We start from the raw sequence: 55,750 nt of genomic DNA on the forward strand, positions 1-55,750 counted from the left end.
TTGGCCACGCAGAACTGCAGCTCGGCCTCGATCGCCAGCGCATCGACGCTGCGGAGCGCCACGATCGGCGCGGGATCGCGGAGGATCTCCCCGCAGGCCCCGAGCACGGCCCGCAGCGCCTCCACGCTGTCGCGCGGGCCCTGGCTGGCGGCGATCCGCACGCTCTGGCTGATCCAGTGGGTCTCGTCGGGGCGGCTGAGATTGGTCAGGCTGAGCTTGGCCAGCAGGCTGTTGGGCAGCACCACCACATTATGCGCGCCCGAGAGCAGGTTGGTGGAGCGCCAATTGGTCTCGATCACCCGCCCCTCGGTGCCGTCGCCGAGCACGATCCAGTCGCCGAGGCCATAGGAGCGGCCCAGCGTCAGGGCGATGCCGGAAAACACGTCGCCGAGCGTGTTCTGCAGGGCGAGGCCGAGGATGACGGCGACCACGCCGGAGGTCGCCACCAGCGTGCCGACCGGCACGCCGAACACGAAGCCCAGGATCGAAAGGGCGACGCCGAGATAGGCGAGGGCGACGAACAGATCCTGCAGCAGATGGGCCTCGCGCGGCCGGCGGTTGAGGGCGAAATAGATGTGCATCAGCCCGATCACGGCCCAGGCCAGATGCGTCCACCACAGCACCCGCGCCGATTTGGCGACGAAGGCGGCGAGACCGGCGGCCTCGCGCGCCCCGAGTTCGTGCGGCCAGATGCCGTAGGCCCCGAGCAGCACCGTCATGCCGGTGAAGAACAGGAGCTGCACGATCAGCCGCGCCATCGGGCGCCGGCGCCCCTGCAGATGCCAGACGACGATGCCGGCGAGCCCCAGCAGGTCGATCAGCACGAGAGGCAGGAAATCGGGATCATCGACCATGGCGGGGGCTCGAGGGGGAAACGCTTGTATGGGGACCGCGCCACGTTCGGTGCGCTCCACGCTTATTTCTGCAGCGGGAAGGTCAGTTCCTTCTGGGCGGTATCGACCACGAACACCGCCAGCAGCTTGGCGGGCCTGGTCTTGCTGGCATTTGCGCTGACGCCGTGGCGGTCGCCCGGCATTTCGGAGAAGTTCTGGCCGGCGCGGTAGACCTTCACCGGCCCGTCATTGACCTGGCTCTTGATCGCCCCTTCCAGCACGGTGGCGTAGATGAAGGCGGAGGAGGGATGGGTATGGCCCTCGGAAAAGCCGCCGGGGCCATATTCGACCAGCACGCCCCTCATGCTCTTGCCGGGGACGTTGGGCAGTTCGTGCTCATAGACGAGCGAGACCTTGGCCGCCTTGCCGTCGGCGGCGGCCGGCGCGGCGAGCAGAGTGGAGATGGCGAAGGCGGCGAGGAGAGGGCGGATCATGGCTGGGGTTCCTGGTTGGGGGAATGGAGCTAGGGCGAGACGCTGCGATTGACGGCTGCGCGTGGCGTCTGGGTCCCCCTCGCCCCGTAAGGACGGGGCGAAGGGGCGGCTGGTGTCGCGTTCTTTGTGGCGAAGCCGCCGCCTCACTTCTTGGGATTGGCGGCGAACCATGCCTCGAAGCCGATGCGGCCGAGGCGGGGGTTGTTGTCGCTCACCAGCGAGCCCTCCTGCAGGCGGGCGCCGAAATAGCGGGCCTCGGGATCGGCCACCACCTCGCGGGGATCGCCGCTGGCCTTGAGGTAGCGGGCGACGAGATCGCTGAGGCGCGAGCGCTCCGGGCCGGCGATCTCGATCGTGCCGTTCACCGGCGCGGCGAGGGCGACATCGGCCATGGCGTCGGCGACGTCGTCGGAGGCGATCGGCTGCACGAAGGCGGGCGAGAGATGTACCTTGCCCTCGATCGTGCCGGACAGGGCGATGCCGGCGAGGAACTCCATGAACTGGGTGGAGTGCACGATGGTGTAGGGGATGCCGGCGGCCTTGATCAGCCTCTCCTGGGCGAGCTTGCCGCGGAAATAGCCGGCCTCCTGCAGCCGCTCGGTACCGACGACCGAGAGGGCGATGTGATGCCCGACGCCGGCCGCCTTCTCCGCCGCCATCAGGTTGCGGCCGGAGGTCTCGAAGAACTCCAGCACGGCCTTGTCCTCGAAGGAGGGCGAGTTGGCGAGGTCGATCACCACCTGCGCCCGGGCCAGGGCTTCGGCGAGGCCCTCGCCGGTGATGGTGTTGACGCCGGTGTTGGGCGAGGCGGCGATCACCTCATGGCCCTTGGCCCTGAGCCGCGCCACCGTCTTGGTGCCGATCAGCCCGGTGCCGCCGATGATGACGATTTTCATGGGATGTCTCCTTTGGGGATGTTTCCGGGTGCGCGGACAACAGCCACATTGAACTGCGTTCAATGTGGCGGCGACGTCCGCTCTTAGAAACGCTGTACGTGCAAGAAGGGAAGAGCGGGCAAGATGCCCGCGCACCCGGAAATTGCTCAGTAGTCCCAGAACACCGGCACCCAGCGGAAGGCGTCGCCGTCCACGGCGACATGGCCGACCGAGGGGAAGGGCAGGTGGGTGGCCACCAGGAACGAATTGGTCTCGGCCAGCTCCTTCAGCAGCCGGACGCGCACGCGGGCCGCCTCCTCCGGATCGTGCTCGAAGCCGTTGAACCAGTCGGGATGCTCGAAGCCGACCGCGAACATGGCGTCGCCCGCGAACATCAGCCGGTCGCCGCCGGAGGCGAGGCGCACCACGCTGTGGCCCGGCGTATGGCCGCCGGTGCGGGAGACGACCACGCCGGGCGCCACCTCATGCTCCTCGCCGAACAGCCGGAGGTGGTCGCGATATTCCGCCGCGAAGCGCTTGGCGGTGGCCCGCAGCGCATCCGGGAAGCCCGGCGGCATGGCGACATGGGAGAAATCGGGCGCCTCCCAGAACTTCGCCTCGGCTTCGGCCACATGGATCTTGAGGTCGGGACGCAGGCGCTCCTTCACGCCGTCGACCAGCAGGCCGCCGACATGGTCCATATGCATATGGGTGAGCACCACGTCGGTCACGGCGCCGAGGTCGATGCCGGCCGCCTCCAGCCGCTTGATCAGCTGGCCGGCCCGCGGCAGGTTGAGGTCCGGGTCGAGCCCCAGCCCGGCATCGATGAGGATGGTCTGCTTGCCGCTGCGCACCACCACCACGTTCAGCGCCCAGTCGAAGGCGTCCTGCGGCAGGAACATGTCCTTCAGCCAGGCGGCCCGCACGGAAGGATCGGCATTGTGGCCCAGCATCTGGGTGGGCAGCGGCAGCACGCCGTCGCTGACGATCAGCACGTCGATCTCGCCGATCTGTACCGCGTAGCGCGAGGGCACCAGCTCGTCGGGTTTGGGTCTGGTGGGCGTCAAGGTGTTGTCCAGGCTCATGCTGGCCTCCTGTTTGATGGTGGCGCCGGCGCCGAGGGCTCCGTGCCGCGGGGGGTGATTGTTTCAGGGTGTGCGGACGTCTCGTCCGCTCTTGGAAGCGCTGCGTTTGCAGGAGGGGAAGAGGCGGACGAGACGTCCGCGCACCCGGGAAGAAGCCTCAGCTCAGCCCGGCCTTGTCGAGCCCGTAGAGCTTGTCGGCCGAACCCGGCACCGCCTTGAAGGCGATGGAAGCGCGGTTCCAGCTGTTGATGATGGCGATCGCGAAGGTGAGGTCGGAAACCTCCTTCTCCGAGAGCTGGCCGCGCACGCGCTCATAGAGCTCGTCGGGGATGCCGCCTTCCGGCAGCTTGGTCACCGCCTCGGTCCAGGCCAAAGCGGCGCGTTCGCGCGGCACGAAGAGGTTGGATTCGCGCCAGATCGCGACGTGGTAGAGCCTCAGCTCGCTCTCGCCGTGGATCTTGGCCTCCTTCACATGCATGTCGAGGCAGAAGGCGCAGCCATTGAGCTGCGAGGCGCGGATGTTGACGAGATCGCGGAGCTTCTCCTCGATCACGCTGCCCTTCAGGGCCATGCTGAGCTCGGAGAGCTTCTTGAAGAGCTCGGGGGATTGCTGGGCGTAGTTCAGGCGCTGGCTCATGTCCGTTTCCTTATTAAGGATATTCAATATCCTTATGGATATAAAATATCCGTAATAGCTGGACAGTAAAGCCTTACCTGCCTAAACTCCGGGCATAAGGCCTATGCGCAAAAGTATGGGGGGTGGGGAATGGACATCGTTGGCGCCTTGCGGACCTTCCTGCGCGTGGCGCAGACGGGCTCCTTCACCGCGGCGGCGGCCGATCTCGATCTCACCCAGCCGGCGGTATCGCGCCAGGTCTCGGCGCTGGAGGCGCGGCTCGGCCTGCGCCTGCTCCACCGCACCACCGTGGCGCTGGCGCTGACGGCCGAGGGCGAGCGGCTGATCCCGATGGCCCTGCGCGTGATCGAGGCGGTGGAGGCGCTGGGCGAGAGCGCCGGCGCCGGCGAGGCGGCTGTCACCGGCAGGGTGCGGCTCAGCCTGCCCGCCCCGCTCGGCCTCGCCTTCGCCGAGCGCCTGCCGGACCTGCTCGCCCGCCATCCCGGCCTGACCGTCGATCTCCTCCTGCGCGAGGCGCCCTCCGATCTCATCGGCGAGGGCATCGACCTCGAAGTGCGCCTCGGCGCCGTCGAGGATTCCAGCCTGACCGGCCGGCGCATCGGCTGGACCACGGCCTATCTGGTGGCCGCGCCCTGCTATCTCGCCCGGCGCCCCGCCCCGGTGCGGCCGAAAGAGGTGCCCGGCCATGACTGCATCTGCTATGCCCGCGCCGGCGACGGGCGGCTCTGGTGCTTCTCCGACGGCGCCGACGAGACGCGCCTGCGCATCGCCCCGCGCCTCGTGGCCGACAGCGCCGTCGCCGTCCACCGCGCCGCTTTGGCCGGCGGCGGCCTCGCCATCCTCTCCCACATCCTCGCCGGCCCCGACATCGCCGCCGGCCGCCTCGTCAGCCTGATGCCGGACTTCCCGCCGGCCAGGCTGCCGATCACGCTGGTCTATCCCTCACGGCGGAATTTGCCGCAGCGGGTGAAGGTGGTGATGGAGTTTCTGGTGGAGGCGGTGAGGGGGGATGCGATGATGGGGTGAGGGGGGAGGATTGGTTGCAGGAAGAGGAGAAAGAGGCCTGACGGGATTTCTCTGGCAAAGGTTTTACTTTGAATCTTTACCGTCTTCTCGGCGCTTCACGGCAAATGACTGCTGAGCGCTCCATCGCGGACATTCAGCTGTGCCGTCGACCCGCCCGAAAGCCATCATTCGTTCATCCGGAAGATCGCCATTAAGTTGACGTTGACCGTTGTTGACTATAGTCAACCAGACTATGGGGGTGGCTATGGTGCAACGCGAGCACTGGCATGCCGCTGACGCAGTGGCCGAAGCGGGGATTCCAAAACCGACTCTGCTGTGCTGGATCAAGCAGGGCAAAATCGCCGAGGCCGCTAAGCGGGACGGGAATGGATGGCGACTCTTCGACCGCCGGGAAGTCGATGAGATAATAGCTTTGGCATCGGCGACCGTGCCGTCGGAGGGTCGGAAATGAGCGCGCGATCGGCGAGCGCTTCGAAGCGGCATGAGCCCGCGTTTTTAGCCGTAGATTTCTTCTGCGGCGCTGGCGGGACCACCCGCGGCCTGATCGATGCCGGTGGATACGTGCTGGCGGGCGTCGACAAGGATACGCGCTGCCGTGAAACCTATATCGAAAACAACCCGAACGAGAAGCTCGACTTCACCGCGCCCCGCTTCCTTCATCGCGACATTTTCCCTCTTGGCGACGACTATCCTGCCGGGGAACAGGCCGAACTCATGGCCGAACTCGCTCAGCTTATCGATCAATATAAACAAGAGGTGCCCTCGGCACCGTTACTCTTTGCGATCTGCGCGCCTTGTCAGCCCTTCACGAAGCTCTCCCGCAAAGAGCTGAGCGCGGCAAGAAAGGCAGGCCGAGAGAAGGACAGCAATCTTCTGGGAGAGGCGACTAAGTTTGTCGAACGATTCCAGCCCGAGATGGTCCTTTCCGAGAACGTGCAGGGTATCAAAGATCCCAAGTACGGCGGTGTTTGGCAAGAGTTTCGCAAATCTCTGGAGAAGCTCGGCTACGTGACTGGCACCAAAGTCGTGTGCACCTCCGACTTCGGCGTTCCACAATATCGCAAGCGCTCGATTCTATTAGCCGTGCGCGAGAGCCTGGTGCGCCCGGAATTTCTCGCTTCTTCCGACGATCGAGACGAGCTGAACGTTCCCGATGCAGATCCAGATAACATCGTGAAAACGGTCCGATCCGCTATTGGACATCTTCCCGCGATCGGCGCGGGCGCAGCGCATCCGACTATACCGAACCACAAAACCCGCACGCTCAGTGGGTTGAATCTGAAGCGGCTAGCCGCTGCCCGTCCAGGTGTTTCGAACATTTATCTTGAAGATACGCCGCACGGGGACCTGTCGCTTCCTTGCCATCGCAAGGTCAATGCGAAGCTACAGACGCGGTGCTTTACAGACGTCTACACGCGAATGGATCCCGATCGTCCGTCGCCCACGATTACGACGAAATGCCACAGCATCTCGAACGGCCGTTTCGGTCATTTCGACGTCGAGCAGCTGCGCGGAATATCTTTGCGCGAAGCGGCCATGCTGCAGTCCTTTCCTGCTAGCTATATCTTTTATCCAACCGATAAAATCGAACCTATTGCCAGGATGATCGGCAATGCTGTGCCTCCGCGGCTGGCGGAATATTTTTCTCGCTATCTCCGTTCGTCGGTTGCGTAAGCTGATGTGTGAACAAGCCTGCTCGAGGTATCGAACGGTTCCGGCCTTTCGCGCGAGCCGAGTATCGCGCTGTCGGTGCGCGGTGAAGCGCCACGTACGGATCGGGTTCTATAATGTCTGATGTGACCGAGTTCCAGGACGTTCCCGATGGAGCGGGCCTAGAGATCGTTGCATTCAAAACTCGGGCCCGTACGATTGATCATCTGGGGCGCGGGCAGATCGCTGACGCTCCTACGGCGGTCAGCGAGCTGTGGAAGAATGCCTGGGACGCCTACGCCACGCAGGTTTCGCTGAATATTTTCGACGGCGATTCGATCATCGCGGCGGTGTTCGACGACGGTGCGGGAATGTCCGCGCCGGATTTCACAGATCGCTGGCTCGTCGTGGGCACCGAGTCCAAGGTCGACGGCCCGGCGCCGCCCCCACCGAAATTTTTCAAAGGGCCGCCGCGTCAGCGGCAAGGCGAAAAGGGTATCGGCCGGCTCTCCGCTGCTTTCCTTGCTCCGGCCACCCTGGTCCTGTCTCAGCAAGAAGACGGTGTGCTGTCGGCTGTCCTGGTAGACTGGCGCCTGTTTGAGAACCCTTATCTTTCACTCGACAACATAGCGCTTCCGGTTAGGACCTTCGCCGATCCGGCGAGCGTCCTGTCGGGCCTCTCCTCGATGGTTGATGTGCTCCTTGGAAATCTCGGCGCCCTTGATGAGGAGGGCGTTCGGCATCTCAATCCGGCATGGGAGCGCTATTCAGAGGAGGAATGGCGCGAACATCGCTCCTCCACCGCGGATACGATCGTTAATTTCTGGGCTCGAATGCCGATTGAGCAGCGCCATCTCGATGAATGGCCAGTCATGGCGCATCTCGACACACACGGTACGGCGCTGTTCATGCTCGGGGCTCACCACGAGCTGTCGGTTTGGCTCGGCTCCTCACATGAGGATGAAGAGGCTGAAAGGGTGAAGGGCCGGCTCAAGGATATTTTGACGGGCTTCACTGATACCCTAGCGGAAAAGCCCGTAAGGTTCGAATATGAGGTTCTCGCCTATCGTGGAGAGATTCCCCGCCGGATTTTGGCGTCTTCCGACATTTTCGGTCTGGAGCAGTTTCGGGATCTCGAGCACACGGTCGAGGGTGCCTTTGATGAAGCGGGCGTCTTCAAGGGAAAAATAAAGGCCTTTGGAAAGGACCTCGGAGAACGGATAATCCCGCCGCCTCGACCGCTACCGACCGCCCCCAGCGAGCGCCCCGGACCCTTCGACTTTTGCATAGGAACCTTCGAGCAGGTCGCGACCAGTTCGTCGCATAACGCCCGACGTCACAGCGATCTCGCCGCTCAAGTGCAGAAATATGGAGGAGTGCGGGTCTACCGAGACGGATTGCGCGTCATGCCGTACGGGTCCGCCGACGCCGACTTCTTTTCGCTCGAGGAAACGCGCCAGAAGCATGCCGGCCGATATTTCTGGGCGCACAGGCGCAGCTTCGGAAGGCTTGCTTTCACGCGCTCCGCGAATCCCTACTTGCGCGACAAAGCAGGCCGAGAAGGACTGGTCGAAAATCGCGCGAGCCGCGAACTGCGAATACTTGTGCAGTCGCTGCTTATCGGTCTTGCCCGGGATTATTTCGGAACGGACGCGCCAGAGCGCAGCGAGCGCATCGCCGAAGCTCAGAGCCGTAACGTCAAGGGCAAGAAGGCGGCGGATGATGCCCGTAAGAAGCGCAAAGCCGAGTTCAACGCTTACCTGAAGGACGCGGTTGCACGCATGCCGATGGTTGCCGCGCGGGCACAGAGCATTTCCGCTCGGATCGATGATTTGAGGGGTGATGTGGACCGGGAAGCCCTAGCTGTTCTGAGAGGTGAGATAGAGCAGACACGCGCGGAAATCGCTGCTCTCTCCCCCACTGACGTTCCTAGAACGATGGGTGCCGCAGAGGAGCGGTACCGCAATTTTCGCGACGAGCTAGATGACGCGCGCGAACTCGTCCGTGTCTCCGACGATGTGTTGCGAGGTCTGGAGGCGAAGGAGGGAGCCTCATCCCCTCGGGAAGTCGCCCGAGCCGTGCAGGTGCGCCATCGGGATGCCTTGAATAAGCAGTTGGACGGATACCAACAGCAAATTCGGGAGAATATCCGCGCCGCAACCGGTGTTTGGACTGCGGCCCTGGCCGAGGACAAAGAGCGCTACGAGAAGGCGACAGCACCGTTCTTGCGCAATCTTTCAGCGTCCACCAATCTCGCCGATATCCTGTCGCTTCTCGAGCTTAACCGACGCGAACTGGAGAGCGAGTTTTCGGATCGTTACAGGCCATTGATTCGCAATGTCGCCGCCGTGCTGGAAGGCATCGATGCCGAGACAGCTCTCACTGCGATCGATGACGACCGGGAGGAACTGGAGAGACGCGTTCGCGACCTCACCGCAGTGGCTCAGCTCGGCATCACCGTCGAGATCATCGCGCACGAGCTTGAGATGCTCGACAGCGAGGTAACCCGAAATCTTGATCGGTTGCCTCCTGAAATCCGTAACGACCGCGCCTTTGGCCAAGCGGTAGCGGCCCATCAAGCGCTCACCGAGAAGCTCCGCTTCCTTTCCCCGCTGCAACTGGCTGGCGTGCGGATCAGAGAGCGGATAACGGGCGCTCGCATCGCCGACTATGTGCAGGAGTTCTTCGGAGAACTCTTCCAGAGCAATCAGGTAGAATTTTATGCTTCGCCAGCATTTCGGAACATCGAATTCACCGAGCTGCCGTCACGAATTTTCCCTGTGTTCGTAAACCTCGTCAACAACTCACTCTACTGGGTAGGACGCCTCGATACACGTTTGATCTACTTCGACTTTGTGGACGGGAAAGTCGTGGTCGCTGACAGTGGGCCCGGGGTCGACAAGGATGATGTGGGTCGGCTTTTCCAGCTCTTCTTCACACGGCGAAATGCTGGCAGGGGCGTCGGATTATATCTGGCGAGGGTGAATCTGGAGGCCGGACGTCACAACATCCGATACGCCACGGACGAAGATCCGCATGTGCTCCAGGGCGCGAATTTCATCATTGAGATCAGGGGGGTCTCTGCCGGTGGCTGATGTAGCAGAAGTCGACTACGGCGCTGCGGTCGAGGCGAGCTTTCGCGACCGTGCGATCCGAACCGCAGTCCTGATCGATGATCAGTTTCCCGACTATCTCCAGATCGGCACCGAAGACGTTGGCGCCTTTAAGGAAACGGCTCGGGCAAAAAGCATCTACCAGTTCATTCATCGTCGCGGGCTGATCTGCGACGTTCTGAATTGGCGTGAGGTTGGAGAGGCCCGGCTCGAACTGATCGACAAGGTTCGCAAGAGCGACCTGATCGTGCTCGACTACAAGCTTGACGGGGACAATCCCGAGCCCGCCCTCCAAATTTTGCGTCGGCTCGCCAACACGGACCATTTCAACATGGTCGTGCTTTACACCGCTGACGTAACCGCGCCGGTGGCCGTGGCGGTGGCTGCAGCGATGCGTGGGGTATCGCCGCCGGATCAGCGTGCGATGCTAAAACCCGCCGAGGAAGAGGCGGCCCACGACTTCCTTGAGGACCCAGTTAATGCGGAGGTCGACGGACCTGCCTTGCTCTCCTGGCTGGTCGACGGGGATGCACCGAACGAATGGAAGAAGGATTTCGTGGTCCGCATGCGGGAAGCGGGTGTCGACGTAGGCGTAAACAAGCTGCTCGATACGCTGCGGCGGAGGTGGCTGAAGCAACTCGTTGGCGACTATGAGCATGAGTCGACCCCGATCCTCAGCATCCGCTCTAGCAGCTATGGAGCCGACGATCTTTGGGTTCAATGCGGCAGCTGTTTCGTCACGATCGTCAGGAAAGTTAAGGCCGACCAACATGCTGACGAAGGCGAATTGATCTGGACGAAGCTCGGCGCGGCGCTGCGCGCCTGGCACCCGAATCTGTACCGGCTGCTACTGTCGGACATCCAAAATGCTCTAGAGCAGGAATCGATCGCGGACCATGCGCGGTGGCTGGCGGATGATCTCTGTGCTGGCCTCGGCCTCTACCTGTTGCCGAATGATGCCGCGGTGCGTGAAGCGGCGAATGGTGCGGTGCGTCGGGGGGCGATCGAAGACCTGATCGACCGGTTCTTGGATATGATGCGCCATCGGTTGGCGCTCAACGACAGGCTTGCCGCCAGCGGCGCGGACTTGCTGGGAGAGCGGCTGGCACAACCGCTTGCGCCTCGTCCAGCCGAAAGCGATCGTTATGCCCGAGCCCGTCAACTAGCTCATTGGACGGACGATGCGGAACCAGATTGGCGGGGAAAAGTCGTCACCTCCGTCAACGCCTTCATGGTTTCGGACGAATTTCGTGGATCGCATATCACCACCGGCTCGGTGCTGTACGATCCGGCAACTGAGAAATACTGGCTGTGCGTGTCGCCAGCTTGCGATCTTGTTCCTCGAGGCGAGGAACTCTCGAGGATCGTTCAGGTCATACAGCTCAATGAAGAGAATGTGGTGGGGGATCTCAGTCGGGGCGACCGTATCGTCGTCACCGTAAAGGGCGGATCCAAGGTTCTGCGCGTCCTGCACGCGGAGACCCGCCAACCGGACTTGCGCGCGATTTACTTACCCCATGGCACCACCGTACAGGTCGATGCTGCGTCCGGCGATCCGATGCTTCAAGGCGCGTCGGGAGAGCAGGTTCAGAGGTTGATCGTAGGAGCCGCGGCGGCCGAACTTGTGGACCCACAAGGCGACGCGAAGAGAGCACTGGCCGAATTCGGGCTCTCGACCTATCGAGTGGTATCTCAGCTGAGGAGCGCGTTTGCGCTGCGCCTGCTCCATGTGACGGGTCATCACTTGTCGCGCGTCGGCGTCGACTTTGTTGATGTCTGATCTGCCCGATAGGATCGACTCATGCAGCGGTCGGCTGAATTGATGATGGTGGGATGCTTCCTATCTCGCTTCGGCGAGATCGGGGCCAACGGGAAAAGTGCTCCTCCTGAGGAAGTCGGGACGTCGACCTGGGCCAACGCCTATCTCTGCTTCTATCGCAGCCTCTCGGGAGGCCGGTCGATCCGCCAGTTCGGACACGCCTTGAAAAATACGCGCGACGAGTTCGACGGATTCTTTGCGAACGGCCGAGTCGGTTGGCGTTCTAAGAGTCTGGAACGGGAAGCGCGGCCGCTGACACCCGATATGCAACTCGTCTTCGATCGCTGCTTGAGAATGGACCGTTCAGATCATTGGCTGCAAATCGCCAAGTACCGCTCGCTGGATTGGTACCTGGCTGAACTCCCGGAAGTCAATCGGCTCAAGGAAAACCCGAACGCGTCCGAACTGGCCGATATCATTTCTCGCACTGAGGGAGGTCGCAAGGTCGCCCTTCTCCAGCGGGTGGAACGCGACCCGCGTCTGCGAGCGCAAGCGATGAAGCTGCATGGACCGGTGTGTATGGCCTGCGGCTTCGATTTTGAAGCGGTATATGGGTCGTGGGGAGCAGGCTTTTGCGAAGTTCATCACTTGTCTCCCCTCGGAGAGGCCGAGAGCAAGCCACGCCTGACAAATCCGCTGTACGACTTGGCGGTGGTCTGCGCGAACTGCCATCGCATGATCCATCGGCAACCGGGGATCACGTTGAGCATCGCCGAGCTGCGTGAGAAGTTACGGGTCGGGAACTGCCGCTGAGGAGGAGGTGTCAGCCGCTCCCTCGGCGAGCACTAGCTGATCGCCACCGCATCTCAGCCAATTGTGAATGTGCTCGGCCGCGAATTCCGCACCGAGCCGGTTTTTGCCGAGCAGCGCACATTGCCAAACGGTCGCCACCCGCCAGCCCTCTGCACGCAGCCGAGCCACTTGCGCCGCGTCGCGATCGGCATTTTTGCCGATCTTTTCAGCCCAGAAATCTACGTTCGATTGCGGTGGTGCTGCGCGCGCGCATTCGTGACCATGCCAGAAGCAGCCGTGGACAAATACGACGGCGCGCCAACGCGGCAGCACAATGTCGGGTCGGCCCACCATACGAGCGCCGTGAAGCCGGTATCGCAGGCCGCGGGCGTGCAAAGCACGGCGCAGCATTATCTCCGGTTTTGTGTCCCGTGATTTCACGCGGCTCATGGCAAAGGATCGCTGCTCGACGCTTAGTTTGTCACGGCGATTGGCTTGCCCATTATGGGGAACTTCATCAGACATTGCGGGCATTCGACTTTCTGTCGGCTGTTTTCGGTATTCGGACGGGAGCCACGCTGATGATAGCATGCCACCTGTAGCCAAATAGGGACAAACGAGACTTCATGAGCAGTCGGGCCGTCATCGATAGCGATACAAGCAGCAGAGCTGGAATTACGGTGACAGTGCGTTTTACTGGCGATGCTAAAATCCAGCTGAAATTAAAAGCGCCGCCACCGTAGTTCCCAACGCCAGGTCGGCCCAATGGCTTTCGAACTCCGCCGGTGATAGGTTGGCGAAATCTATCGGTCAGGCGAGGGTGACAGCGCGGCGGTAACCTAGCTCCGCATCAGCTCGCATTGATGGATCAAGCCTTCACCCCGGTCGGCTGGGTCGGTGGCGGCGGCAGCAATTTGCCGCGGGCCAGAAGATAGAGGCTGCCCACCGCCAGCAGGCCGATCACGATATTGGCGATGGCGAACAGGAAGGGCGCGAGCAATTGCGCCGGCGGGCTGGTGCCTTCGGCGGCCAGGCGGATCACGGCGGTCGGCAGGGCGGCGACGCCGAAGCTGAAGCCCCAATAGCCGGGCGAGAAGGGCTGGGCCATGATCCAGGGCAGCAGCCGCAGCAGGATCAGGCCCTGCAGGATGGCATAGCCGATCAGCGCCATGGCGAAGACATCGACATGCCCGCCGCTGACGTTGAGATAGGCCACCGCGCCCACCGCCGGCGGCGCGAGCTGGATGCCGAGCGTGGGGCGCAGCTTTTCCGGCAGGGCCGGCCCGTGCAGCAGGCGGTTGATCAAGACCGATTCCAGCGCCAGCCAGGAGAACACGCCGCCGCCGAAGGCGAGCTGGCCCCAGTCCGGCCAGCCGAGGGCCGACAGCGTCGAGGCCGATACGAAGCTGGCGGCGACGGTCGGCAGATAGAGCACGGCCGTCGCCGTGCCGATGTCCCGCTCGCCGCGCCAGAGGCCTCCCGAGCGGTAGACGGCGAAGGCGATGGCGCCGAGAGTGCCGATGAGCGCCAGCACGAGGCCGCCCGTGCGGGAATAGGGCAGCAGGGCCTGGGCGGTCAGCATCGTCGTCACCGGCGCGAGGCCGATGAAGCAGCACTGGATCGCATCGGCGAATTCGGCGCGCGCATCGCCCGGTGCAAACAGCCATTTGCCGGCGAACAGTGCGATCAGCAGCGCCCAGACCAGGGCGCCGACGGTGAGGATCGCCTCGGAGATGCCGGCCGGCAGGAGCCAGAGGCGCTCCGCCCCGCGCCAGAGCAGCCCGAGCGCCAGCAGGCCGAGCGGAATGCCGAAGAAGGCGGCGGGCGGAAAGCGAAAACCGGAAGGCGTCATGGCTTGTGTCCCACGAGGTGGCGATTCAAAGGATGGGGTCTGGTATCAACACAGAATAGGTGACTCGTCATCCCCGGCCATATCGTCACGAGCTTTGCTCGTGCGTGGTAGCGGAGGAAGGAGATCCAGGAGCTACAGCGTTTTGCGGCTGCGTGGAATCACCAAGAATCGCAAAGACGCGTCGAACCGGAGAGCCGGAGCAAAACGGCGTCTGCGCCCGAACGCGCCTTGGTTCTGCGGGCGCGGATTTTGGCCGTGGACTGCCTTCCCGCCGCCTTCTGCGGAACGCGTGCGATGGCGGGGATAAGCGAGGTCGTTGAAATCCCGTCACACTTGTAACTCCCGCAGGGCCCGCCGGCCGGGATAACGTCTTCGTATCGCAGCGCCGGAAACGGCAAATGGCGGAGGAGCGGAAATGACGATGTCCGCATCAGCAGGGATGGTCGGTTCGCTGCAAGGGCCCGCTACCGGCATGGCCGGCTGGCTCGGGCTCGCCGCTGCCCCGACTTTCGCCTTGATGGCCGGGATTTCCGCCGCCGGCTCGCCGGCCATGACGATGTGCTCCGCCGTCTCGACCTTCATCCCGATCAACGACATGGCCCTGATGTACCTGCTGATGAGCCTTTTTCACGGTTCGGCGTGGCTGAAATTCCTTTCCGGCCGTTTGCAGCGCCGCAACCTTCCGACCCCCCAAACCGAAGGAGACTGACGATGCAGAACGCTGTCGTTTCACACGGTGAATGGCTGAACGCCCGCCGGAATTTCCTCAAGGCGGAAAAGGAGCTCACCCATCTTCGCGACAAGGTCGCCAGGGAGCGGCTCGCCCTCCCATGGGTGCGCATCGACAAGGAATATGTGTTCGACACGCCGGATGGCCCGCGCACGCTGGCCGATCTCTTCGACGGCCGATCGCAGCTCCTGGTGCAGCATTTCATGTTCGCGCCGGGATGGAAGGAAGGCTGCCCGAGCTGTTCCTACATGGCCGATCACACCGACGGCATGAACAGGCATCTGGCGCATCACGACGTCACCATGATCGCCGTCTCGCGCGCGCCGCTCGCCGAGATCGAGCGCTACCGCAAACGCATGAGCTGGCAGTTCAAATGGGTCTCGTCTTTCGGCAGCGACTTCAACTATGACTTCCGCGTCAGCTTCACGCCCGAGGAGGTCGCCAGCGGGCATATCGACTACAATTTCGGCGAATGGCGGGAGACCGGCGGGGAATGGCCCGGTGTCAGCGCCTTCTACAAGAACGAGGCGGGCGAGGTCTTCCGCACCTACTCCACCTATGGGCGCGGCGTCGAGGTGATGATGGGCACCTACGCCATGCTCGATCTCGCACCGAAAGGCCGTAACGAGGCCGAGGGCATGGACTGGGTGCGCCGCCACGACCGCTACGAGTAAGACCAACCCACGGAATGCCTGACTTGTCACCCCTGGCCGTTTCCTCACAAGCCCTGCTTGTGAGGGGCAGCGAGGGGAAGGGGCTATAGCGGTTTGCGATTAGACGGAGTTACCAAGAATCGCAAAGGCGCGTCGAAACAATGAGTTATACCAGGCTGCATAAAGTTTGACGCACCAGCTTCGCTCGCAATGACGGGGTAGCCTTTATGTTTCCTGGTATCAGAGCAAATAAGCGTTCATACCTGAACGCGCTTTGCTCTGGCGAGTGCAGATTTTGGCCCTGGATTCCCTTCGCCACCTTCGGCGGCGCCGGAACGACAGCCTTCCGCCTACACGCAACGATCAAGATCCATGACGGGGGGCGAACCGGGAGAATTGCGCCGGAAGCGGTTCGCAAAGGCCTAATGCAGTTCATTTAGGAGGGAAGCGCTCCGAATTGTCATAGCCGGGCTTGACCCGGCTATCCAGAAACCGCCCACGCAATACGGAGATCCAGGTTGGATTGCCGGGTCAAGCCCGGCAATGACAAAGGTCGAGCAGACCTGAAGACGCTTGAGTGAACTGCATTGTCCGCAAAGGCCTGGCTTCATTTCTGCACCGGTGTGCAGTCCATCACCTTCCTGCCATTGGCGGAATTGGTGACCTCCAGGCGCTGCTTTCCGCTTTTCTCGTCCTTGCCGAGATAATAGTGCAGCGTGACGGGCGCCTTGCGTTGTCCGCCGACCTGCTGGGCCGGAAAGAACTTCTCGTAGGCCTGCCTGTCCTTCCTGAGCCGGGCGACATTGTCCATCGAGACGAGCGCCAGATAGGTTTCGAGATCCGAGGCGACGACGAGCTTGTCGCCCTTGTCGCCATAGAGCGCCACCAATTGCTGGGTGACCTTCATCGCCGGAAGATGGGTGCAGGAGAAGGTCATGTAGTCGTCCGGCCGGTCCTGGGCCATCGCCGGCCCGGCCATCAGGGCCGCCAACGCTGCGGCGAGGATGGCTCTCACTGCGGTCATATCGGATCGGCCGGCAGGAAGGCCCAGCTCATCGTGTGCTCGCCCTCCGGCAGCGTCATCACGATCTGCACGCTGCGGCGCGGCCCTTCGGGATTGGCCAGATGCGCGGTTTCGGCCAAAGTGAAGGGCACGTCGGCCAGGAACAGCCATTCCTTGCCGCTCGGCAGGGTGATCACGATCTGGGTGTCGCCATTGGCGGGCCGGGCGGCGACGGCGGGGTGGAGGTGGAAGCGCAGCAGCACCGGCTCCTTGCCCTTCCAGGGCTCGCCCTTGGCGTCGAGGAAGCTGTCGCGGCCCTCGAGCGCGCCGGTGATCTGGCTCAGCGTCAGCTCGCGCTGGTGGATCAGGCCGAAATCATGGCGGTAGCCGTCATGGGAGGCGGTGATGGTGCTGGCCGCCGGCGTGTTCTCGCGCTGCACCGGCACATGCCTGGGGCCGGAGAGGATGGCCCGGCCGCCCAGGCTCGGGGCGGTCGCGCCGGGTTTTCGCGTGCCGCCGGCGAAATGGCTGGAGGAGGCGTCGGCCACGATGGCGGTGGAATGGGCGCCGGTGGAACGGGCGAGGTGGCGCCAGTTCTCGCGGCCCGGGGCGGGCGCGCCGCAATTGACCACGATGCGGAAATTGTCGGCCGAGAACTCGAAGGCGAGCGTGCCGGCATGGGCCTCCTGCGAGACGTTCACCGGCGGCGGCTTGCCGGTATCGACCAGCAGCACGGCGCCATTGGCCTCCAGGCGCTGATAGCCGCCATGGGGGGCGTTCTGCACCGGCTTGCCGCGGGCATCGTCATAGGCGAGCAGCGTCGCGATCAGATGGCTCTGGGTGTAGCCCATGCCGTTGAAGGCGGCGAAGGCGCCGTCGGCATGGCGGAAGAAGCGCAGCATCGGCATCATGCGGTCGATGGCGCCGATGAGTTCGGGCGGGGCGACGGCGTTGCGCGCGGCGAAGGATTGGCGCAGGGGCAGGAGGTCGAGCAGCAGCTCGATATTGGCCTGCGGGTTGCGGGAGATATGGATGCCGTCGGCCAGGATCTGGCGGTTGAGCTCGCTCGTGAGCCAGCGCAGCGCCGGGCGGCGCAGCCCGGATTTGTTGGAGAGGCAGAGACTCACCTGCATCACCGCGATGGCGCAGAGCAGGCGCGGCATGCCGTCGGTGGTGGAGCGGCCGGCATGCAGGAGATAGCTGGTTTGCCAGGCGACCGAGCGCAGGAAGGCGCGGTAGAAGCCGCGATCGGCGCCGTCGAGGATCATGGGCGCCATCGAGACCCAGGCGAGCATGCGCCGCGCGGTCAGGAGCGGGTCGAGGGCCTCGGGCTGGAAGCGCAGGTTCGAGCGCACGAAATCGCCGACCAGACGGCGCGCCACCTGCTTGCCGGCGGTGCCGTCGGCCGCCCTCAGATGCCTCAGCCAGGTGAAGCCGAGCAGCGTCTCACGCCAGGCCGGCGAGGGCGGGGCGATGGCGAAGGGCGAGACCTCGTTGAGCACGATGGTCTTGGCGACGAAGGTGAAGCGGCCGAGCACCAGTTCGGCGGCGCGGGTGGGGTCGGCGGCCCTGAGGTCCTGCGGGGCCAGTACCAGCTTTTCGGGATCGCCGCGGCCGAAGCGCCAGCGCATGAAGGGCAGGAGGTAAAGGCGCGTCAGCACGGCGCGGCCGGATTGCGCGGCAGCAGTGAGGGAGAGACGGAGCTTGGGGCCCAGAGTGCCTCGGCTCATTCCTGACGCGGACCTCCAGAGAAGGGAACGAAGGGACGGGCGCCCGAAGCGGGCATGCCGACGTCGGCGATAGGCTCCTTGTGGCCATTGCGTGAGCTTCGCGCAAGCCTCGGGCCGGCGATTTCAGCGACATGGCCCCAGTTTTAAGCGGGGCGGAGCGATGGATACGCTGGCTGTTGCCCAGAAAGAGGCGACAAGCCCTCTCCACGAAGTGGGAGGGTGGCCGAGCGAAGCGAGGTCGGGAGGGGGGTGGCGGGCAGCGCGTTTCCTCCTCGGATGCTTGCGCGACCGTCGTGCCATCTCATTACGCCTGGTGCGCTGCTCGCCACACCCCATCCGCCCGAACTTTGTTCGGGCACCTTCCCCAGCTTCGTGGGGAAGGCTTCCCGCGCCTTACGCGGCTACCCCTTCCGCCGCATGCGCGCGGCGAAGAAGCCATCCATGCCGGCCATCACCGGATCTGGATCGGGCAGGAGGCTCGGCAGAGTGCGCAGCATGCCCCCGGGGGTGATCGCCCCCTCGATGCCGCCGATGTCATCGGGTAGCACCGGCTCCAGCGCGAAATCCGCATTGCCTTCGAGGAAGCGGGCGATCTGCGCCTCGCCCTCTTCCTGCTCCAGCGAGCAGGTGCAGTAGACAAGCAGCCCGCCTGGCTTCACCAGGCCAGCCATGCGGCCGAGCATGCGGCGCTGCAGGTCGGCCACCGCGCCGATGTCGCGGGCGGATTTGCTCCAGGCGACGTCGGGATGGCGGCGGATGGTGCCGGTGGCGCTGCAGGGGGCATCGAGGATGACGGCGTCGAAGGGCTCGGCCTTCCAGGCCAGGATGTCGGCCGTCACCACCTCGGCCTTGAGATCGAGGCGCTTGAGATTCTCGCCGAGGCGCTGCAGCCGCGCGGCCGAGCGGTCCACAGCGGTGACCGTGGCGCCGGCGGCGGCGATCTGGGCGGTCTTGCCGCCGGGCGCGGCGCAGAGATCGGCGACCCGGCGCCCCGCGACATCGCCGAGCAGGCGGGCAGGCAGGGCGGCGGCGGCATCCTGCACCCACCAGGCCCCGGCCTCATAGCCTTCCAGTGCCCGGATGGGGCCGTTATGGGCGAGGCGCACCGAGCCGGTGGGCAGGAGGCGGCCGCCGAGCCGTTCGGCCCAGCCGGCGGCATCCGCCTTCACGGTGAGGTCGAGCGAGGGCTCGACGCGCTGCGCCGCCGCCATGGCGGCCGCCGTCGCCTCGCCATATTGGGCGCTCCAGCGCTTGTAGAGCCAGGAGGGGGTATCGGCTTCCGGCGGGATGGCGGCGAGCAGCTCTTCCTTGCCGGCCGAGATCTTGCGCAGCACGGCATTGGCGAGGCCCGAAAAGGCCTGGGCGCGATCATCGCCGCGGGCGAGGCGCACGGCCAGATCGACGGCGGCGCGGTCGGGCACGTCGAGGAAGAGGATCTGGGCCGCGGCGGTGATCAGGATGGCCTCCAGCGGGCCGGACTTGCGCGGCATGCCCTTGGCGAGCAGCTTCTCGAGCAGCGTGCCGATGGTGCCGTAGCGCCGCATCGAGACGCCGGCGATCATGCGGGCGAGGGCCAGATCGCGGGCTTCGAGCGAGGCGTCGTCGAAGGCGTCTTCCAGCGCCTGGTCCTGGCCGAGGACGCCCGCCACCGCCTTCGCCGCGAGGGCACGGGCGGCAAGGCCGGGAACGCCGCGCCCGGCGGGCGGATGGCGGGGAGGGAAAGGGGGCTTGCTCAAGGGGCTTCAATCCGATTTGCCGCCTCAATAGAGGATTTGGCCGGCAAGCGGAAAGAATTTTCGGGGGGAGGGGAGGGTGGTGAGGCCGGCTCTCGCTTTCGCCTCTGCGATGCGCTATCGCCTCACCATGCCCATCGAGATCTTCGTCGACGCCGATGCCTGCCCCGTCAAGGAGGAAGTGTTCCGCGTGGCCGGGCGGCACGGGCTCAAGACCCATGTCGTCGCCAACAGCTTCATGCGCCTGCCGCGCGACCCGCTGATCGCCTTCGTGCTGGTGCAGGCCGGACCCGACGCCGCGGATGACTGGATCGCCGAACGCGCCACGCCCGAGGCCGTGGTTGTTACCAACGACATCCCGCTCGCCAGCCGCTGCATCGCGGCCGGCGCCCAGGTGATCGGCGCCACCGGCAAGCCCTTCACCGAAGCCTCGATCGGCATGGCGCTCGCCACCCGCAACCTGATGGAGCATCTGCGCTCGACCGGCGAGATGACCGGCGGCCCCAGGCCGTTCAGCGCCAAGGACCGCTCGGCCTTCCTGCAGGCCCTGGACACGGCGATCATGCGGTTGAAGCGGAAGGGCGGATAACCCTCTCCCAGGTGAGATTGCGCCTGCGCCACCCTGTCGCTTGGCGCTTCGGCGGTGCGCGCCTATCTAGGGAGGGGCAGCCAGGAGACTTTCATGTCCGAGCATGACGACGAGGCAAACCGGCTTTCGGCCAGGGCGAGGCGCTATGCCCGGGTCGGCGTCAATGTCGGCGGCGTGGCGGCCCGCATGGCCGGATCGCGGCTGCTGGGGGGCGGTGGCTCCTCGAGCTCCAATGCGGTGGCGCTGGCCAAGGCGCTAGGCGGGCTGAAGGGGCCGCTGATGAAGGTCGGCCAGTTGCTCTCCACCATCCCGGACGCGCTGCCGCCCGATTATGCTGCCGAGCTTTCCAAGTTGCAAAGCCAGGCGCCCCCCATGGGCTGGGCCTTCGTCAAGCGGCGCATGATGGCTGAGCTCGGGCCGGACTGGGCAGGCCGCTTCGCCAGCTTCGAGCATGAGCCGGCGGCAGCGGCCTCCCTAGGCCAGGTGCATCGCGCCACCGCCAAGGACGGCACCGCGCTCGCCTGCAAGCTGCAATATGCCGACATGCAATCGGCCGTGGAGGCCGATCTCGCGCAGCTCCAGGTGCTGTTCGCCCTGCACCGGCGCTTCGATCCGGCCATCGACACCCGCGAGATCTACCAGGAGATCGGCGAGCGGGTGCGCGAAGAGCTCGATTATCGCCGCGAGGCCAAGCATACGGCGCTCTACCGCAACGCCTTCGCCACCCTCGGCATGTCCGACGTGCGGGCGCCGCGCGTGTGGCCCGAGCTTTCCACCGGACGCCTGCTCACCATGGACTGGCTCACCGGCGAGCGTATCCTCACCTTCAAGGAAGCCGAGCTGCCGGTGCGCAACCGCCTGGCGGCCGCGATGTTCGCGGCCTGGTGGCAGCCCTATGCCCATATCGGCATCATCCACGGTGACCCGCATCTGGGCAATTACACCGTGTTCAGCGAGGATGACGAACCCTCGGGCATCAACCTGCTCGATTATGGCTGTATCCGCATCTTCCCGCCGGCCTTCGTGGGCGGCGTGGTCGAACTCTATCGCGGCCTGCTGCAAGGCGAGGCCGAGCGGGTGGTGCACGCCTACGAGACCTGGGGCTTTAAGAAACTGAGCAAGGACCTGATCGAGACGCTGAACCTGTGGGCGCGTTTCATCTTCGGCCCGCTGCTCGACGACCGCGTGCGCACCATCGCCGATGGCGTGGCGCCGTCCGAATATGGCCGCAGGGAAGCCTATGCCGTGCATCAGGCGCTCAAGCAGAAGGGCCCGGTGACGGTGCCGCGCGAATTCGTGTTCATGGATCGCGCCGCGATCGGGCTGGGCGGCGTGTTCCTGCATCTGCGGGCGGAACTGAATTTTCACCGCCTCTTCGAGGCGGCGATCGAGGATTTTTCGGTCGAGACGGTCGCGGCCCGCCAACAGGCCGCGCTCGCCGAGGTCGGTTTGTAGGGCGCAACGCCATACCCGGGACAGCCCGGGCATGGCCGAGTTGGGGCCTCTTTTGGCCACCATTGCAGAAAATACGCCGAGGCTCTTGATCAGGAAGCGGGTGCTTCGCTCCGGTGGTGCAGCGGATGCCGCATGGCGGCATGGTGCACCCGGCGCTTCGTCACCGGGGCTGCGGGAGCTTCCGCGCCCGGCGCCGTCTCCACCGCCGGGTCGACACCCTGGCCGGCATTGGCGTTCCACAGGGGCATGGCCGCCGGTGCAACCGGTGTCTTGGCTTCGTCGTAACCGAAGCCGCGCTGGATCGAATAGAAGTCGGTGATGCCGTCGGCCTGGGCGCAGGAGGCTGCAGCTGCCAGTCCACATGCGGCCAAGACGGAAGTGATCAAAATTCTCATCGTGTCTACCCTTTGGAATATTGCGGTGCTCTCATGTCATCGCCGCGTCAAAACTAGAGCAAAGCCTTGCCGCAAGTATGGCGCAAACACAGTGTTCGCGAAGTTGTGACGTTTGTTTCTGCCGTGTTGCTGAAATGATTATCATTGATTGCTGGAGTTTGAAGGGCGCAACTTCTCATTGAAGAATGAAAACTATTTGTGGTTGCGTCAGGGTGAGAAATTCAACGTATTGGCGGGGTGGTATGTGCGTCGCCGAAGCCTGTCCCCGGTGTGGTGGTTGCCATCCCCGACCCATCCGCCTATGACAGTCCTCCCGCCTTCAATGCCCGAATGCCGCCATGACCTCGATGCAACCGGCCGCCGACCTTGCCGATCTTCGCAAAGAAATCGATCGCATCGATGCCGCTATGCACCGCCTCCTGATGGAGCGCGGCGAGATCATCGACCAGCTCATCGCCATCAAGCGTTCGCAGGCCTCCGGTTCGGCCTTCCGGCCTGGGCGGGAAGCCTCGATGATGCGCGAGATCGTCGGACGCCATCACGGCATCCTGCCGGTCGACATCGTCGAATCGATCTGGCGCGTGATCATCGCCACCTTCACCCATGTGCAGGCGCCCTATACGGTGCATGGCGACATCTCGCTCGGAAATGCGGCGATGCGTGACGTCGCCCGCTTCCATTTCGGCTTCGTGGTGCCTTATGAGACGCACGACGATGCCGGCGACGTCATCCACGCGCTCACCCATTCGCGTGGCGATCTCGGCCTGGTGCCGGTGGCCGCTCCCGGTGCCTGGTGGCGGGCCCTCGAAGGCGAGACGGCGCCCAAGATCATTGCCAGGCTGCCCTTCGTCGAGCGGGCCGACCATCCGGCCGCGCTGCCGACCTATGTGCTGTCCAAGCCGATCGACGAGCCGCTATCGCCCGGCGATGTCAGGCTGATTTCGGCCGTGCTGCCGACGGCCCTTCCGGCGCTGCCCCAGGGCTGGAGCATCCCCGCCCATGCCGGTGCGGCCCTGCTGGTCGCGCTGCATCCGGGCCAGACCATCGTCGCGCTCGCCGAAGCCCTGCCTTCGGGCACCAGTTTCGAGCCGATCGGCTCCCATGCGCCGGCTTTCGTCCTGCCTCTCAAGTAACCTTCGGAATCCCTAGACATGAACGGTCCCGTTCCCCGCAAGGGCATCCTCGACATCGATGCTTATGTGCCCGGCAAGTCGGCGGCGCCCGCCGGCGTCAAGCTCTGGAAATTGTCGTCCAACGAGACGCCGCTCGGTCCGAGCGCCCACGCCAAGGCCGCCTATGCCGCTGCCGGCGAGAAGCTCGAACTCTATCCCGATGGTGCTTCCTCTGCCCTGCGGACGGCAATCGCGGCGCGCTACGGCCTGGACCCCGCTTGGTTGATCTGCGGCGCCGGTTCGGACGAACTTCTCTCGCTGCTGGCCTATACCTATCTCGGCCCGGGAGACGAGGCCGTTTACAGCGAGCACGGCTTCCTGGTCTACAAGATCGCTACGCTCGCCGCCGGTGCGACGCCGGTGGTGGCGCCCGAGAAGAACTACACCGCCGATGTCGATGCCCTGCTGGCGCGGGTGACGGCGAAGACGAAGATCGTCTTCCTCGCCAACCCTAACAACCCGACTGGCACCTATCTGCCCTTCGACGAGGTCAAGCGGCTGCATGCCGGACTGCGCTCCGACATCCTCCTGGTGCTCGATGCCGCCTATGCCGAATATGTGCGGGCGAATGACTATGAATCCGGCCTTGAACTGGTCGCGACCAGCCCCAACGTGGTGATGGCCCGCACTTTCTCGAAGATCTATGGCCTGGCCAATCTGCGTCTGGGCTGGATGGTGGGCCCGCCCGCTGTAATCGACGCGGTCAACCGCATCCGTGGCCCCTTCAACGTTTCCGGCCCGGCCATGGCGGCCGGCATCGCGGCCATCCAGGATGACGGCCATGTGGCCGATGCCATCGCGCACAACGACAAATGGCTCGCTTTCCTCACCAAGGAACTCACCGGCCTCGGCCTTGGCGTGACGCCATCGGTCGGCAATTTCCTGCTGGTGCATTTCCCGAAGGAAGCCGGCAAGAGTGCCAGGGATGCCGATGCCTTCTTGACCGAACGCGGGCTCATCCTCAGGCGTGTCGACGCCTATGGCCTGCCCGATGCCCTGCGCCTGACTATCGGTCCTGAGGAGGCCAACCGCCTGGTGGTCGAAACGTTGCGCGAGTTTCTGAGCAAATAACCTAAATTTCTCTTTTTCCGCCAACCCCTTTCCTGTTCCCGGAGAGGGAGCCAATCCGGAGCCGTCATGTCCGATCTTTCCGCCTTCCCGATCACCAGGCGCTGGCCGGCCCAGCATCCCGATCGCATCCAGCTCTACTCGCTGCCCACGCCCAATGGCGTGAAGGTATCGATCATGCTGGAGGAGACCGGCCTCACCTATGAGCCGCATCTCATCGACATCGGCAAGAACGAGACCTGGGGGCCAGAATTCCTGTCGCTCAATCCTAATGGCAAGATCCCGGCGATCATCGATCCCGACGGCCCGGGTGGCAAGCCCCTCGGCCTGTTCGAATCCGGCGCCATCCTGCTCTATCTCGCCGAGAAGACCGGCAGGTTCCTGCCGGCCGATGCCGCTGCCCGCTACGAGACCATCCAATGGGTGTTCTTCCAGATGGCGGCGATCGGACCGATGTTCGGCCAACTCGGCTTCTTCCACAAATTCGCCGGCCGCGAGATCGAGGACAAGCGTCCGCTCGAACGCTACCGTGCCGAATCCAAGCGCCTGCTCGGCGTGCTCGAAACGCGCCTGGAGGGGCGCGACTGGCTGATGGGCGCCGAGTACACCATCGCCGACATCGCCACGCTGGGTTGGGTGCGCAACCTCGTCGGTTTCTATGGTGCAGGCGAACTGGTCGACTATGCCAGCCTAAAGCAAGTGCCGGCCTGGCTCGAGCGCGGCCTCGCCCGCCCCGCCGTGCAGCGTGGGCTGGAAATTCCGAAGAGAGGCTGAAGCCCCCGACAGGACTGGTCTTCTGCCGTCTCTTCACTGCCGATGACATGAAAAAAAGCGACGCGGCCGTTTCCGGCCGCGTCGCTTTTCATTTTGGACGTCCAGCTTCGAGTGTCAGTGAGGGGCGCTGTCCCAGGGAGGATTTGCCTTCCCCGGCCTCATCGTGCACAGAAGTCGAAAATTTCCAGGGTTCCCATGTCTGACGCTCCTTTTCTCTTCGACCGGCTCTGCGTGATCGGAATCGGCCTGATCGGCTCCTCCATCCTGCGGGCGGCCCGCAGCTACGGGCTTTCCCGGACATTGGTGGCGGCAGACCTTTCTCAAAAGGTGATCGGCCGCGTCGAGGAACTCGGTATCGCCGATGTCGCCACCACGGATTTCGGCGCTGCCGTCACGGACGCCGATTGCGTCATTCTCTGCGTGCCCTCGGGCGCCTTCGGCGTGGTGACCGAGATCATCGCTCCGCATCTCAAGCCAGGCGCCGTCATATCCGACTCCGGCTCGGTCAAGGGCGCCGTGGTGGCGCAGATGTCGCCTTTCCTCCCATCGGGCGTGCACTTTATCCCGGCTCATCCCGTGGCCGGCACCGAGCATTCGGGGCCTGATGCCGGTTTTGCCGAATTGTTCGAGAACCGCTGGTGCATCTTCACACCGGCCGAGAACATCGACGCCGAGGCGCTGGCGCGCTATCGCGCCTTCTGGGAGAGGCTCGGCTCCAAGGTGGAGCGCATGACACCGGAGCATCACGACCTCGTGCTCGCCGTTACCAGCCATGTCCCGCATCTCATTGCCTACAACATCGTGGGCACCGCCGACGATCTGGAGACGGTGACTCAGTCGGAGGTGATCAAGTTTTCCGCCGGCGGCTTCCGCGACTTCACGCGCATCGCCGCCTCAGACCCCACCATGTGGCGCGATGTCTTCCTCAACAACAAGAAGGCCGTGCTGGAAGTGCTCGGCCGCTTCTCGGAGGATCTGGCCTATCTGCAGCGGGCGATCCGCTGGGGAGAGGGCGACAAATTGTTCGATCTTTTCACCCGCACCAGGGCGGTGCGCCGCTCGATCATCGACCAGGGGCAGGAGACGGCTGCTCCCGATTTCGGCCGCCCGCACGGCAAGCACTGAAGCCCGTTGCCAATCGGCCTATCGCATAGCCGCCATCAGCCTCGTCAGGGCCGCCAAATCCTGTCGTTTGCAGGCTAGCGGCTGGCTCGGTTGCGACCTTAATTAGCAGGTGACTTCTCTCCAAGGCGGAACGGAAAGACCATGACCGAAACGGTTATTACTTCGGAAAAGCAAAAGGTCGTGCTGGGCTTCGACAAGCGCTTCGTCATGATCGGCGAACGCATCAACCCGACGGGCCGTAAGCTGCTCGCCGCGGAGATGGCGGCCGGCGACTATTCGCGTGTCGTCTCCGACGCGATCGCCCAGGTCGAGGCCGGTGCCCAGATGCTGGACGTGAATGCCGGCATCCCGCTCGCCGACGAGCCCAAGATCCTGGCCGAATGCGTCAAGCTGGTGCAGGACACCGTGCCGGTGCCGCTCTCGATCGACTCATCCATCGTGGAAGCGCTGGAGGCCGGCCTTTCCGTCTACAAGGGCAAGCCCTTGGTCAATTCCGTCACCGGCGAGGAAGAGCGCCTCGAGCGCGTGCTGCCGCTGGTGAAGAAATACAATGCTGCCGTCGTCGCCATTTCGAACGACGAAACCGGTATCTCTGAAGATCCCGATGTGCGCTATGAAGTTGCCAAGAAGATCGTCGAGCGCGCCGCCGACTACGGCATCCCGCGTGAGGACATCGTGGTCGACCCGCTGGTGATGCCGGTTGGCGCTATCAACGATGCCGGCCGCAAGCTGATGCACCTCCTGCGCCGTCTGCAGACCGAACTGAAGGTTAACACCACCTGCGGCGCCTCCAACTTCTCCTTCGGCCTGCCGAACCGCCGCGGCCTCAATGCCTCCTTCCTGCCGATGATGATCGGCGCCGGCATGACGTCGGCGATCATGAATCCCCTCCACCTGGAGGACATTCAGGCCATTCTCGGCGCCGACGTGGTGATGGGCCATGATCCCAACTGCATGAGCTGGATCAAGAAGTTCCGCGAGCCGCAGCCGGAAGCCGCCGAGGGCGCCGGTGCCGGCCGCCGCGAGCGTCGCCGCGCGCGGGCATAAGGCGCGCACCCCTTCTCCCGAGCGGGAGTGGTTTGGGGTGAGGGAGGTATCCCGAATATCCTGGCCAAGGCCTCCAGCCCTTTCGCTTGCGGCTCTGGCAAAGACGAATACTTAAAGGGTTATGGATAAACCCTCACCCCACCCCCTCTCCCGAACCGGGAGAGGGGAGCTTGTTCCAAGGCCCCGCCGATGACCAATCCGCTCGTCTTCTTCGCTCCCTCCGGCAAGCGTGGCCGTTTTCCCGAAGGCACTTCTGTCCTCGAGGCGGCGCGCAAGCTCGGCGTCGACCTCGATTCGGTCTGCGGCGGACGCGGCATTTGCGGGCGCTGCCAGGTCGAGGTCGGTGACGGTAAGTTCCCCAAGCTCGGCATCGTCTCGGCGCCTGACCATGTCACCGAATGGAACGCGGTGGAGGAGCGCTACGTCTCCAAGCGGGGGCCGCTCGCCGAGGGCCGGCGCCTCGGCTGCCAGGCCAAATTGTGCAGCGACGTCGTCATCGATGTGCCGCCCGATAGCCAGGTCCACCGTCAGGTGGTACGCAAGAGTGCTGCGATCCGCAACATCGCCATCGAACCGGTAGTGGCGCTGCATTATGTCGAGGTGCGCGAGCCCGACATGCACGAGCCTTCCAGCGATTTCCGCCGCCTGCAGGAGGCGCTGGAACAGCAATGGGGCCTCAAGGACATCACGGCGCCCTTGGAGTCGCTGCGCTTGCTGCAATGGTCGCTGCGCCAGGGCCAGTGGTCGGTGACGGTGGCCATCAGGCACAAGCGCGAGATCGTCGGCATCTGGCCCGGCCTGCACGAGCAGGGAGTGGGCCTTGCCGTCGACATCGGCTCCACGACCATCGCCGCGCATCTGTGCGATCTCGCCAGCGGCGAGGTGCTGGCGTCCTCCGGCATCATGAACCCGCAGATCCGCTTCGGCGAGGATGTGATGAGCCGCGTCTCCTATGTGATGATGAATCCGGGCGGCGATATCGAACTCACCACGGCGGTGCGCGAGGCCATTGCCGAGCTTGCCGTGTCCGTCACCAAGGAGGTCGGCCTCAGCTCCAACGACATTCTGGAGATGACCGTGGTCGCCAACCCGATCATGCATCATCTCTTCCTCGGCCTCGATCCAACCGAACTCGGCGGCGCGCCCTTCGCGCTCACCATCGACGGCGCCTATCAGACGCGGGCGGCCCATCTCAACCTGCCGCTCTCTAGCGGAGCCTATGTCTATGTGCTGCCCTGCATCGCCGGCCATGTCGGCGCTGACACGGCCGGCGTGGTGCTCTCGGAAGGGCCTTATCTCAGGCCGGAAGTGTCGCTGGTGGTCGATGTCGGTACCAATGCCGAGATCGTGCTGGGCAATCGCGAGCGCCTGCTCGCCTGCTCCTCGCCCACCGGCCCCGCCTTCGAAGGCGGCCAGATTTCTTCGGGCCAGCGAGCCGCCCCCGGCGCCATCGAGCGCGTACGCATTGATCCCGTCACGCTGGAGCCGCGCTACAAGGTGATCGGCTCCGACCTGTGGTCGGATGAGCCGGGCTTCGACAAGGCGGTGGTTCGCACCGGTGTCACCGGCATCTGCGGTTCGGGCATCATCGAGGCGATCGCCGAGATGCTGCTGGCGGGCCTGATCACGCCGGACGGCGTGGTCGACGGCGCCATGGCGGCCCGCTCTCCGCGCGTCGAGGAAGACGGGCGCACCTTCAAATATCTCATCCGCGAGGGCGAGCCGCGCATCGCCATCACCCAGAACGACGTGCGTGCCATTCAGCTCGGCAAGGCCGCGCTCTATGCCGGTGTGCGCCTCCTGATGGACCGCTACGGCGTCACCGCCGTCGACCGCATCACGCTGGCGGGCGCATTCGGCAGCCATATCGACGTGAAGCACGCCATGATCCTGGGCCTGGTGCCCGATTGCGAGCTCGACAAGGTCGGCTCGGCCGGCAATGCCGCCGGTACCGGCGCACGCATCGCCCTGCTCAATGCCTCGGCCCGCACCGAGATTGAGGATGTGGTACGGCGCATCGAGAAGGTGGAAACGGCGATCGAGCCTTCCTTCCAGGCCCATTTCGTCGGTGCCATGGCAATCCCGCACAAATCCGATCCGTTCCCGCATCTGGAGGCGGCGCTTGGCGTCACCTTCAAGCGTGGCGGTGGTGAGGGCGAGGGGGGCGGTGGCGGCCGGGAGCGGCGGCGCCGGCGGGGCTGATCGGTAGGAAGCGCGGACATGGCAGCGACAGGCCTTCATGTCGCGATGCGTGTTCCTCTCTTGGAAATATCATTCCTTCCACGATAGGAAGGGGTGATGTCAGGATTCCAGGGATTGCCCATGCCCGCTTCTTTCACCGGCTTCGGCGAGAAGGCGCTGCCCTTCTTCAAAGCGCTCAAATTCCACATGAGCCGCGACTGGTTCCAGGAGAATCGCGATCTCTATGACAGCCACGTGCTGGCGCCCTTTTCGGCCCTGATCGAGGCGGTCAACGCGGCCTGCATCGCCAAGGGGCTGCCGATGCGCGGTACGCCCAAGAGCGCACTCTTCCGCATTCATCGCGATGTGCGCTTCGCCAAGGACAAGCGCCCCTACAAGACCCATGCCGGCGCCGTGATGACACGCTCGGGCGCCAAGAACGACCCGGGCCTTACCTATATCCACATCTCCCCCGAGGGGTGCTTTGCCGCTGTCGGCTTCTACGACCTCGAGCCCAAGCAGCTTGCCGCCTTCCGTCAGGCGATCATCGCCGTCCCCGAGCGCTTCCGTGCCATGAGTGCAGAGCTCGCCGCAGCCGGGCTCGCCTTCGATCCGCAATGGAGCCTCAAGCGCCCGCCACGCGAGGCCGCCGGCATCGAAGATGCCGATCTCGTCGCGGCCCTTAAGCTGAAATCGATCGTGGTGAAGCGGCCCCTGCCGGACACCCTGATCCGTAGCCCGCAACTGGTGGACGCCTGCACGGGCCTGATTGAAGATGCTTTGCCGCTGCTCGATTTCGGGTGGTCGGCTCTGGCGGCGCTGGCACCGGAACGTGGTTAAAGACTGCACAGAGATAGAGTCGGGGATAATACATTGGGGAGCCGAATGACGAGCGCTGATTCTGTCCGCTATCGCGCCGTTGCCGGCCTCGAGCGGACACTGCTGCCGGATGGTTGTGCGGTCTATGACCGCGGCAGGCGGGAAATCCACTATCTGAACCCGGCTGCGACGGCGATCCTGGCGCTTTGCGGAACGGCGAATGACAGAGAGAGCATCGCCGAGGCCTTGCAGGGATTATTCAATCTGCCTGCCGCTCCGTCGGAGGACGTCGGTGCCTGCATCGACACCCTGGCGGAGAAGGGTCTGATCGAAATCCAAATCGACCCATTTGGGCGAACCGATCGGACATAGGAAGCGAGTCGCCATGCTGATTCTGATCTTCGACGCCCATTGGGGGCATCCCCTTGGCCAGGAGGATACGATCGAAGGCGTAGAAATCACCACGGACCGGTCGCGCTTTGCTGAAGCGGATGTCGTCATCTGCCACCTGCCCGAATGGAAAGAGGATCGGATAACCGCCATCAGGCCCTGGAGTTGGGAGCTCAAGCCGAAAAAGCGGCCTGGCCAGATCTGGGTTGGCTGCTCTTTGGAATGCGAGGACCATTATCCGGTCATGCGCGATGCGCGATTCATGCAGCATTTCGACTTGACCATGACTTATCGCCTGGATTCGGACATTCCCACCACCTACGCCATTCCGTTCGGTTCTGTGGCTAACATGCTGAGCGCGCTCCGCCGGCCGCCCCCGCCCAAGACCGAAGACGCGCCGCTGGTGTCCTTCATCTCGAGCGATGTCGACCGCAATGACCGGCGCGCTTATCTCTACGAACTGAGCCGCTATATTGCGATCGATTCCTACGGCAAGTTCCTGAACAACAGGCGGCTTCCAACCGACAGGGGCCGGGAATCGAAGTTGGATGTGATCGGCGCTTATAGATTTACCATTGCCTTCGAGAACGCTCGCAGCAACGACTATGTAACCGAGAAACTCTTCGACGCTTTTTGGGCCGGATCGGTGCCCGTCTATTTCGGAGCGCCGAATGTCGAGAAATTCGTGCCGGGAAGCAATTGCTATATCGATGCATCACGCTTCGCGGATCCGAAGGATTTGGCCGAGCATCTCAAGCGGCTTGCCAGCGACGAAGCCGCCTATCAGCGCCTGTTCGCCTGGAAACAACGGCCCTTGCGCAGCCATTTCCTCACGCTGATTGAACGTGAGGCGCGCCCGCCACTGACTCGCTTGAGCGAGTTGATTTTGGGAAGGCTCGGGGATTGCGCTGCGTTGTAAATGGCGCTGCCGTGGGATAGCATGATGCCCAGAGAACTCGAGTCCAAGCTGGAGAAAGTGGATGCCGTCTACGAGCGATGAAGTTCTGGTGCCGAGCACGGTGGATGTTCATTCGGCCGTAGACGCGCAGATTGCGGCGCAGGATCTGTTGGCCGCACTAAAGCAGGTTTGTGCTGACCACTATCAATCGCCCGCAGTCGTTTCCTTCCCGATCAACGGAGCGACAGTCCTGGACGCTATGGCTGTAACCGGGAATTTCTAAGACACCGAATTGAATGAGGAGCTTGGTTCTCGCTGCTTCCTGCGCGAGCATGCCGCTGCGGGCATTCATTCAAGCACAAACAAGACCAGGTGCTACCGAAAGGACTTGACCTTTCCCGTGCGAACGGGTTTTCGTGGCGCCCAGGCTGTCCCGGTAGCTCAGCAGGATAGAGCAACGGTTTCCTAAACCGTAGGTCAGGGGTTCGAATCCCTTCCGGGACGCCACGCACCTATATGGTTCGTCTGCTTCATTCGGTGGCATATCAGGTGGCCGGACAGCGAGCTGAGTTATCCGAAAACTCACGGATCGAAGACCCCAAAAAGCCTTCCCGCAGAATGCTGATCGGTCAGCGAGGACTGATGGTTCTCGATGGTAGTTTGTCATCGATGAGGCGATCGAGCTTGGCCTCGATGCGGCGTGTGGTTTCGACGAAGGCCTGCATCGTGGTCTCGGCTCTTGCAAAGCGCTCGCGAACCTCGGAACTGCCGTCCTTGAGCTTGCCGATCTCGACCTCGAGCTTGAGGTTGCGTTCCTCGATGACTGTGACGCGGCTGTTGAGCTGGCTCGACCACCAGACGACGCCGCCGGTCTGGACGAAGAGGGCGATTACCAAGGCGAGCGGGATCTTCTTGTCCACGCTCCAGCTTTCCCTTTCGCTCATGGCCAGCACCCTGCCGCCCGGCCGCCCTCATAGTGGATCGCCAGGCGGCGATTGCCCTCGCGGGAGACGGCCTGAACGTCCCGCAGGCTGTCGGTGATCACGCCGCAGGGGCGGTCAACGGGCGCCACGCTTGCACACCCGCTCAAAGCGGTCCCAATCGCCACCAGCGCTGTAGCAGCGGTCGACAGCCTCACGGGCCTCGACGAAACGCTCCTTGGCCACATGATTTGCCCTTTCGATGTTGGCGGCGGCTCGCTGCGTTGCAGCCTGCTCGCGGTCTTGGATGAAAAGCCAGAGCGCCATCAAGGCGGCGACGATTGCCAGCGCTCTCAGCAACAGGTGCGGCGGGATCAGGCGGAAGAGGGCGAGGGCGGCGGCGATCATGCCGACGCCTCCCGATGCCTCGCCTGCCGATAGGCGATAACGACGAGGCCGGCGATCGCCGCGACGCTGCCGCCTGCGACCAGCAGGGCGAAGACGATATCGACCACGCCGCCATTGCCGGTGATCGGCTGCAAGGCGTCCTTGGCCGCGCCGATGGTGGCGCTGGCCGTGCCGATCGTCGCCACGATGGTGCCTTTGCCTGTGATGGTCGAGGAGACCTTGGCATCTGCGGGAGTGGCGGTCTCCAGGCCGGCAGGCGGCTGAGGGATGGCCGTGGCGACGCCACCGGCGAGGTGCAGCGCAGTCTCCCGAACATGGGCGATACGGGCGCTCCAGCCCTTGCCGAAGGTCGGCCAGGTTTTGAGGCCACGCAGGAACCGCAAGCGGGCGTCCTGCAAACTATCGATGAGGCCGGCTATCTCGTGCTTGCGGATGGCCTCCAGCGTCTTCAGGCCCAGAATGCCATCGGCCTCGACGGCGAGAAGGCGCTGAAGCGTCTTCACGGCCTGGGCCGGGCCGGAATTCACGGCGTAATCGAACAAGGCATAATCCAGGCCGGCCGGCAGTTCCCGATAGCGCAGCGGCTGTGCATATTGCCTGTCCAGGATCCGGGCTGCCTCCGCCAGCGTCAGGCCTTTGACTTCATCCGGTGTCGCCTTGCGGCCGAGCCGGCGCGCGGCGCCCAGGGTAGCCGCGGTGATCCCATATTTGGTGGCGCCGCCCGGATCGCGCGGATGGTTCACATAGCCGCCTTCGGAGCCAAAGACGAGCTTGATGGTTTGGGCGAGAGTTTCGCTCATGTGAGAGCTCCAAAAAGAAAGCTCCCCAGAGGGGAGCCTGTGTTCAGTTCATCAAAGGCGATTTCATTTGTTGAGCAAGAGTTAGCCTGGGAAGGCCTTTTTGGATGTGTAAGGCTTTCTTCCCATTACCTTGCAAGCAAGCGAGATTATCTTGTCCCGTAGATCCGGAAAGACATCGACCGCGCCTCTGGGGTAGTGCCATTTCAACCATTCAAAGAGCTTGCGTGGCGGTGATCCAGGGGCCGCGTGAGCATCGACTCCCCAGCATCGTTTTACGAGGCGCTTCCGTTTTCGCCAGCTGCCACAGGTATATTGGATCGTGCGATTGTCAGCGATCAGGAGCCCTTCTTGTTCGGCAAGCCGGAAGGTTTGGCTCTTTGGCCAATCCCCAGGCAACCATCGCCCTCCGAAACGATCGACGATAACGGGCTTCAGCCCTCTGGCAACAATCTGCTTTGTCATTCCATTAGGACCAGCCTCAAAATTGTTGCCGTCAAATAAGGTTTCCTGAGGACCGGTGTCGAGCGAGTTGAAGATCTCTGTTCGAATCATAAACGCGTTAGACCTAATGCCTACATTGGGAAACGGTGTAGTTTCATTGAGGCATTCGTATCCACCTGTCGCTCCAACAATCCCACAATCGGGCAAGCTGTCGAAAGCCGACAAATAATAAGACAGCCAATTTGGAGCGAGAATTCGGCTCCATGAAATCAGCGGGAGAACAAACTCTGTTCTGCAAGAAGATGCAATTTTTAGAAAGATGGCGGTTGGAGGTATCTGGTCAGAGAAACGTAAAATTCTGACATTGGAAGAGGGGATTGATGACAGAATATTTTGGCACACAACTGGCTCGCTAGAGCCGTATCCTTTGGCGGCAATAACCAAATCGTAAACTTCTCCGGCCGGATAATTCTTTAGACTTCTAAAGAATGCGTGTGCATACCTTGGGTCGTTAATTTTTCTCCACAAGAATATTACAGTAACTCGCGCCATCGATATCTGAAAATCCTTACATTTTTTTAGTGATATATCATGGACATGTCTATGCTTCCATACCTAGCCCAGGATGAATTGTGGCGAGCTTGTTTTCAAAGCGACGACACGCTAGCGTCGTTCGCATATGAGGGGAAAATCAATGCGTAAGACCAAGCCAGCAGGTAGTCGCGATAGTATCATCCAAGCCGTCGAAGAGGCGGGGTCGTCAGATGCAATATTCTTTGGTTATCCTCTCCGCGAAAATGGCCTCTTCCTGCAGCAGGATCCCGAGGAATTTGGATCGTTTGTCCATTACATGGCTACTAAGATAAAGCCCGCCGAATATAGCATGGATATTGGTATTGCTTCGGGCGGGCAGACCAAATTCCTGCGGGATTATTATTCGACTGATAAGACCATCGTGGTTGACGTGGGTACGCACCCTGTCTTTCCACATTGGGCTCGCATAAAAAAGGACCTGAACAGCGATCTCGTCGAGGAGATTATTTCCGATTCCCATTCACCAGAAGTTCGTCAGCGGTTGTTGAAGTACGAAAACAAAATCGATTTCGCCTTTGTTGACGGTGATCATACCTATCATGGTCTGCGCAAAGACATCTTCCTGACCAAGGAACTGATGAGGGTCGGCGGATACATGGTCCTCCACGACACGCTTGGAGTGTGGGATTGCAAGCGTGTCTTCGATGATTTGATCCAGGCTAAAGACTTCATTTTGGTCCGCAATTTCGCAATTCGATTCGGTATCTCGATCTGGCAGTTGCAGCGGAAAAAGAGGATTCCCACGGCCTTCAATCGTGCCACTGGGCGCGGAAAGCTTTGACAACTTCAGGGATCCTTCCATCTTTAGAAAGTAGTTAAGCGATAGGCCTTTCCCCCGCAAAAATTGGCATTGCCGTGACACCAGCATGATAATATTGTTTCTAATCACGCATTGTTAAGTAAGCGCCTTTCCGGCGCATCGCTTTCCAGAGTACGTTGAAATAAGGAAATTAGGGATTAAGCTGGTGGTATACAAAAGAAATCACAATTTAATTATATTTGCAGATGACGTGGTAGGATTTGAAATCATAAAGTTCGCTATTTCGAATTTTAAGAAAAATATATCTGCGGTAGTTGTCGCCGATACTGGTAATGATATTTCTAATTTTGTTCGGTCAACAGCCAAAGACATTGAAATTTTGAAGTGGAGGGAGCCTGACTCACAAAATTTTGTGACGAAGTTGCGTGATATTGAGGCGGAGATATTTCTTCTTGCTTGGTGGCCATACATCATCAAGGATGAGCTCAATTGTGGTCAGGCCGTCACCTTAAATTTTCATCCCAGCTTATTGCCTTATTGCCGCGGTAAAAATCCGAACTTCTGGAGCTTGGCTTCCGGCGAGCCTTACGGCGTTTCCATTCATCATGTCGTTTCTGAAATTGATGCTGGGGCTATCGCCTTTCAATGGGAGATACCTTACAGCTGGTCAGACACAGGTGGCTCACTCTATCGAAAGGGCCAAGAATCTATAGTGGAGCTATTCAAAGCCAACTACGAACGCATCCTTGCGCTTGATATTCCTGCGGTGCCGCAAAGCCTCGAACTCGGCAGTTTTCACTGGGCGAGGGAACTCGATCCGAAATCGCAGATCGACCTCGATGCCCCGACGACAGCAAGAGAGCTGTTCAACCGACTTCGTGCTCGCACGTTTCCGCCCCACCGTGGTTGCAGGTTCACAGACGCTAACAATACCTATGAAGTCAGGATCGAGATCACTAAGGTCGTCTAGGATACAACAGTCGATCTAAACTTCGCTTTCATGCGCCGTAATTTTCGTGCCGAATAGACGCGGTGGTCGATATACCAGTGCGCGAGATAGTCAAACATCTGGCGCTCTGCCCAGCCTCCACCGAGTCGCTGGCGCTTTTCGTTAAAATAGCGCTGGGCATCCTGGCGATATGCAATAAGCGTCGATATACGATTACTCAAGTAGTCATCCTGGCTCTTGTAGTCGCGCTGGATGATTCGCTGATAAAAAGAAGTTTTATTCGAGCCAACGACCCGCCCACGGAAAAGTGTGTCAAACATCAGCATAAAGTCGCCGCCCCAGGAATGGGGATACGATCTTAAGACTTCTTGCCAAGCAATCTTGATGGCTTGAGTCCGCCACAGTCCATAGAACCAACTGGCGTGGGCGCCTTTTACTGCGCGATAACCCGCCCATAGGCCACGGCCTAGGTTCTTCGGTGCTGCAGTATGTCTAGTTGTTTGTTTGCGACCGGTACGCAAACTGGTCACCCGGCCAACTGCAAGATCAAAATCCTGATGCTCGTCTAGAAGTGCAACGAGTTCTTCCAGAAAGTTGGCGTCGGTATAATCGTCATAAGCACGCCAAATGAAATACTCACTTTGGGCCGCTTCAAGAAGTGCGCCAAAATTTCGCCAAGAGCCAATATTCTCAGAATTTAAATGGTACTCAAAGCGGGGATCACGTTCGGCTAGTTCTCGTGCAATTTGGGGTGTTTCATCGGTTGAAACATTGTCAAAGATGAGAACTTTGAAATCCTGAAACGACTGTACTCTGAGATTCTCCAGACAGTCGCGGAACATGTCGCCGCCGTTATAGATCGGCATACCGATTGTTACTCTTGGTCCACGCTGCAACTTCACCTCCTCGACATAGGTGACCTTTCAATAGCGCGCTAAAGCACGAAATTGAAAGGCTCGATGTGGGGGTTATGCGCCGATAATTTCTCCCGGTGCATGAAGTAGGGCTACGGGCTGTCGAAATGAATGAGGATTATGCGATTCCTAGATATGTGATGACGATAAGGCCGCTGCCGCCGTTGCCGCCTGCGAAGGTTCCCCCTGAACGAGAACCACCGCCGCCGCCGCCATAAACACCGCCATTTGCACCGACGGCGTTGACCGGCGTGTTGTATCCCCCTGCTCCGCCGCCGGAACCATGAGTGGCATCCCACTCGGTGCCATTGCCACCTGCCCCAGGAGATGCACCTGTCGCACCTCCTAGCCCCCCATAGCCAGCATCACCAGATCCTCCGACGCCTGACGCACCGGTACTGCCTGCGCCGTTCAGGCCGGCGGCACCACCGCCAGCACCCGAAAAGGGATTTGCGCCGGCGGAGCCGTCACCGCCGCTGTATTTGACTGTGCCCGTGCCAAGGGCTGCATCGCCACCTAGACCAGCCTGGGCACTACCTCCGGAGGAGCCGCCGCCGACACCTCCCTTCGAACCGACCATAGACGCTCCTAGCGTGGTAGCGCCGAACCAAGTATCGCCACCCGAACCGGCGATGTTACCTGACGAAGTAGCAACCCCACCTGCGCCCACTGAGAAATCTATGAGTGCGCCGGGGGATAGATTGAGATTATCGACGCGGGAATATGCGCCACCGCCACCGCCGCCGCCATACGAGTTGCTGGCGCGAGCGCCGGCTCCGCCGCCGCCAATGCACTCGACCCTGTTGCCATTCGGTTGCCAGTCGTACGGAACGGTCCATGTACCGACGCCCGGCGTCGCCAGATACACGCGTTTGCTGACATAGGAGCGTGGAACGATAGTAGCGAGGCCCGGCAACATATTAGATCCCCCTAACAATGCCGGTGTAGACGAACTTGTTTGTCCCTCGGCAGACAAAGCAAACGAGATCAACAGCCCCCGCGGCTGTAGAGAGCGCTGGAGCGCCCCCAACGCCGAAGGAGAAGTTCGGCCCCCACGACACAGTTCGGCTACCGGTACCGTCCTGCGTAATCTCGATATTGAGCGGCCAACCTGGTTTGGCATTGGTCGGGCTCGAAATGGTCCGGTTACCACCAATGGTGACTGCACGGTTGACTCCACCTGCATGGTCGACGGCGATCGTTGCGGCGTCGGTTAGGGCAACCCATCCCATCGCAGAAAGTACGACATCCATCGTTGGAATGAAGGCAGCGCCGGCCTGCACGTTAGCTGTTGTTGCCAGCGCTGTTGCTCCAGTGCCGCCATTGGCAACAGACAGGGTGCCGCTTACATGTGTTGTCAGGCCGACCTTGCCCCATGAGGGCGCCACTCCCACACCGCCCGAGCGAAGCACATTGCCTCCCGCCACACCGGCTAGCTTGGCAAGTGTGGTTGTGGTGTCCGCATAAAGAATATCTCCGACAGCAAAGCCAGCGTTGAGTCCTGCAAGTACCTTTGGAGGAATAACAATCGCGTTGGACGCAAGCCAGCTGCCGCCGCAGACATCCCATTCCGTTCCACCGCGGTTGAGTAGCACGACATCTTCGCCGGGGCGGAGGATTAAGGAAGTGTTGGCCCCTCCGAGTCCAGCCGGGGGGCAATAGATGAAATCGCTCCCCTGCCGAACGATGGTGACGTCAGCGGTGCCGTGATTGAAGACATGGATCGCCGGGCCGGCAAGCCCCGCACCCCATGCGCCGCCAGCAGGAAGAGCGATGTTGAAGGGGCTGGCCGCACTCGCCTGAATGGCCTTGCCATGGTCGGCGGCTGTTAAAGCGATGTTGGCATTCGCAAAGACGAAACCGGCGAAATTGCCCAGAACTGCCTTCACAAAGGCTGTCGTCGTGATACTAGTGTCATTGTCGCCGGCTTGTGGTGTCGGTGCAGTAGGATTCCCGGTGAATGCGGGGCTATCCCTACCAACAATACTTCCGGTTGAATAAAAGTAGTTGAATAAATCGAAAACATACTTTGTACTGGCAACATCATTGCTGCCAATTGGATTGGCGGCGGGATCTGATGATATGGTTTGTGCGCCGACGGAAAAGGTTGGTTTCGTCGTCCAGGTCTGCACCGCATTGATCTTCGCAACATTCGCGATTTGAATGCCGCTACCCTTGATCAGCTTGCCGGTGGCTCCATCGAACAGCACGACCTCATTCGCTGCCACGCCACCGGCAGGCCCGGTGACATCGCCACCGACAGCCGAGCCAACCGCAGTTACCTTGGGGTGAAGCGGATCGGTATTGTCGATCTCGATATTCAGGCCCGCCTGCAATCCCTGCACGGCAGTGTCGGCCTTTGCTCCCTGTGCCGCGGTGGCGAACGCCGTCGACGGCTGGAACGCTGCCGATCCAAGGGAGGAGGTATTCGCTTTTAGGTCGAGAGCGGCCTGCGTGGCGGTGCTGATCGGCTTGTTGAGGTCGGAGGTGTTGTCGACGTTCCCCAGGCCGACACTAGCCTTGTTGGCCTTGCTGTCCGTGTAGGCCTTGGCGCTGTTCAGTGTTGCGGTGTCGGCGGCAGCCTGGGCGCTGGAAACGGGCTTGTTCGTGTCTGCGGTATTGTCGACATTGCCGAGTCCTACATCAGCCTTTGCACCGGAGAAGGCCACCGCCGCAAGCGCGGAGGTGTTGGCCTTGGTGTTCAGCGCGGCCTGCGTCGCCGTCGAAATCGGTTTGTTGAGGTCGCTGATATTGTCGACGTTTCCGAGGCTGACATCACCTTTGACGAGGGTCACGGCGCCCGTCTTGCCAGCAACCGACGTCACGGTGTTGACCTGCGCGCCAGCTTGAATCCCATCGAGCTTCGCCTTGTCGGCGGGCGACATCAGGCCGGCCGCCGTTTGGTTCGCCAGGGCGCCGAGGGCGACGACCTGTTCTTTCAGCCTCTGACCCCACATGGTGATGCGATCGAGCGCCCGGTTGATCGTTGGCGCCGGCAGAGGGCCGCCATCCTGCAGATCGACCGATTGAGTGAGCGGCACGTCGCGGTAGATGATCAGCGTGGTGCCCGTTGTCGGCGCGGCCGTCATGGTCACGCTGCCGCCTGCAGGTGAACCGGCGCCGGCCGCCATATAGTCCATGCCGAGCGTCTTGGTGACGGTCGCCCCGTCTGCGGCCTGAATCTGCACCACAAGATCGGTGTTGGCCGTAAACGGGGGCGGGAAAGCGAAGGCGGTTGTGCTGCCGTCGCCCGCATAGGTACGGCGATTGTCATAGCTGGGAATGGTCATGGAGGCTCCGGCAAACAGAATTCCGCCTGTGAGGCGGGACTTTGGGGGCGGATGTGGAGTTGAGGAGCGGACGGAGAGGGCACGAAACGAGATGTCCTCGGCGGTGAATCGAGATAGGTGGCGTGGGCATCGTCGCCGAGCTCAACGGCCGGCGCTTATAGTGCCTGGCATACAGAAGGCGTGATCGGGCGATGTTCGCTGGTGGCTGCAACATGTGACGCCCTCGCCGTACGCAGAGCCTGGAACCCGGTCTTCCACTCTTCCGGGCTGACGGCAGGCGATCTATCCAAACGGAAGAGCATCCTCATCAATGTTAGGCCTGCGTCTTTCGCCGGAAGGTCAAGCCGTTTTTCCCAATCGCCCCAGGCCGCCGAACAAGCTGCCGGCTGCATTGAAGTATCCGCCGGTCTGGGCATTCCTGCCGGCGATGTTGGCGAGCCTGGCCTGGTAGTTCAGATTGTTGGCCTGGTTCTTGGCGTTCCAGCGAATGGCGGCGATGTCGAGCGCGCCTTCGCTGGCGGTCGAGCCGATGACGTCGGAGGGCGAGCCGTCGAGATTGACGCCGGAGCCGCCGGTAAGCGCGGTTTGCGTGCCGATGGTGCTGTCGATCTGGTCCTGCTTGCGGCTGGCCTGGTACTCGCCTGTCATCGTCTCGATCTGGGCCTGGCGGCGATAAACCTCGGCCTGGGCGTCGGCCTGGGCCTTGGCGGCGTTGCCCTGCTGGATGGCGCCGATGGTCGACAGGCCGGTGCCGGCGATCGAGGCTGCCGTGCCAAGGCCGATGCCCGAAATGGCGGAGCCGGCGGCGGAGGCCGCGGAAGCCAGTCCGGCTCCGATGGCTGCAAAAAGCGGTGGGCACATGGTCAGGGCTCCGGATCGGTGTTGAGTGTGATGGAACGGATCGTCGCCGGCAGCGGGCCGTCGGCGATCAGCATGAGTTCGCCTTTGTCGCCCCAACTCGTTTGCGGACGGGCGTCGTAGAAGCCGGTGGCGAGCGGGGCGGCTGCGCCGAGATCGTCATTGGTATGGCGCAGGGTGATCTCCTCGGCTGTCGCTTCGTCCCGGCCTGCGCGCAGCGAGCCGGTAGAGAGGAAGTCGATCTTGGCGAAGACGATCTTCTTGCGCCGCCCCAGGCCCGAACCATCGCCGGCCGAGGCGGGGGAGGGCATCAGGCGGGCGCGTGAGAGGTAAGGCAGGCCAACGGTGATCGTGCTGGCCGGCCGCCCCGAGGCAAGCGAAACGGCGCCGCCGGCGACGATCTGGTCGGTTTCCCGCGCGCCATCCGCCAGGATCGCGACGCGCTGGCCCTCGAGGTGGCCAAGTCCGGTGACGCCGGTGGCGGGGGCGCCGCCATACTGCAGAGCACAGTCGAGATACCATGCCTTGTCGGGCGTAGCGGTCGCCGCCTCGAAGGGCGCCGCCATGCGCTCGATATAGCGTCTGCTCACGCCGCCGATCATGCGCCGGACGATCAGCCACACCTCGTTCCTGCCTTGGCCGGGCATGGTGGCGCAGCTCTCGACGAAACCGCTGCCGCCCATAAGATGGCGATGCAGGCCAGCCATGGACTGGTCCTTTTCATAAGTGAGGCCGATCAGTTCGCCTTTGCCGTTGGGCAGCCACACCACGCTGTCGGGCTCCTGGGCATAGGAGAGCTCAGCGATTCCGGCAGCGAACAGGTGATCCGAAAGCACGGAGATATCGGGTGTCGCATAGCCGGCTCCGCTGTCGCCCTGGACAAATTCGCGGAGCGCCTTACCGAAGCTGGAGACGAAGACCGTCGAGCTTCCAACCTTCACGGGCCGGATCGCTTGCGAGCCATAGGTCGAGGCGAGGGCCTGCCGGAAATTGTTGGCCGAGAAGGGCAGGTTCGGGCTATCGCGTCCCATCGTGCGGGCTGCGCCGGCCGTGCCAATCAGGAGATCCGCGCCTTCGGCGATCCACTGGATTTCGTTGACATCGGTAAGAGTGAAGGAAATCGCGTCGTCGTCCTTCACCGGAACGGAGACGGAGAAGTCCAGCTCGCGCCCGTAACCGCCGGTCTTGGTCGCCCAGATGCCGGAGGGTTGGGTGTTGGTGCGGGCATAGACCTTACGCTGCTCGAAAGTGGCGACATGCGCCGGCCATCCCGGTGTTTTGCCCCAAGCACCGAGACGCCATTGCAAAGTACCTTGCGCAATAGGGAGCGGAGCATCATCAAGCTTGGCCTGCACAACAGTGGTCGAGGTGACGGCGGTTATGACGAAGGCGCGATAAACTGCGTTTGTTCCGAGCAGCGCAATGATGCGCCCGACGTCGTCCGTCGTGAAACCGGCTCCTGCGTTGATGCCTGTCGTCGACGAGGCTGTGATTGTTATGGCTGGCGCTGTAGCCATGTCTTCGGTGAAGGCTAGATCACCCACGGTGATGACGGTACCGCCGTTATTGGTTGAGACGTTCAACCTATAGCCGGTATAGGCCGTTGTATTGGTGAATCTGAAATAACGGGTCTCTCCGGCTGACCAATTGCTTTGCGCGAATTGACTATCAAGTACCGTCCAGTTCGTACCATCGTTTGACCCTTCAAAGGTCCAAGACTTCGGCGCGCGATCAGTGACAGGGGTAGCAGCCACAAGACCGGCATAAGCCGAAACTGAATACCCGACGACGATCTTCGTGCTGGGAAAAGTGTAGGAGACCCACTCGTTTGAGGGGGTATTGCTGTGCCAGGCTGTGCCAGAATCACGATCGAAAGCGTTCCACGGCGCACCTAGCCCTGTACTGCCGGCGGCGGCCGTTCCGCTCGGTGCGGTGTTACTCGTCATCTTCGGGACCGGATTTCCCGTCGCGGAAGGCGTCAGCGTAGTTGCCGTGTCATTCACTGGCAAAAAAGGGCCAAACCGAAAGTTTACGGTCTCGATCGACCATGACGTGTCGCTCAGCCGCTTCACTCGCCGCGGTTGGTAGCCCTTGTGCGTGATGTCGAGCACGTCGTTGGTTTGGTCGAAATCGAGCTGGAACAGGTCCGCATCGGCATAGGGATGGGTTACTTCCACGCTGCCGACCCGCCCGCCCAGCGTGTAGACCCTGAATACGCCGGCGTTGAACACCAGCATATAGGCCTGGCTCGCCGAGAAGATGAAGGGAATGAAGCGGGCGGGGCGGGAGGAATCCTTCACCTCCTGCACGAATTGCGTGCCGGGGCGGCGGGTGAGGCCGCCCTGGCGCATCACCATGAAGTTCTGGCATTCCTTCAGCCCGGTCTTGAAATGCTCGAGATCGGCGCGGCTGTGCAGCTTGGGAGAAAGCTCGCCGCGCGAGAAGACCGGCTTGAGTTCATAAGCGCCCATCAGGAACGAGCCTCGATCCAGAAATTGTCTTCGGGGTCATCCGGCGTGCCTTCCAGTGCGTCGATCGCCTGCGCTTCGGAAAGGGCGACCTGCGTCTTCTGCCCGAGGGATTCGGCATAGGAGGCCTTGCCGGTGACGAAATGCGCCGCCTTCTGCGCCAGGGCCAGGGCGAGCACATCGGTGAATTGCTGGTCGAACTGGCCGGTATTGTCGACACGCCTGACATAGCGGACGGGGCGCGGGGCCGGCTCGTCGGTGAGGATCTGGCTGCCCTCGATCTTGTGCGGAACGGTCTTGCCGCTCTCCGTCCCGTCCGCGGTCAGCGGCATCACGCGCAGGCAGTCCACCGGCAGCTCGTAGGCGTGGGCCCAACCAAAGGCCGGCGGCGTCGCCGATTCCGGCAGGAGGGTGCGTGCCATCGCGAAATTCCAGGGATGGCGGCGCATCAGGCTCCAGGCCATCGGCCAGAAATTGCGCCGAAACCAGCGCGCCACGGCCGAATTGTCGTCGATGGAGGCCAGAGGCGCCTCATCGAGATAATCCAGGGCGAGGTTGCAGATCTCGGTGATGTCGAGATTGACGGACATGGGGCCTCCAGGCCGCGAAAAATTGGTCTCGTCGGGGCGGCGCGGACGCGAAACATCGCGCGCCGCCCGGTCGGATCTGAAGCGTGGCCTTACCTGAAGGCGTTGGCCTGCTTGTATTCGGCGAGCCGGCGGGTCACGATCTCGATCGGCGTCGCCTCGTCGATCGCGCTGCCGGCATCGTCGACGAGCTTGGCCTTGACCGCCTCGGCACGGATGGCGGCATCGACGTCCTCGGCCTCCTTCCGTGCCTCACGCTCATTGGCCTTGTCCGGGACGAGCTCGAGATGCTCGTCCTCCTCGCGGACCTTGCCGACGAGCTCGACTTCCTCGCCCGCCTCGATGATGCGGCCATCGACATAGGCCTTGGCCTTGACGAGATAGCGCGCCATCTCAGAAGCCCCCCACATTCAGGCCGGAGGGGTAGTTGACGATCGCCTCGCGGTCGGCGACGAGGCCCGCCGTCACCGTGCCGGCGGCGAAGGTGCCGGCCACGGTGTACTGCACGCCGAGATAGCGCTGGCGCTGGGCGTCGAGCGAGAGCGCGGGCACCTGCACGCGCAGCCATTCCGAACCGGCGGTGAGGCTGGCAGCGGGGATGGCCGGCGTCTGTACGATGACGCTGGGAGACGACAGGTCCGCACTGGCCGACGTGATATAGGCGAACTGCACGGAGGTGCCGCCGGTGAGTGCGGTATTGACGCGGATCACCAGTTCCAGGCTGTCGCCAGGGCCGAGATCGCGGGGCTGGGTGAGGTCGATGGTGTTGGTCGAGACGGCGCTGGCGGTGATCGCCTGCTTGTCCGACAGCAGAAGTTGCTGGTCCAGGATCATGGACTTGGCTCCGATGATGGGAAGGAAAGGGAAGGACGCGTGAAGCGTGGCAATCCCTCCCCGGTTTCGGGGAGGATGGCCCGAAGGCCGGCAGGGGAAGCGTGGCGCTACTCTCCCCCTCCCGTCGCTGCCCTGCAGCGACACCTTCCCCGCAGCCGGGGAAGGATTGAGCGCCTCATTCTGAAAGGCAGGCGGATCTCAGACCACGCGGGCCTCGGTGTTGAGAAGCTGGTCGGTCAGGCGCACCGGGATGCCGCGGAACGAGAGGAAAGGCTGGCCCTGGGCGTCCGTCACCGTCTGGAAGGCGAGGGTGGACTTTTCCATGGCCTGGATGTCGCCCCAGGTCTTCACGGCTCGGTTCACATAGAAGGCGGGCTTGCCCATCTTGAGCGAGGGGATCTTGTTGATCGCCCGCACCATCAGGCGGTAGAGGTTGGGCGGCGTCGCCGACTGCAGGCCGCCGGCGGCCGTGGTGGTGTCGATATTGGCGATGCGCACGGCATAGCGCCAGTCGCGCACGGTCAGCCCGCACTTCCACTGGTATTTGGTCTGGTAGGCCTGGTAGCGCCCGCCATTGGGGTCGAGGATCGGCGCCGAGGTGGTGACGTCCTGGTGGGTGAGCCCGGCCGTGGTGCCCTTGGGATAGATGCCGTGGATGGTGTTCGGCCCCCACACCACCAGCCAGATCGAGGTGTTGGAGGCGCCGGTGCCGCCGGCATCGATGACGTTGACGCCGTTGCCGGCGCTGAGGCTCGAATAGCGCGGCGACAGGCCGGTGATGCGGTCGGGGTTGACGCCCACCGATTCATAGAACAGCGCCTGGGCGAATTGCTGGTTCATCGCCTCGATGAAGGCGGTGTCCTCGGTCAGGCGGAAGGCGGCGGTGTTGCCGTTGAGATCGGCGAGGTCCTTGTCGATCACTGAATAGGTTTCCAGCATGCCGCAGACATCGGTGATCTGGGCCGTGGTGCTCTTGGCCGGCGGCACGCCGTAATTGAGGCGCCGCCAGGTCGCCTGCGGCAGGCCGGTGCGGATCGTGGTCTTGTGCCCGGTGGGCAGGTTGCCCTCGATCCAGGGAATGTCCTGCAGGGGTTCGTTGAGCTGGGACAGGAGCTCGGCCACCACGGCGGGCTTGCCGTTGGGGTCGAGGCGCTTGGTGACATCCACCAGCGTAGGATAGGAATTGCCGATGACGGCCATGGTCTGCTTCCTTGAAAAAAGGTCTCACCGCCGGAACGGATCGACCGGATAAAGGGTCTCGGCTGCCGATCTCGACTGAGCCGCCACACCGCCGGTTGCGAACTGGTCTTCCGCGTAGAGCGCCCGGCCCGCCCGCGCCATGGCCTGGGCCAGAGCGGGGGAGAGCACATAGCCGTCGGGCGACAACAGCCCGTTCGACTTGAGCTCGCCGATCAGCGCCTCGCCGCCGTTCTGGCGGATGAAGCGATCGGCGAACTCGACATTCTGGCGGAAGGCCTGCGAATTCCTGTCGCCCCAGGCCTTGGTCAGGGCTGCCTGCGCGGCCTCGCCGCGCTCCACGATGGCCTGCACATAGGTCGATTGCTGCCCGGCCTGGTGCTGCACGAAGCGATCGTGGAGGGACTGGGCCTGCCTCGGCGTGAGGCCGGCCTCATGCGCCCAGCTCCGATAGGCGCCGGCGCTGTCGCTGTCATAGGCGAAACCCTCGGGCAGGCCCTGGGGCATGCGGAATTCATAGCCTTCGGCCGTCTCGGGCCGGCCGAGCCTGGCATGGAAGGCCTGCCATTCCTCGGGCCCGGCATCGGCGGCCGGCGGTATGAGGGCCCTGGCCTTGAGCTCGTTGTACTCCGTCTGGAGCCTGTCGGCGTGACGCGCCGACTCGACCAGGGGATCAAGCGCCTTGTAGCCTTTGCTTTCGACCCATTGCCGGCTTTCTGCATTGCGCAGGCCCGCAAGGAAGTCCGTCGCGCCGCCGGCCGGCGACCCGTCATTGGCCGGAGGAACGGTGGCGTCTGCCGGGGTTCCCGCCATGGCGGCCCCAGGGTTTGCCGGATCCATCATCAGATGATGCCCTCGTTGGAACTGGCGATGGCCTCGGTGCGCGCGGCTTGCACCAGCGCGGCCTTCTCCTCGTCAGTCAGGTTGAGAAAACGAAAAAGCCGCCCGAAGGCGGCCCGCTTGCCATCCGAAAACGCGCGGTCGTCGGGTGGGATACCTTCCCCGTTCACCCGGTAGAAGCCGGTGTAGTCGGCGAGGTCGGCGAGGACGATCTGCACGTCCTCGTTCCTGATATCGAAGACGTTGTGATAGGCGAGCGCCAGCTTGAGCGCGGCTTCGCCGCCGCGGGCGCGCCGGAACAGCCTGGCGAGCGCCAGCCAGTTGATCGCAAGGGCGGCGCGCGCGGGGCCGCCGGAGGGATTGGGCATGCGGGGCTTCCGATTTGGACAATAAAAAACCCGCCGAAGCGGGGCGGGGTACGAAGACTGACTAGAGGGCGCCGGCAGCCGTGTGCTGGCCGCGATCATGGTTTGGAACTCTCGCTGGTTCCGGTGGCACGTGCGAGCGGCAAACCTTGCTTGGATTTCCGCGCCTGTGAGGGAGGAGGAATATCGCGGCTAGGCTTGACGTGTGAGCCCCGGGATAGCCCCAAACGAAAAGCGCCCGGCTGTGTGTGCCAGGCGCAATTTCTTATGCTCTTAATATGCCATGAAGGCCAGACTTCGTCAATCCTGTAGTCGGCAAAATTTTTGTTTTTTATCGTCGCGCTTGAGCTCGACGCTCAGGAAAAGGCCGAGTCGAGAAGGGCTGCGGGCACCCGGTGGCACTGCCAATACGGACTTCGTCCCGTTGGGCTGTCACCGCAATTTTGTAGCTGCATTACACTCAAGTGCCTTGTCGGCGTTGAGCCACCCCGCCTCGACAGACTGCTCAACCAGTTGGGAAGGAGGTTTTGGCATTGAGGGTCTTGTCGATAGGGCGCCTCGGGCAATGCGTTTTGCCTTGTCCAATGTCATGCCCATACGCCGAAGTACAGCACCCGCAAACATGTTGGCCTCGCGCTCGGGTCGCCAGTCGTCAAAAGTAACGTCGAAAGCATGGGAACCTAGATGATGACGGCAACGAAAATGACCGATCTCGTGCGCGATCAGAGCGCTGATTTCCCCGTTATCTGCGATTTCTGGGATATTCTTGAATATGACAACCAAATTTCCATCGTCGATACCCCCCAGGGCATTATTCCCTATTGGAGCAGTTTGCGGAAAAATCAAACAATTTTGATCGGAAAAACCAGCTAGATCGCAAATATTGGACAATAAAAATGCTGTATGCTCGTTCGCTGGCTCAACCAAATAACGCTTACTTCCATTAGGCATGTGAAATGTTTTTATCGAATCTCCAAAAATTACCAATCGCCTTTCTTCGGCTCTCGCAATAAATGAGAAAAATATTTGTATTGCAGTTAGTATAAATATAATTATCAAATTATATTTGAAGTTCTTGCATACTTTGTTCGATTCTTTCATTATATTGCTATAATCGTGCAAGAAGACGGCTTTCCGAAGAAAATTTCGTTCATTTTTTTCGAGTCCGTGCTCCAACAAGCTCGATATGCCACGGCTCGTTCGTAAGCGGAAATATAAGGCCATATTTCCTTGCATTGGCATGCATCCAATTTTTCGCAATGAGCCCAGCAGCAGAAATCCTTGCCCCGTTCTTAGCACTCGAATGATCATATGAGAGATCCATTGCGTTGCCAAATCCATGTTGCGATTTGCCTGGTGGTGCAACCCAACGACGTGCAACTGCAGCGGAGCCATATTTGATCAGTGCTTGATCCCAGAGTTCCTTTTGCCTTTTTGGCGAACGATACCCAGACACAATAGACAGAGCTTTTCGTACTTCGGGTGGTGCATCGTGAAGCATTGCAGCAAGTTGCTTTCGTAACGCCGGCGCCATGCCAAGCACATGCGATTTGTTTTGTCCCTTTCGAAGAATTTTCAAGAGTTCGCCCGTTTCTGCGGAGGCGGCGCGCGCATTTCCTTCCGAACCGAGTTCTCCACGAGATGTCGTGTCAAAATCCATATCTTTCGGAACACCTGGCGGAAGTTTTCTGGCGCCGTCGACGATATCTTTTTGATCCAATCTGGCCGAGCGCGATGTGTCGACCGATGTCTGGAAATCCATTTCCATCTCGGGAGCATTCTCAATGAGATAAGAGATGACGTCCTGACCAATAGGAAATGTGTCGAATCTGGATTTTGTACCCATATTTTGGGCGCCGTTGCCCATCTGCCCATTAGCTATTCCGATCAAGTTGCTGGTGGTTGCGGTTGTCGGGCTAGCATGCGCTATTTGGGCCACTTGAACCGGCGCCACCCCTTCTGGCTCCCGTACAAACATCCCTGGTACCCAACCATCCTCTTCCAGGCTGGCTCGGTCTCGATCAGTCTGCGCGATAGCAGCGAGGCGGTCGCGGCCGTTATTGCGCATGGCATTCTCGATCATGCGGGTCCGAACGGTTTCGGCGCGGCTGGTGCGCTCGTCGCCGGTAAGGCTGGAGCCGAGGGCCTGGGCGGCGGCGGTGCCGAGATCGATGGCGGGACCGGAGAGGGAGCGCATTGGGGCCGGGCCGGCGGGGGTGTTGGCTGCGGCGGCCGGGCTGGCGAAGGAGGCATCATCAGCGCCACCCGTCGCCTTGCCGCCGGTGCCGAGTGCGGCGGCAGCGAAGCGTTCTGCCAGGGGCGCGTTGCCTTTGGCATAGGCGATGGCGGCATATTCCAGCGCCGGCGGCAGGCCCGCCGATACCATCTGGCCGAAGATCGCTTGCTGCGCCCCGGGGTCGGCGCTGGCGGAAAGCGCGGCGCGCAGGGGTACCAGCCGCTCGGCCAGCGACTTGCTGCGATCGCCGAAGGCCGAGAGCGCCTGATCCACCATCGCTTTGGGCAGCAGCGCCCGTCCCTCGGTGGGCATGCCCAGCCTGTCCATGGCGGCATTGGTGGCTGCAAGCGCCGCCCTCAACCGCTCGGGCGAAGTACCCGCGTCGGTCCACAGCCGGTCGATCTGAGGATGCAGGCTGCGGACATAGCCATTCGGATCCTTGCGGCGGAATGCCTGGTCGAGGGCGATGGCCTTGATGCCCCGCTCATGGAGCTGGCGCTGCGTCTCAAAGGCGGGGCCTTCGCCTTTCGGCGCGCGGGCGGCGAGCCAGACGGTCTGCTCGGCCGGCGTCATCGCCCGGATGGCGCTGATGTCGGCGCCGAGGCTCACCGTGCGCTGGAAGTCGCTGTAGCGGCGCGCGCCGTCCTGCGGGCCATAGCTGGCGGTGAACTCGGCCTGGGTCGGCAGCTGGCCGTCATAGCGGCCGATGGTGGTCAGGGCCTGCGTGGCGTCCTGGATACGCGGTTCCAGGTCGCCCTGGGCCACGGCCTGACCTTGGCTGCGCTGGCCCCGGGCGTAAGCGACCAGCCCGTCGCGCTGATCCGGCGCCAGGGAGGTGACGACCGGATCGGGCGCCTTCTCCTCGACCTCGCCCGGCTTGTAGTCGCCTGCGGCCAGGCGGCGCGCTTGGTTGCGCCTGTTGTCCCAGCCATGCGAGGCGGCGGCGCCGCCCTGCGATCCGGCCGGGCGCTCATAGTCGGTCACGAACACGCCGGCGGCCTCGTCGGCCGTATTGGTGGCCCGCAGCCTGGCCTTCACGCCTGCATAGTCCGTGTTCAGCTCGTGATCGACGAAAGCGAGCTGCACGGAAAGATCGCGCCAATCCTTGCCCCTGTCGGCCGCGAAGGCCTTGAGGCTCTTGGCGCGGGTGCCGTTCCACTGGGCGATGCCGACACTGTCGGAGCCGTCCGAACCGTCGCCGGGGTTGCGGCTCGAGGGGGCCAGGCCTGCGCTCTCATGCACGAGATTGCCGACGATGCCGGCCGCCTGCTCCCGGCTGTAGCCGCGCCCGATGAAATAGGACATCGCGGCGGATTCACGGTCCGCCTGGGCCGGGCCGATCGCGCCTTTGGGAATCGTGGTCTTGGCGCCCCAGACGAGCTCGTGCATCCTGTCCGGATCGCTGCCGGCCATGCCCTTCGCCCATTCGATCGAGGAACCGGCGGCGATGTCCCGCTTCAGCCGCGCCCTGTCGGCGGCGGGGATCGAGGTGGCGCCGTCGATCTTGGCATTGAGTGCGGCGAGCGCCTGATCGCGCCGAGAGGGATTGCTTCGGATGCCGACGAGGGAGGCCTGGTAGGCGGCGGTGATCGCATTGGTTTCGTAGGTGCCGCGCCCCTTATATTCGAACTGGCTGGCCTCGTTCATCAGGCCGTCATTGAAGATCTGGAGGTCGGCGGCGACACGCTCGCGATTGCCGGTTGAAATGCTGCCGAGAAAGGCGGCGTCGGCCTTGGCGCCCGTCTTGGCGAAGCCGGCGGTAAAACCGGTCGCTTCCGCCGGCATCGTCTTGGCGGCCTCGGCAAGCGCGGCCTGCCGCTGCTGCTTGTAGAGGCCGAGCTTGTTGTCGTCGTCGAAGGCGGCTTCCTGCCGGGCGCGCTTTTGATAATGCGCGAGGCCGATAGCCGCCTCGCTCAGGCCGCTGCCGAGCGCCTGCAGGCCCTGGCCGATCGCCTCGGCGCCGGTGCGCACCTGCGGCGTGGCGCCGGGCGTGAGGCCGATTTCGGCGCGATAGTCGGGAAAACGGGGCATGGCGGGATCCATCGGGGCAAAAGAAAAGCCCCGCCTGGAAGGGCGGGGCTGGGGGAGATTTTCCTGGGACCGCCGGCTTTCAGCCGGCTCTTGCTTGTCCGCGAGCGGAGCGATTCCAGAGGCCGACTGAAAGCCGGCGGTCCCAGGAAGAAAACGGCCGCCTTATTCCGGCGCGCCGGCCATACCGTTGCCGAGAATGGCGGCAGCCTGGCCGACCGCCGGCATCAGGTTCTTGGCCGCCTCGCCGCCGGTCTTGGCCATTTCGAGGGCGGCCTGGGCCTGCTGCATCTGCTGCTTGGCCTGCCTGATGGCGTCGCGCTCCTCGGTGGTCTTGAGGATCCTGTGGGGGGCGCCCTCGATCTCGGTGACGGTCCGTGCGATGGCGTCGAGGTCGAAATTGTCGACCACGCTGGGATCGACCTGCGCCAGCGGCAGCACGGTGGAGAGCGTGCGCTGAATGCCGATGCCCTCCTGGCTGCGGCGCAGGCGATCGAGCGGAGAGGTGAAGCGCGCGCCGAACTCCCGGCCCTTGAGGCTGTCGGGCGGCTCCAGCGGCGAGCCGGCCTGCATCGCGCCCTTGCGCTCCATGATGCCGGCCAGGCGGTCGACGTCGCGCCCCATGGCGATCTGGATGCGCCCGCCGGCTGGCCCCAGCAATTCGCCCTTTTCATTAGCCCGGATCATCGCCTCCGTCGCCGTCATGTTCGGGTTCTGGATCAGGATCTGGAACAGCGAGACATAGAGGCTGTCATTGATGGACTGGCGCTCGGCCGCCAGGATCTCGTTGACGAAATCGGGCCGGGCGCCGGGCTGGAGCGGGACGATCAGCTGCCGGCCGTCCTGGCTGACCGCGCGGTAGTTGATCTTGCCCGGATTGAGGTTGGGCCGGTTCATCACCCCGTCATGGGCGACGCCCCAGGGCGGGTCCATATAGCCCTGCAGCCCGCGCAGCGAGAGCTTGCGGATGGCGTTGAGGCCCTTGATGTCGGCCATGGCCAGCATCACCGGCGACTGGGCATAGGGGCCGTCGACATCCACCGGCGCCCAGTAATAGACGATGAAGGGGAACTCGTAGAAACCGCTCTCGCCGATCAGCTTCATGTGGTCGCGGTCGACATAGAAGGAGGCGAAGGGCGCCTTGCGGTTGGTGCCGCCACCGGAGCCGGCGCCCATTCCGGTTTCCCGGCGCGGCTGCACGGCATGGATGACGGTGAAGGCGCGATCCTTCTCCGCCTGGTTCTCGGCCGCCCTCACGACCTGGTCGGCAAGCTTGTCCGGCCCGAATTGCTGCACCATCTGGCGGGCCGTCATGGTGAACTTGCGATAGAGCGTGTCGGGCTCGCCCTGGGCATCGACGGCGAGATAGCACTGGCTGAGCGGCAGATGGCGGTAGAGCACCGGCGCGGCGGCGCTGCCCGCGCCGAGATTCTCCTCGGCGAAGGAAATGCCGGTGCCGAGCGCGATGGCCGAGCGCAGCGCCTTCTGGTGGGCGCCGATGAAGCCGGAACGCGGGTTGTAGCGCACGGCGAACATGTAGTCGCGATAGCGCTCGAAATACTCCTTCTCCTCGTCGCTTTCCTCGGGCGCGAGCGGATCGGTGGCCGCCAGCCCGTGCCATTTCTCGGACTGGGGCGTCACCAGGCTTTCCATGCCCGAGGCCAGCCGGTCGACGGCGCGCATGGCGGTGTCGTCGAAGCGCTGGCGCCCGCGCTCCACCGCAACCGGCGCCTGGGCAAAATTGTCATAGGCGCTGGGATTGAGGGAGGAGGAGCCGGGCAGGAAGCGATAGGTGTCGGGCAGGCAATAGGTGGCGATCTCCTGCCAGACCGCCTCCCATTGCGTGCGCTGGTTGGCGAGCGCATCCAGGCGCTGCACGAGGTCGTTCTCGATGCTCATGGTGTGGTGCTCACTTGCTCTATTGCGTGCGGCCGAGCTGCTGGACATTGACGTTCTGGCCGTAATTGGGATCGCCGAGCCCGCCGGTGAGCTGGGTCTGAGCGGCGCCGTTCTGGTTGCGCACGCGGCGCAGGGCCGTCTGCACGGCGGCCTGGTTGGCGTCGTCCTGGCGGTTCGGCACCGGCGGCGGCGGAGGCAGAGGCGGGGGCTTGGGCGCGCTGAAGCACATGGTCTGGCCTTTCGTTGGGGGCGGATGCACGGGCGTCTCGCCCGTTCTTGGAGGTGATGTGTATGACGGGAAGAGGCGGACGAGACGTCCGCGGTCCCAGCCTCGGCGTTTTCTGAGCAAACTTTCCCGGCATCGCGCATGAAGCGATGCGGCTGGGACCGCGGACGTCACAGCGACATGTCTGCATGTCGCGGCGTCCGCCTCTTGGAGAGACTGCCTGCCGGAAAGGCGGAATGCGCGAGACGCCCGTGCACCCGGCTTCAGGAGCGACTTCCCGTTGCCGCGTAAGTCACGAAATCGAGGCCGCCGCGACCGTAGTCGAGGGCAATTCCTTCCCGCCGAAAGCCCAGGCCTTCCAGCCAGCGATGCGAGAGATCATGGTCGATGGCGGTGCGCACCTCGATGCGGCGGAAGCCCTCCGCAATCAGCAACCGCCGCACGCTGCTTCTGGCGAAGCGGGTGACGGCGGGAATGGCCCGGCGCATCCGGCGCGTGCCATAGGCCCAGCCGGAGCCGAGGCCGGGAAACAGGCGGGTGACGCCGAAGGCGGCGACGGGATCGCCTTCGATCCAGGCCGTCCAGGCGAGATCGGTGGAGGAATGGAACAGCATGGTGCCGATGGCCGTATCGCTTTCCTCGATCACGGCGCGGATCTCCCGCCTGTCCTGGTCACGCATGGTAGCGGCGATAAAGGTCATGTCCCGCAGCGTGGCGGGGCGAATGGTGACGGACATGCTATCGGAAGCCTTGCTTGGGACCTCCGCGCTCACGGGGAGGACGAATGCTGCGACCAGGCCTGGCACAGGAGCGCCGGCACCCCAAACGCAAAGCGCCCAGCCTTGTGAGCCGGGCGCAATTTCTTATGGTCGTAGTATGCCAAGAATGCGGGCGTCGGTCAATCTTGTAGTCGGCAAAGTTTTAGCAATTTTACAGCTGCTTACGATGCACCATCAACCAGATTCGCCATCAGCGTAACCCTATGACCATCATTTGGGTTTGGGGGGCCATGTCAGCAGCGGTGAGGTCACGTTCTGCGTTTCAAGAAACTCCTTGAACATCTGGCGGATCGGCGGGAAGTCTTGGGTGATGCAGCGTTCATTCCAATCATGCTCATCGGGAAAGTCGATTATACCGGCTGGCCTTGCTTCATCGAACATGCAACGATATACGCGCTCTCCATCGACGACATCGTAGAATTCTATTTGAAAATTTCCTTGATGCGCTTCGACATTCAGCATTTTGTCGAGCGTCTTGC

General features: G+C 62.7%; 54 protein-coding genes and 1 tRNA gene (2 of these 55 running past the window's edge). 22 read left to right on the forward strand and 33 right to left on the reverse strand.

The window, feature by feature from the left end:
- From C5L14_RS20875 to C5L14_RS20895, 5 genes are all read right to left on the reverse strand, one after another.
- Nucleotides 1-854, reverse strand: partial view of a mechanosensitive ion channel family protein gene (locus C5L14_RS20875; RefSeq protein ID WP_105864006.1) — the 5' portion only. The gene continues 193 nt to the left of window position 1, outside the view; 854 of the gene's 1,047 nt are visible here — the first part of the coding sequence; the start codon lies at nt 852-854; its stop codon lies beyond the left edge, outside the window.
- Between the two features lie 62 nt (nt 855-916).
- The gene (locus C5L14_RS20880) at nt 917-1,327 is read right to left on the reverse strand and encodes a cupin domain-containing protein (protein WP_105864007.1); all 411 of its coding nucleotides are present in this window, start codon (nt 1,325-1,327) and stop codon (nt 917-919) included.
- 143 nt (nt 1,328-1,470) lie between these two features.
- Complete coding sequence (locus tag C5L14_RS20885) at nt 1,471-2,223, reverse strand: SDR family oxidoreductase (protein ID WP_105864008.1); 753 nt, start codon at nt 2,221-2,223, stop codon at nt 1,471-1,473.
- Between the two features lie 146 nt (nt 2,224-2,369).
- Complete coding sequence (locus tag C5L14_RS20890) at nt 2,370-3,287, reverse strand: MBL fold metallo-hydrolase (RefSeq protein ID WP_105864009.1); 918 nt, start codon at nt 3,285-3,287, stop codon at nt 2,370-2,372.
- Between the two features lie 157 nt (nt 3,288-3,444).
- Nucleotides 3,445-3,924: a carboxymuconolactone decarboxylase family protein gene (locus C5L14_RS20895; protein ID WP_105864010.1), complete on the reverse strand. Its 480-nt coding sequence runs from the start codon at nt 3,922-3,924 to the stop codon at nt 3,445-3,447.
- A 129-nt stretch (nt 3,925-4,053) separates the two neighbouring features.
- Here C5L14_RS20895 and C5L14_RS20900 point away from each other — a divergent pair, with 129 nt between their 5' ends.
- The 5 genes from C5L14_RS20900 (at nt 4,054) to C5L14_RS20925 (ending at nt 12,285) form a co-directional block, all read left to right on the forward strand.
- Nucleotides 4,054-4,950, forward strand: a complete 897-nt coding sequence (locus tag C5L14_RS20900) for a LysR family transcriptional regulator (RefSeq protein ID WP_105864011.1) — start codon at nt 4,054-4,056, stop codon at nt 4,948-4,950.
- Nucleotides 4,951-5,397: 447 nt separating this feature from the next.
- Complete coding sequence (locus C5L14_RS20910) at nt 5,398-6,624, forward strand: DNA cytosine methyltransferase (protein WP_105864013.1); 1,227 nt, start codon at nt 5,398-5,400, stop codon at nt 6,622-6,624.
- Nucleotides 6,625-6,737: 113 nt separating this feature from the next.
- Nucleotides 6,738-9,695: an ATP-binding protein gene (locus C5L14_RS20915; protein ID WP_105864014.1), complete on the forward strand. Its 2,958-nt coding sequence runs from the start codon at nt 6,738-6,740 to the stop codon at nt 9,693-9,695.
- The gene (locus C5L14_RS20920) at nt 9,688-11,493 is read left to right on the forward strand and encodes a response regulator receiver domain (protein ID WP_105864015.1); all 1,806 of its coding nucleotides are present in this window, start codon (nt 9,688-9,690) and stop codon (nt 11,491-11,493) included. Before C5L14_RS20915 ends, C5L14_RS20920 begins: the two co-directional genes overlap by 8 nt.
- A 21-nt stretch (nt 11,494-11,514) precedes the next feature.
- The gene (locus C5L14_RS20925; RefSeq protein WP_105864016.1) at nt 11,515-12,285 is read left to right on the forward strand and encodes an HNH endonuclease; all 771 of its coding nucleotides are present in this window, start codon (nt 11,515-11,517) and stop codon (nt 12,283-12,285) included.
- Here the strand turns inward: C5L14_RS20925 and C5L14_RS20930 are convergent.
- Nucleotides 12,262-12,789, reverse strand: a complete 528-nt coding sequence (locus C5L14_RS20930; RefSeq protein WP_105864017.1) for a very short patch repair endonuclease — start codon at nt 12,787-12,789, stop codon at nt 12,262-12,264. The two genes, C5L14_RS20925 and C5L14_RS20930, sit on opposite strands and share 24 nt — an antisense overlap.
- 343 nt (nt 12,790-13,132) lie before the next feature.
- The gene (gene tehA, locus C5L14_RS20935) at nt 13,133-14,116 is read right to left on the reverse strand and encodes a dicarboxylate transporter/tellurite-resistance protein TehA (protein ID WP_105864018.1); all 984 of its coding nucleotides are present in this window, start codon (nt 14,114-14,116) and stop codon (nt 13,133-13,135) included.
- Nucleotides 14,117-14,537: 421 nt separating this feature from the next.
- Between tehA and C5L14_RS20940 the strand changes: the two genes are divergently transcribed.
- On the forward strand, nt 14,538-14,825 hold the full coding sequence (locus tag C5L14_RS20940; RefSeq protein ID WP_342588423.1) for a hypothetical protein: 288 nt from the start codon (nt 14,538-14,540) through the stop codon (nt 14,823-14,825).
- Between the two features lie 2 nt (nt 14,826-14,827).
- On the forward strand, nt 14,828-15,520 hold the full coding sequence (locus C5L14_RS20945) for a DUF899 domain-containing protein (RefSeq protein ID WP_105864020.1): 693 nt from the start codon (nt 14,828-14,830) through the stop codon (nt 15,518-15,520).
- 586 nt (nt 15,521-16,106) lie between these two features.
- On the opposite strand, the gene C5L14_RS20950 is transcribed toward C5L14_RS20945, so the two are convergent.
- The 3 genes from C5L14_RS20950 to C5L14_RS20960 all read right to left on the reverse strand — a co-directional run bounded on the left by C5L14_RS20950 (nt 16,107) and on the right by C5L14_RS20960 (nt 19,968).
- On the reverse strand, nt 16,107-16,523 hold the full coding sequence (locus C5L14_RS20950; RefSeq protein ID WP_105864021.1) for a hypothetical protein: 417 nt from the start codon (nt 16,521-16,523) through the stop codon (nt 16,107-16,109).
- Nucleotides 16,520-18,232 carry a heparinase II/III family protein gene (locus C5L14_RS20955; RefSeq protein WP_105864022.1) on the reverse strand — a complete coding sequence of 571 codons (1,713 nt, stop codon included), beginning with the start codon at nt 18,230-18,232 and terminating at the stop codon, nt 16,520-16,522. Before C5L14_RS20955 ends, C5L14_RS20950 begins: the two co-directional genes overlap by 4 nt.
- A gap of 401 nt (nt 18,233-18,633) precedes the next feature.
- Nucleotides 18,634-19,968, reverse strand: a complete 1,335-nt coding sequence (locus tag C5L14_RS20960; protein ID WP_105864023.1) for an RsmB/NOP family class I SAM-dependent RNA methyltransferase — start codon at nt 19,966-19,968, stop codon at nt 18,634-18,636.
- A gap of 109 nt (nt 19,969-20,077) precedes the next feature.
- Here C5L14_RS20960 and C5L14_RS20965 point away from each other — a divergent pair, with 109 nt between their 5' ends.
- Entirely contained in the window at nt 20,078-20,554 is a 477-nt protein-coding gene (locus C5L14_RS20965; protein WP_428832645.1) for a YaiI/YqxD family protein, read from the forward strand.
- A gap of 93 nt (nt 20,555-20,647) precedes the next feature.
- On the forward strand, nt 20,648-22,009 hold the full coding sequence (locus tag C5L14_RS20970) for an ABC1 kinase family protein (protein ID WP_105864024.1): 1,362 nt from the start codon (nt 20,648-20,650) through the stop codon (nt 22,007-22,009).
- 89 nt (nt 22,010-22,098) lie between these two features.
- Here C5L14_RS20970 and C5L14_RS20975 read toward each other — a convergent pair whose 3' ends face one another.
- The gene (locus tag C5L14_RS20975) at nt 22,099-22,404 is read right to left on the reverse strand and encodes a hypothetical protein (RefSeq protein ID WP_105864025.1); all 306 of its coding nucleotides are present in this window, start codon (nt 22,402-22,404) and stop codon (nt 22,099-22,101) included.
- A gap of 338 nt (nt 22,405-22,742) precedes the next feature.
- On the opposite strand from C5L14_RS20975, the gene C5L14_RS20980 reads away from it, so the two are divergent.
- From C5L14_RS20980 to C5L14_RS21030, 11 genes are all read left to right on the forward strand, one after another.
- Nucleotides 22,743-23,537 carry a chorismate mutase gene (locus C5L14_RS20980; protein WP_105864026.1) on the forward strand — a complete coding sequence of 265 codons (795 nt, stop codon included), beginning with the start codon at nt 22,743-22,745 and terminating at the stop codon, nt 23,535-23,537.
- A gap of 18 nt (nt 23,538-23,555) precedes the next feature.
- Nucleotides 23,556-24,647, forward strand: a complete 1,092-nt coding sequence (locus C5L14_RS20985; RefSeq protein ID WP_105864027.1) for a pyridoxal phosphate-dependent aminotransferase — start codon at nt 23,556-23,558, stop codon at nt 24,645-24,647.
- A 66-nt stretch (nt 24,648-24,713) separates the two neighbouring features.
- Nucleotides 24,714-25,418, forward strand: coding sequence for a glutathione S-transferase N-terminal domain-containing protein (locus C5L14_RS20990; RefSeq protein WP_105864028.1), 705 nt, complete (start codon nt 24,714-24,716; stop codon nt 25,416-25,418).
- Nucleotides 25,419-25,613: 195 nt separating this feature from the next.
- A complete protein-coding gene (locus C5L14_RS20995; protein ID WP_105864029.1) occupies nt 25,614-26,543 on the forward strand; it encodes a prephenate/arogenate dehydrogenase family protein in 930 nt (309 codons plus the stop codon).
- A 141-nt stretch (nt 26,544-26,684) separates the two neighbouring features.
- On the forward strand, nt 26,685-27,590 hold the full coding sequence (locus C5L14_RS21000; protein WP_105864030.1) for a methyltetrahydrofolate cobalamin methyltransferase: 906 nt from the start codon (nt 26,685-26,687) through the stop codon (nt 27,588-27,590).
- Between the two features lie 189 nt (nt 27,591-27,779).
- Complete coding sequence (locus C5L14_RS21005) at nt 27,780-29,792, forward strand: ASKHA domain-containing protein (RefSeq protein ID WP_105864031.1); 2,013 nt, start codon at nt 27,780-27,782, stop codon at nt 29,790-29,792.
- Between the two features lie 120 nt (nt 29,793-29,912).
- Entirely contained in the window at nt 29,913-30,611 is a 699-nt protein-coding gene (locus C5L14_RS21010; protein ID WP_181161270.1) for a TIGR02453 family protein, read from the forward strand.
- A gap of 45 nt (nt 30,612-30,656) precedes the next feature.
- Entirely contained in the window at nt 30,657-30,962 is a 306-nt protein-coding gene (locus tag C5L14_RS21015) for a PqqD family protein (RefSeq protein ID WP_105864033.1), read from the forward strand.
- Nucleotides 30,963-30,975: 13 nt separating this feature from the next.
- Nucleotides 30,976-31,899, forward strand: a complete 924-nt coding sequence (locus tag C5L14_RS21020) for a glycosyltransferase family 10 domain-containing protein (RefSeq protein WP_105864034.1) — start codon at nt 30,976-30,978, stop codon at nt 31,897-31,899.
- Between the two features lie 61 nt (nt 31,900-31,960).
- Nucleotides 31,961-32,161 (forward strand): hypothetical protein, encoded by a 201-nt coding sequence (locus tag C5L14_RS21025; protein ID WP_105864035.1) that lies wholly within the window; start codon nt 31,961-31,963, stop codon nt 32,159-32,161.
- Between the two features lie 147 nt (nt 32,162-32,308).
- Nucleotides 32,309-32,385, forward strand: a tRNA-Arg gene (locus C5L14_RS21030).
- Between the two features lie 122 nt (nt 32,386-32,507).
- On the opposite strand, the gene C5L14_RS21035 is transcribed toward C5L14_RS21030, so the two are convergent.
- The 5 genes from C5L14_RS21035 to C5L14_RS30040 form a co-directional block, all read right to left on the reverse strand.
- On the reverse strand, nt 32,508-32,822 hold the full coding sequence (locus tag C5L14_RS21035) for a hypothetical protein (RefSeq protein ID WP_105864036.1): 315 nt from the start codon (nt 32,820-32,822) through the stop codon (nt 32,508-32,510).
- Nucleotides 32,819-32,950 carry a hypothetical protein gene (locus C5L14_RS30850; RefSeq protein WP_280870981.1) on the reverse strand — a complete coding sequence of 44 codons (132 nt, stop codon included), beginning with the start codon at nt 32,948-32,950 and terminating at the stop codon, nt 32,819-32,821. Before C5L14_RS30850 ends, C5L14_RS21035 begins: the two co-directional genes overlap by 4 nt.
- The gene (locus tag C5L14_RS21040; protein ID WP_105864037.1) at nt 32,937-33,206 is read right to left on the reverse strand and encodes a hypothetical protein; all 270 of its coding nucleotides are present in this window, start codon (nt 33,204-33,206) and stop codon (nt 32,937-32,939) included. The genes C5L14_RS30850 and C5L14_RS21040 overlap by 14 nt, the downstream gene beginning before the upstream one ends.
- The gene (locus C5L14_RS21045; RefSeq protein WP_210203275.1) at nt 33,203-34,006 is read right to left on the reverse strand and encodes a glycoside hydrolase family 108 protein; all 804 of its coding nucleotides are present in this window, start codon (nt 34,004-34,006) and stop codon (nt 33,203-33,205) included. The genes C5L14_RS21040 and C5L14_RS21045 overlap by 4 nt, the downstream gene beginning before the upstream one ends.
- A gap of 81 nt (nt 34,007-34,087) precedes the next feature.
- Complete coding sequence (locus C5L14_RS30040) at nt 34,088-34,999, reverse strand: hypothetical protein (RefSeq protein WP_146126981.1); 912 nt, start codon at nt 34,997-34,999, stop codon at nt 34,088-34,090.
- A 142-nt stretch (nt 35,000-35,141) separates the two neighbouring features.
- Here C5L14_RS30040 and C5L14_RS21050 point away from each other — a divergent pair, with 142 nt between their 5' ends.
- Nucleotides 35,142-35,822, forward strand: a complete 681-nt coding sequence (locus tag C5L14_RS21050) for a class I SAM-dependent methyltransferase (RefSeq protein WP_181161271.1) — start codon at nt 35,142-35,144, stop codon at nt 35,820-35,822.
- A 184-nt stretch (nt 35,823-36,006) separates the two neighbouring features.
- Nucleotides 36,007-36,771 carry a formyltransferase family protein gene (locus C5L14_RS21055; protein ID WP_181161272.1) on the forward strand — a complete coding sequence of 255 codons (765 nt, stop codon included), beginning with the start codon at nt 36,007-36,009 and terminating at the stop codon, nt 36,769-36,771.
- Here C5L14_RS21055 and C5L14_RS21060 read toward each other — a convergent pair.
- The 17 genes from C5L14_RS21060 to C5L14_RS30050 all read right to left on the reverse strand — a co-directional run.
- On the reverse strand, nt 36,768-37,646 hold the full coding sequence (locus C5L14_RS21060) for a glycosyltransferase family 2 protein (RefSeq protein ID WP_146126983.1): 879 nt from the start codon (nt 37,644-37,646) through the stop codon (nt 36,768-36,770). The genes C5L14_RS21055 and C5L14_RS21060 overlap by 4 nt on opposite strands.
- A 136-nt stretch (nt 37,647-37,782) precedes the next feature.
- Entirely contained in the window at nt 37,783-38,583 is an 801-nt protein-coding gene (locus tag C5L14_RS30980) for a glycine-rich domain-containing protein (RefSeq protein ID WP_428832642.1), read from the reverse strand.
- Between the two features lies 1 nt (nt 38,584).
- Complete coding sequence (locus C5L14_RS21065; RefSeq protein ID WP_105864041.1) at nt 38,585-40,954, reverse strand: hypothetical protein; 2,370 nt, start codon at nt 40,952-40,954, stop codon at nt 38,585-38,587.
- 339 nt (nt 40,955-41,293) lie between these two features.
- Nucleotides 41,294-41,815, reverse strand: coding sequence for a hypothetical protein (locus C5L14_RS21070; RefSeq protein WP_105864042.1), 522 nt, complete (start codon nt 41,813-41,815; stop codon nt 41,294-41,296).
- 2 nt (nt 41,816-41,817) lie between these two features.
- Nucleotides 41,818-44,283, reverse strand: a complete 2,466-nt coding sequence (locus tag C5L14_RS21075) for a discoidin domain-containing protein (RefSeq protein ID WP_105864043.1) — start codon at nt 44,281-44,283, stop codon at nt 41,818-41,820.
- Nucleotides 44,283-44,870: a hypothetical protein gene (locus tag C5L14_RS21080; protein WP_105864044.1), complete on the reverse strand. Its 588-nt coding sequence runs from the start codon at nt 44,868-44,870 to the stop codon at nt 44,283-44,285. Before C5L14_RS21080 ends, C5L14_RS21075 begins: the two co-directional genes overlap by 1 nt.
- 89 nt (nt 44,871-44,959) lie before the next feature.
- Nucleotides 44,960-45,259 carry a hypothetical protein gene (locus tag C5L14_RS21085; protein WP_105864045.1) on the reverse strand — a complete coding sequence of 100 codons (300 nt, stop codon included), beginning with the start codon at nt 45,257-45,259 and terminating at the stop codon, nt 44,960-44,962.
- Nucleotide 45,260: 1 nt separating this feature from the next.
- Nucleotides 45,261-45,701, reverse strand: coding sequence for a Bbp16 family capsid cement protein (locus C5L14_RS21090; protein ID WP_105864046.1), 441 nt, complete (start codon nt 45,699-45,701; stop codon nt 45,261-45,263).
- Between the two features lie 198 nt (nt 45,702-45,899).
- Entirely contained in the window at nt 45,900-46,901 is a 1,002-nt protein-coding gene (locus C5L14_RS21095) for a major capsid protein (RefSeq protein ID WP_105864047.1), read from the reverse strand.
- 24 nt (nt 46,902-46,925) lie between these two features.
- Nucleotides 46,926-47,741, reverse strand: coding sequence for a hypothetical protein (locus tag C5L14_RS21100; protein ID WP_105864048.1), 816 nt, complete (start codon nt 47,739-47,741; stop codon nt 46,926-46,928).
- Nucleotides 47,741-48,106, reverse strand: coding sequence for a hypothetical protein (locus tag C5L14_RS21105; RefSeq protein WP_105864049.1), 366 nt, complete (start codon nt 48,104-48,106; stop codon nt 47,741-47,743). The genes C5L14_RS21100 and C5L14_RS21105 overlap by 1 nt, the downstream gene beginning before the upstream one ends.
- 429 nt (nt 48,107-48,535) lie before the next feature.
- On the reverse strand, nt 48,536-49,204 hold the full coding sequence (locus C5L14_RS30045) for a M48 family metalloprotease (protein ID WP_181161273.1): 669 nt from the start codon (nt 49,202-49,204) through the stop codon (nt 48,536-48,538).
- A 49-nt stretch (nt 49,205-49,253) separates the two neighbouring features.
- The gene (locus C5L14_RS21115) at nt 49,254-52,124 is read right to left on the reverse strand and encodes a phage tail tip lysozyme (protein WP_146126985.1); all 2,871 of its coding nucleotides are present in this window, start codon (nt 52,122-52,124) and stop codon (nt 49,254-49,256) included.
- 408 nt (nt 52,125-52,532) lie between these two features.
- Nucleotides 52,533-54,266 (reverse strand): portal protein, encoded by a 1,734-nt coding sequence (locus C5L14_RS21120; protein WP_181161274.1) that lies wholly within the window; start codon nt 54,264-54,266, stop codon nt 52,533-52,535.
- A gap of 19 nt (nt 54,267-54,285) precedes the next feature.
- The gene (locus tag C5L14_RS30430; RefSeq protein WP_181161275.1) at nt 54,286-54,525 is read right to left on the reverse strand and encodes a hypothetical protein; all 240 of its coding nucleotides are present in this window, start codon (nt 54,523-54,525) and stop codon (nt 54,286-54,288) included.
- 230 nt (nt 54,526-54,755) lie between these two features.
- Nucleotides 54,756-55,229, reverse strand: a complete 474-nt coding sequence (locus C5L14_RS21125; RefSeq protein WP_105864053.1) for a hypothetical protein — start codon at nt 55,227-55,229, stop codon at nt 54,756-54,758.
- 252 nt (nt 55,230-55,481) lie between these two features.
- Nucleotides 55,482-55,750 carry the 3' portion of a DUF6911 family protein gene (locus C5L14_RS30050; protein WP_146126986.1) on the reverse strand. 169 nt of this gene lie beyond the right edge of the window, so only the last 269 of its 438 coding nucleotides appear in the window; its start codon lies beyond the right edge, outside the window; it ends in the stop codon at nt 55,482-55,484.

It is taken from the genome of Labrys okinawensis (assembly GCF_002982075.1).
Lineage (GTDB): Bacteria > Pseudomonadota > Alphaproteobacteria > Rhizobiales > Labraceae > Labrys > Labrys okinawensis_A.

What these genes read in the sequence shown, in the direction of transcription:
- C5L14_RS21085 (WP_105864045.1), bottom strand. Translation starts at nt 45,259, where the DNA reads ATGGCGCGCTATCTCGTCAAGGCCAAGGCCTATGTCGATGGCCGCATC.
- C5L14_RS20975 (WP_105864025.1), bottom strand. Translation starts at nt 22,404, where the DNA reads ATGAGAATTTTGATCACTTCCGTCTTGGCCGCATGTGGACTGGCAGCT.
- C5L14_RS21000 (WP_105864030.1), top strand. Translation starts at nt 26,685, where the DNA reads ATGACCGAAACGGTTATTACTTCGGAAAAGCAAAAGGTCGTGCTGGGC.
- C5L14_RS20890 (WP_105864009.1), bottom strand. Translation starts at nt 3,287, where the DNA reads ATGAGCCTGGACAACACCTTGACGCCCACCAGACCCAAACCCGACGAG.
- C5L14_RS30040 (WP_146126981.1), bottom strand. Translation starts at nt 34,999, where the DNA reads ATGGCGCGAGTTACTGTAATATTCTTGTGGAGAAAAATTAACGACCCA.
- tehA (WP_105864018.1), bottom strand. Translation starts at nt 14,116, where the DNA reads ATGACGCCTTCCGGTTTTCGCTTTCCGCCCGCCGCCTTCTTCGGCATT.
- C5L14_RS21115 (WP_146126985.1), bottom strand. Translation starts at nt 52,124, where the DNA reads ATGCCGGCGGAAGCGACCGGTTTTACCGCCGGCTTCGCCAAGACGGGC.
- C5L14_RS21005 (WP_105864031.1), top strand. Translation starts at nt 27,780, where the DNA reads ATGACCAATCCGCTCGTCTTCTTCGCTCCCTCCGGCAAGCGTGGCCGT.
- C5L14_RS30045 (WP_181161273.1), bottom strand. Translation starts at nt 49,204, where the DNA reads ATGAAAGAATCGAACAAAGTATGCAAGAACTTCAAATATAATTTGATA.
- C5L14_RS20900 (WP_105864011.1), top strand. Translation starts at nt 4,054, where the DNA reads ATGGACATCGTTGGCGCCTTGCGGACCTTCCTGCGCGTGGCGCAGACG.
- C5L14_RS30980 (WP_428832642.1), bottom strand. Translation starts at nt 38,583, where the DNA reads ATGTTGCCGGGCCTCGCTACTATCGTTCCACGCTCCTATGTCAGCAAA.
- C5L14_RS20950 (WP_105864021.1), bottom strand. Translation starts at nt 16,523, where the DNA reads ATGACCGCAGTGAGAGCCATCCTCGCCGCAGCGTTGGCGGCCCTGATG.
- C5L14_RS20915 (WP_105864014.1), top strand. Translation starts at nt 6,738, where the DNA reads ATGTCTGATGTGACCGAGTTCCAGGACGTTCCCGATGGAGCGGGCCTA.
- C5L14_RS20980 (WP_105864026.1), top strand. Translation starts at nt 22,743, where the DNA reads ATGACCTCGATGCAACCGGCCGCCGACCTTGCCGATCTTCGCAAAGAA.
- C5L14_RS21105 (WP_105864049.1), bottom strand. Translation starts at nt 48,106, where the DNA reads ATGCCCAATCCCTCCGGCGGCCCCGCGCGCGCCGCCCTTGCGATCAAC.
- C5L14_RS21045 (WP_210203275.1), bottom strand. Translation starts at nt 34,006, where the DNA reads ATGAGCGAAACTCTCGCCCAAACCATCAAGCTCGTCTTTGGCTCCGAA.
- C5L14_RS20995 (WP_105864029.1), top strand. Translation starts at nt 25,614, where the DNA reads ATGTCTGACGCTCCTTTTCTCTTCGACCGGCTCTGCGTGATCGGAATC.
- C5L14_RS21015 (WP_105864033.1), top strand. Translation starts at nt 30,657, where the DNA reads ATGACGAGCGCTGATTCTGTCCGCTATCGCGCCGTTGCCGGCCTCGAG.
- C5L14_RS20970 (WP_105864024.1), top strand. Translation starts at nt 20,648, where the DNA reads ATGTCCGAGCATGACGACGAGGCAAACCGGCTTTCGGCCAGGGCGAGG.
- C5L14_RS20985 (WP_105864027.1), top strand. Translation starts at nt 23,556, where the DNA reads ATGAACGGTCCCGTTCCCCGCAAGGGCATCCTCGACATCGATGCTTAT.
- C5L14_RS21020 (WP_105864034.1), top strand. Translation starts at nt 30,976, where the DNA reads ATGCTGATTCTGATCTTCGACGCCCATTGGGGGCATCCCCTTGGCCAG.
- C5L14_RS21120 (WP_181161274.1), bottom strand. Translation starts at nt 54,266, where the DNA reads ATGAGCATCGAGAACGACCTCGTGCAGCGCCTGGATGCGCTCGCCAAC.
- C5L14_RS21025 (WP_105864035.1), top strand. Translation starts at nt 31,961, where the DNA reads ATGCCGTCTACGAGCGATGAAGTTCTGGTGCCGAGCACGGTGGATGTT.
- C5L14_RS21010 (WP_181161270.1), top strand. Translation starts at nt 29,913, where the DNA reads ATGCCCGCTTCTTTCACCGGCTTCGGCGAGAAGGCGCTGCCCTTCTTC.
- C5L14_RS20990 (WP_105864028.1), top strand. Translation starts at nt 24,714, where the DNA reads ATGTCCGATCTTTCCGCCTTCCCGATCACCAGGCGCTGGCCGGCCCAG.
- C5L14_RS20895 (WP_105864010.1), bottom strand. Translation starts at nt 3,924, where the DNA reads ATGAGCCAGCGCCTGAACTACGCCCAGCAATCCCCCGAGCTCTTCAAG.
- C5L14_RS20925 (WP_105864016.1), top strand. Translation starts at nt 11,515, where the DNA reads ATGCAGCGGTCGGCTGAATTGATGATGGTGGGATGCTTCCTATCTCGC.
- C5L14_RS20885 (WP_105864008.1), bottom strand. Translation starts at nt 2,223, where the DNA reads ATGAAAATCGTCATCATCGGCGGCACCGGGCTGATCGGCACCAAGACG.
- C5L14_RS20930 (WP_105864017.1), bottom strand. Translation starts at nt 12,789, where the DNA reads ATGTCTGATGAAGTTCCCCATAATGGGCAAGCCAATCGCCGTGACAAA.
- C5L14_RS21065 (WP_105864041.1), bottom strand. Translation starts at nt 40,954, where the DNA reads ATGACCATTCCCAGCTATGACAATCGCCGTACCTATGCGGGCGACGGC.
- C5L14_RS21095 (WP_105864047.1), bottom strand. Translation starts at nt 46,901, where the DNA reads ATGGCCGTCATCGGCAATTCCTATCCTACGCTGGTGGATGTCACCAAG.
- C5L14_RS20880 (WP_105864007.1), bottom strand. Translation starts at nt 1,327, where the DNA reads ATGATCCGCCCTCTCCTCGCCGCCTTCGCCATCTCCACTCTGCTCGCC.
- C5L14_RS21070 (WP_105864042.1), bottom strand. Translation starts at nt 41,815, where the DNA reads ATGTGCCCACCGCTTTTTGCAGCCATCGGAGCCGGACTGGCTTCCGCG.
- C5L14_RS20945 (WP_105864020.1), top strand. Translation starts at nt 14,828, where the DNA reads ATGCAGAACGCTGTCGTTTCACACGGTGAATGGCTGAACGCCCGCCGG.
- C5L14_RS20965 (WP_428832645.1), top strand. Translation starts at nt 20,078, where the DNA reads ATGCGCTATCGCCTCACCATGCCCATCGAGATCTTCGTCGACGCCGAT.
- C5L14_RS21075 (WP_105864043.1), bottom strand. Translation starts at nt 44,283, where the DNA reads ATGGGCGCTTATGAACTCAAGCCGGTCTTCTCGCGCGGCGAGCTTTCT.
- C5L14_RS21100 (WP_105864048.1), bottom strand. Translation starts at nt 47,741, where the DNA reads ATGATGGATCCGGCAAACCCTGGGGCCGCCATGGCGGGAACCCCGGCA.
- C5L14_RS20910 (WP_105864013.1), top strand. Translation starts at nt 5,398, where the DNA reads ATGAGCGCGCGATCGGCGAGCGCTTCGAAGCGGCATGAGCCCGCGTTT.
- C5L14_RS21090 (WP_105864046.1), bottom strand. Translation starts at nt 45,701, where the DNA reads ATGATCCTGGACCAGCAACTTCTGCTGTCGGACAAGCAGGCGATCACC.
- C5L14_RS21125 (WP_105864053.1), bottom strand. Translation starts at nt 55,229, where the DNA reads ATGTCCGTCACCATTCGCCCCGCCACGCTGCGGGACATGACCTTTATC.
- C5L14_RS21050 (WP_181161271.1), top strand. Translation starts at nt 35,142, where the DNA reads ATGCGTAAGACCAAGCCAGCAGGTAGTCGCGATAGTATCATCCAAGCC.
- C5L14_RS21080 (WP_105864044.1), bottom strand. Translation starts at nt 44,870, where the DNA reads ATGTCCGTCAATCTCGACATCACCGAGATCTGCAACCTCGCCCTGGAT.
- C5L14_RS21035 (WP_105864036.1), bottom strand. Translation starts at nt 32,822, where the DNA reads ATGAGCGAAAGGGAAAGCTGGAGCGTGGACAAGAAGATCCCGCTCGCC.
- C5L14_RS20940 (WP_342588423.1), top strand. Translation starts at nt 14,538, where the DNA reads ATGTCCGCATCAGCAGGGATGGTCGGTTCGCTGCAAGGGCCCGCTACC.
- C5L14_RS20955 (WP_105864022.1), bottom strand. Translation starts at nt 18,232, where the DNA reads ATGAGCCGAGGCACTCTGGGCCCCAAGCTCCGTCTCTCCCTCACTGCT.
- C5L14_RS21040 (WP_105864037.1), bottom strand. Translation starts at nt 33,206, where the DNA reads ATGATCGCCGCCGCCCTCGCCCTCTTCCGCCTGATCCCGCCGCACCTG.